The following is a 57187-nucleotide window of genomic DNA, read 5'->3' as shown; positions in this document are numbered from 1 at the left end:
GCTCCGCCGACGGCGCGGCCTGGCCGTCCCTGTACGCCGCGACCCACCCCGGGGTCGTCAACGGGGCCTACCTCGGCCCGGCCGGACGCGACCAGACCTCCGGCACGCCCAAGCCGGTCCGGCTGCCCGCCGGGGCCGACGATCCCGACGTGGGGGCCTGGCTGTGGCGCGAGAGCGAGCGGCTGACCGGCGTCACCTTCCCGGTCCCCCAGAGCTGACCGCGCCCGGAAAGCAGGAAGGCCCGTGACCGGCTCCCCCGGATGCGTCCGTCACGAGAGATCCGGGGTCGGTGCGCGGGAACGGAGCCGGGCCGGTGCGCGTCCTCGTCGGTGACGGACGCCCGGCTCCAGGGGGGAGGCGGTGACAGGGCTCGCGGTCTTCATGTTCATCGCACTGCTGGCCGGGCTCGCGTGGCTCGGCCGGCCCGACAGGGGCGGTTCGTGGGGCGGCCCCGAGGACCGCCGACGCGGCGGCCGGAGCCGTCACCGGCCGGGCGGCGGGGACACCGGCTGGTTCGACGGCGGGAACGACGACGGGGGCGGCGGCGGTTGCGGAGGCGGCGGCGAGTGAGCCGCCCGGCAGGGACGGAGACGGCGTGACACTCATGGGGTACCTCGGCCTTGCCGCGCTGCTGGTCGGATGGACGCTGCTGGGCCTCTTCCCCACGTGATCCCGCCCGACCGGCGCGCCCGGCCCGAACTGCCGTGCCGGCACGGGGAACGGCCGGGCACCGGGCCGCGTCCCAGTGGATGACGGGCAATCAGCTCACGCGCGAAGGGGGTAGCGGCGTGATCCTGTTGGGGGCATTCGTTCTTGTCGCGCTGTTGGTCGGGATCGTCTGGTTCCGTGCGCCCGGCGCCGGTCCGCGGAAGCGGGACCACCGGAACGACGGCGGCTCGTCCGGCCACAGCCCCGGCGGCGGGTGCGGCGGCGGTACGGGCTGTGGCGGAGGCGGCGGCTGCGGAGGTGGTTGCGGCGGAGGAGGGTGACGGCGGACCCGGGCGCCCGGCGCCCGGCCGCCCCTACGATGACCGGAGATCCGAACCCGCGCAGTGAGGGGGACACGCGTGACGGAACCGGGGTCCGGCCCACCGCCCGCCGACCAGGTCCGGCCGCTCCAGCCGCAGGACCCGCGCGAGGTCGCCGGCCACGCCCTGCACGGCCGCCTCGGCACCGGCGGCATGGGCACCGTCTACTTCGCCACGGCCCCGGACGGCCGCCCGGTCGCCCTCAAGCTGGTGCACACCCAGCTCGCCGAGGACCCGCTGTTCCGGCGGCGGTTCGAGCACGAGGTCAGGGCGGCCCGGCGGGTGCACGGCCGGTTCCTGGTCCCGCCGGTCGCCAGCGACACCGACGCCGCCGTGCCCTGGCTGGCCACCGCGTACGTCCCGGGTCCCTCGCTGCTGACGGCCGTGGCCGCGCACGGTCCGCTGCCGCAGGACGCGGTGGTCCGGCTGACCGCCGGGGTCGCCGAGGCGCTGGCGACGATCCACGCGGCCGGGGTCGTGCACCGCGACCTCAAGCCGGGCAATGTGCTGCTGGCCGCCGACGGGCCGGCCGTCATCGACTTCGGCATCGCGCGTGCGGCCGACGCCACCTCGCTGACCAGCGCCGAGTCACGCGTCGGCACCCCGGCGTTCATGGCGCCCGAGCAGATCGTGGGCCACGGCTCGGTGACGGCCGCGGTGGACGTGTTCGCCCTCGGACTGACCGCCGCGTTCGCCGCCGCCGGCAGCCACCCGTTCGGTGAGGGTGCCACGCCCGCGCTCCTCTACCGGATCATCAACGAGGAGCCCGACCTGGGCGGCTGCCCGGCCGGGCTGCGCGACCTGATCGGCGCCTGCCTGGCGAAGGACCCCGGCGACCGCCCGGCCCCGGCCGCCGTCGTCGAGTCCTGCCGCGAACTGGCCGGGACGATGGGCCTGCCCGACCACCTGCCCGGCACCGGCTGGCTCCCCGCCCGGCTGGTCGCTACGGCCGCGCCGCCACCGGTCGCGCCGGCTCCCGCCCTGCCGCCGCACTATCCGCCGCACATCCTGTCCGCGCCGGTCCCCGGGCCGCTCACCACCGTCTCGCCGCACCGGCCGGCCACCCGGCCCGGCGGGCGCCGCGACGGCCGCCGGGCCGCTCTCGCGGCCCTGGGCACCGTGACCGCCGCCGTACTGGCCGTCGTCCTGACCGCCGTCCTGACCAGCGGCGGCGGCTCCGACGACGACCGCGCCGCTCAGGACGACCTGTCGCTCACCTCGTCGCCGCCGTCGTGGACCCCGGACCCGGAACCGCCGACGGCCGACAGGACCACTCCGGAACCGGATCCCGAGACCGAGACCGAGACCGAACCGGAGACCGAACCGGAGACGGAATCCGAGCCCGAACCCGACCCCACCACCGAGGAAGCGGCCGAGGAACCGCCCCCCGACGATGACGCCCGCGACACACCGGACAACACCCCGGCCGGCATCGAGATCCTCAGCTTCGTCACGCTCTACGACGACTCCTGTGCCTGCGAGGTCGGTTACGCCGAGATCGGGGTGGACGGCATCGACGCGGACTCCTGGGTCGTCGTGGACTGGTACCTGGACGGCACGTTCCAGGACGTCCGGATCTCCGACGACCTCGCCGGGCCGAGCGAGTTCGTCGCCCTGGAGTACCCCTACCCGACCGACGACTGCTTCCTGACCTACTCCATCGAGGCCACCCTCTACCCGTCCGGCCTCTCCGCCACCGCCGACTACAGTGCCTGCGCGGACTTCCCACCACCCCTCCTGGACTGAGACCGTGCCCGTGACCATGACTCGACGCTCAGGGAGGCCGCGCCGACCGTGACGGGTGACTGGCGGAAGGACCGGATCGGCAGCGCGCTCCGGGGTGAGAATCCGACGGTGCTGCGGCGGCTCGGGGCCGGCTTCGCGGTGGTCGGGGACGTTCAATTCCTGCCCGGATATTCGGTGCTGCTGGCCGATGACCCCGCTGTCGGGCGACTGTCGGAGCTGCCCCGGCGCAGGCGGTCGGCCTTCCTGGCCGACATGGACCGGCTCGGGGAGGCCGTCGAACGCGCCTGCGGCCGGCTGGATCCGGCCTTCCGGCGGGTCAACCTCGAAATCCTCGGGAACACCGACCCGTTCCTGCACGTGCATGTGTGGCCGCGGTACGCATGGGAGCCCGGCGGACTCGCGGGCGGACCCGTGTGGCTGTACCCGCGTGAGCGGTGGAGCGACGAACGGTACGCGCTCGGCCGGCGGCACGACGCGCTGCGCGGGGCGATCGGCGAGGAGCTGGACCGCCTCGCGGGCTGACGATCCGCAGCGCAGCGGGTTCGCCCGTGGATCGAGGAACGCGGGGAACGGACGGGTGCCCGGCGGCGTCCCTGTTGGTGACTGGCAATCAGTTCTCTTCTGCGTTGGGGGGCGCGTCGTGGACGGGTCGGGTTTTCTCTTCATCGCCGGGCTGTGGATCGGACCCGTCCTCCTCGCCGGGGTGTGGGTCGGGATCGTCTGGTTCGTCTTCTTCAGGCGCGGGGGTTCCGGGGGAAGACGCCGCCGGAACAACGGCGGCGGCTGGTCCGGCCACAGCGGTGGCGGCGGTTGCGGTGGCGGTTCGAGCTGCGGCGGAGGCGGCGGCGGTGGCGGGTGCGGGGGCGGCGGGGGTGGTGGCGGAGGAGGGGGCTGACCGGACACCGCGTGATCCCCGCCGGTGGCCGGGTACCCGTAGGTGAGTCCCAACTCGCCAATGAAAAACGGGAGTCACGTCATGCGGGAACTCGCGAGGGCAGGTTCCATGATCCCCGACGCCTGGCTGCCCTGGGTGCTCGTCGTCGGCGTCGTGTGCGTCGCCCTCGCCGTCCTCCTCGGGCGCCGTGAACTCCGAAGACAGCGGAAGGCGGTGGAATCGGGGCGCATGTCCCAGGAGGAGTACGACGCGCGGCGCCGCCGCGACCGTGAACGGCAGGGCACCATCATCCGGCGCAGCATGCGTGTCGGCATCCCGGTGGCCGTGATCCTCGCGCTGGTCGGCGTGGCGATGATGGTGACCGGGGAGCCGTCCGCCGGGCTGGCGTGCGTCGCGATGGCGGCGGGATACGGCCTGCTGTGGACGCTGCTGATCAAGTCGGCGCGGCGCCGGGGCCAGATCTGAGCGGGGCGCCCGGGGCGACCGGCCGCGGGCGCCCCGGGCGTTCAGGTCCCGGACACGGCCCCGGCGCTGTTGCGGTCGCCGACGAACCGGGCCGCGAGGCCCTTGATGAGGGAACCGACGGCGGCGATGCCGGCGGCGCCGGCCGTTTCCCAGTAGCTTGCCGAGAACAGATCGGCCGGACCGGCCGCGACCGCGACACCGGCGGCCGCCACGACGAAGGTCGTCACCACGCGTTCGGCGAGATCGACGACGTAGGTGCGGACCGTACGGATGAGACCGGGAGAGGCGAGATCGGACTGCATGGCGGGCTCCACTCGTCAGGAAGCGCTTTCTCCCAGCGTTCCCGCTGGTGAGCCGGTCACTGACGCGGCGCCGCACTGCCCGGCTTACGGGTGACCGTTCGTACGCGCACCCGATTACCGCCCCCCGCCGTGCGGGTGTTCACGGGAGCCTCATGCGCCGGGCGGCCGGTCGTACTGCTGACGCGTCGACGGACTGGTGGATCTTTCCTGGAAGGTCATCTCCCACGGGCCGGTGTCCACTGTGAAATCCCTCGTGAAACCCACCCACTTGCCCGCCAGCCTGCGTCCGGTCAGGTCTGCCAGCATCTGGATCGCCCCGTGATACACGGCTCCCTGGTAGTAGCCGTCCACTGCCGTCTGTTCGACCCAGTTACCCGTGATCACAGGGCCTTTCACCGTGAGATCGAGAGAGACCGGGGAGTCGTTCGACAGGGGCAGACTCTCCATGCTGATGCGGGATCCCTGTTGCTGGACGACGACGAAGTGTTCCCGGCTGACTTCGCCCTTCCGGGTGCTCGAATAGGTATACCTGCTCAACCAAATACCGGATACGTCGATGCCCGGGAGTTCTTCCGGGGCGGTGAGTTCCTCCTGCTCCAGGCCAAGCGCCTCGGCTATGGCCGGAAGCCATTCGCGGGGAGTCCGTTTCCCCTTTTCATAGCGGTAGATCTCCTGACGCCCCAGCGTGTTGGCGGCCACTCCTGCGGCGCGGCAGGTCTCCTTGGCCACCTTCTCCTGAGTCCAGCCGAGTTCTTCCCGCCGCTTGCGGATACGGTCACCGATGCCCATGACGAAGGAGTATGGCCTACGGCCGGCCTACAAGAGGCTGACTCCTGGTCGCTGGACGGGCACGCACCGCATGCGGGAACTTCGGGGCCATGGAGAGGAAAGCAACTCCGGCGCAGGCGGCTGCCCCCCATGTCGGCGCACTTGCCCAGGACACCAGGCGGGGCAAGGTCGGTCAGGTGGTGGAGCGCGAAGAGTCGCGTGTCTGTCTGCGGCCACCCGGCGGCGGCCCGAAGTGGGACGCCCGGCCGGAGGACGTGAGACCCCTGACCAGGGCCGAACACCTGAGCGCTCGCGTCGCCGAGGTGAACGCCCGCAGCCGCAGGGGCCGGGGATGAGCCGCCGGTCGATCATCAAGTCCGCCGACTGGGTGCTCACCGTGGGGGGTGGGGAGGGGGCACCAGGGGCGATCTTCAGTGTGGAATGCATGACATGCCATCAGGCGTCCGCGCCCGTTGACGACGATCGGGTCGCCGCCGAGTCGTGGGCGCTCAAGCACACGCTCATGAATCCCATGCACCGGTTGTTCAAGCTGCTCACGGAAAGTTACTGGCGAACCGGACCCGCCTCCGAGGAGTAGGCCGCGGCGATGCGGTGTGCGGGGTCGGCCTCAGTCCGTCGTGGGGACGGTGAAGAAGTCGATCATGCGTGCGAGGCCGTCGTCGCCGAACATCGTCTCCAGGCTGGCGGCCGACTCCGCGGCGGCGGCCTCGCCGCGGCGGAAGAGCGCCTTCTCGTAGCCGGTCAGCGCGGTCTCGGTGTCGCCGGGGTGCGCGGCGAGCGCGCGGCCCAGTTCGGCTCCGTCGAGCATGGCCAGGTTGGCGCCCTCCCCGGCGAAGGGGGACATCAGGTGCGCCGCGTCGCCGAGCAGCGTCACGCCCGGGACACGGGGCCACGCCTGTCCGACCGGCAGGGCGTGGATGCGGCGCGGCACCAGCGGGCCGTCCGCGTCCGCGACGAGACGGCGGAGGTCCTCGTCCCACCCGTCGAAGTGCGCGAGGACGGCGGCCTTGGCGGCGGCGGTGTCGGCGAAGTCGACGGTGTCCGGCCAGCCCTCGTCGGCCCGGAGGGCGGTGTACACGTGCAGGCTGCCGTCGGTCTCGCGGTGGGCCAGGCAGCCGCGCCGGTCGCCGAGGCAGAAGAAGAGCCCGCCGCCGACGACCGCGGCGGCGCGCGGGTGGCGGGTGTCCGCGTCCAGCAGGTCCGTCTCGACGAAGGAGATGCCGGTGTACGCGGGCACGGCGGCCGACAGCAGGGGCCGGACGCGCGACCAGGCGCCGTCGGCGCCGATGAGGAGGTCCGTGGTGATGGCCGAGCCGTCGGCGAACGTCACCTCGTGCCGGCCGCCGGTGAGCGGGCGGGCGGCGACGGCCTTGCGGCCCCAGCGGACCGTGCCGTCCGGCAGGGAGCCGAGGAGCAGGGCGCGCAGGTCGCCCCGGTCCACCTCGGGACGGCCCCGGCTCGCGGTGCCGGGTTCGTCGATGTGGACGGTGCCGTCCGGGCCGAGCAGGCGCATGGCCTCGCCGCCCTCGTGGATGATCCGGCGGAAGCCGTCGTGGAGGCCGGCCGCGCGCAGCGCCTCCTGGCCGGTGTCCTCGTGGATGTCGAGCATCCCGCCCTGGGTGCGGGCGGCGGCCGACGCCTCCAGGTCGAGGACGGCCGCCTCGATGCCGTTGACGTGCAGGACACGGGCCGCGGTGAGGCCGCCCAGGCCCGCGCCGATGATCGCGATGGGGAAGTGGGTACGCATGGGCACCTCCTGAATCGTGCGCCGGGGCGCGGTGGGCCGCCCGGGACGGAGGCCGGGGGCGTCGGGAGTCCCACCGTAACGAACGCGTTCGTCACGAACAAGTTCGTCCCAGGGTGTCGTGCCCCACGGTCCGGGTGGAGCGGGCAGGGATCAGGCGCCGGGGACGGGGGTGGCCACCACGCCGTTGATCAGTGCGTCGAAGTTCCAGGCCAGCCGTCCCCCGGCGCCGCTGATGAGGGCCGGCATGTGGGCCTTGATCGCCGGGTACGTGCTCTCGTCGGCGGCGTGCAGGGCGCGGGTGAGCGCGTCCCAGTCGTCCCGGGCCGCCGGGTCCTGTGCCCGGGTGGACTGCTCGGCCGCGGTGGCGGTGGCCGCAAGCAGCAGCGTGTCGACGCCCCAGGCCACCTGTCCGGCGGCGGCACCGCTGCGGGCGAGCAGGGCGAGGACGCGGTTCACCAGGCGCAGGTAGTTCGGGCCGCTGGGGCGCGCCACGAGGGCCGACCGGGCGAGCTGCGGATGCTGGAACAGCACCATGGTGTAGGAGGTCAGCACGGTCAGGAGCCGCCCGCGCCAGTCGTCCTCGCGTCCCTCGTCGGCGAGGTCGACCTCGCCGAGCAGCGCGTCGAGCACGGCAGCGTGGAGTTCGGCGGTGTTGGCGACGTACACGTAGAGCGAGGCCGGGCCGGTGTCCAGCTCCTGCGCCAGCCGGCGCATGGTGACCTTCTCCAGCCCGTCGGCGCGCATGATCCGCACGGCGGTGTCCACGATCCCCTGCCGGGACAGGGCGGGCTTCGCGGGACGCTCCCTGCGGCTGACCGGTTCTCCTCGCGTGCTCACGCGCCGATCGTAACGAACGCGTTCGTGCCGCCGGCCGTCACGCCGGTGCGTCCCGCTCGCCGGCCGTGGCGGCGGGAAGGGCGCGGGTGAGCATGTGCGACCGGCGCATGCGCCCGTCGGGCTCGAACCGGCCGAAGAAGCACACCTCGATCGCCAGGTCCTTGCCCCGCTGCGTCACGTGCAGGGTGTACCGGGCGGCGATCCGGTCCCCGTCCGCGATCGCCTCGTGCACCTCCACCCGGCTGCTGGGCCGGTTCTTGCGGACCGGGCGGGTGTGGGCGATGAGCGTGTCGCGGTCCATCCGGTGCCCGTCGGCGATCTGGACGATGTCCGGGGTGTGGTACCGGTCGACGATCCGTGCCGGGTCCTCGTCGCTCCGCAGCAGGTCCGCGGTGAACGAGGTGAAGAAGTCGGCGATGAACCGCCGGGGATCGGTGTCGCGGAGCGGGCGCATGGCGTTCTCCCGGGAAGCGGTGGCGTGCGCGGCGATCTCTTACGCGCTGTAAGATATGCGCTGACCCGAAACTCTGACAAGGTGTAAGGGATAGATGTGTCTCCGTCCCCCAACCGCCGCGCTGACGCCCGCCGCAGCAGGGCCGCCGTCCTCGACGCCGCCGTCCGGGTCCTCGACGCCGAGCCCGACGCCGGCCTCGCGGCGATCGCCGCCGCCGCGGGGCTGACCCGGCAGACGGTCTACGCGCACTTCCCCTCCCGGGAGCACCTGCTGCTCGCGGTCGTCGACCGGCTCACGGAGGAGACCGTCGAGGCCATGGACGCCGCCGACCCGGACACGGGACCCGCCGCGGACGCCCTGCTGCGCCTGCTCGACGCCGGAGCGCGGACGAGCCGGCGCCACCACCCCGTCCTGCTGCGGAGGATCGGCGAGCTTCCCGCCGGTCCGCGGGACGACGCGGAGCGGCACGCGCCCATCGCGGACCGGATCGGACGCGTCGTTGTGCGCGGCCGGGAGACGGGGGAGTTCGACGACCGGCTGCCCGTCGGCTGGCTGGTCGCCGCGGCCATCGCGCTGGCGCACACCGCGTACGGGGAGCAGGACGCCGGCCGGCTCACCGAGTCCGGGGCACGGGACGCGCTGCGCGTCGCCGTGCTCCGCCTCCTCGGCGCGGCCGGCGACCCGGACGGCCGTCCGTCGCGGCCCCGCTGAGCGTCAGGGGGCGGGCATGGTGGAGGGCGCGGTGCCCTGGTCGGGGTGGGAGGAGGGGCGCATCAGGCGGACGGCGATGAAGCCCGCCACGAGCAGCGCCACGAGCGACAGGCCGGTCGCGATCCAGCTCGCGCCCAGCAGGTGCCCGCCGAGGTAGCCGAGGCCGACGCTGTACACCGTCCACACGACGGCCGCCAGGGCCGACCAGGGCAGGAAGTCCCGCTTGCGGCGCCCGGCCACGCCGGCGCCGAGGCTCACCACGGCACGGCCCGCCGGCGCGAACCGCGCCAGCACGACCAGCGCGCCGCCGCCCCGCTTCAGCGCCGCCTCAAGACGCGACTGCGCCGTCCGCAGGCGGCGGGAACGGGAGATCGCGCCGTCGAAGCGCCGGCCGCCGTGCAGGGCGGCCACGTACGCCAGCAGGTCGCCGAGGACCGACGCGGTGATCGCGCACACGCAGAGCAGGAAGAGCTGGGGGAGGTGCGTGTTCGCGCCGGGGCCCGGCAGCCCGGCGACGTCGGCCGCCGTGCCGGCCGCCACCGTCGCCGCCGCCACGACCAGCGCGCCGCTGGGCAGGACGGGCACGAAGACATCGAGCAGGATGGACGCCGCGACGACGACGTAGATCCACGGGGCGTAGAGCAGTACCCCCAAGGTCTCCTGCACCATGCTCCCCGTTTCCCAGTGCGCCCACCCCGTCGTGCGGTCCCCTGCGGGTGGGCGGCGCGTAGCTTCTAGGACGCGCTGTCGAACGTATAGGTTCCGCCGTAAAGCGTACGCCTGCGTCCCTCACGCGGTGCACATGGGTGCGTGTGGCGCTGCTCTCGCACGGCCCGCGGGCAGGGTGGGTGCCAGCGGCGCGCCGACCGTGGCGCGCGGACGGTGTGCGAGGGAGTTGGGCAGTGGTGAGAACGCTGGTCACGGGCGGTTTGGCGGCGGCACTGGCGGCGGCGGCCCTCGCGGTCGCCCCCGCGGGCGCGGCCGACGCGGAGCACTGGCTGCGGGCGCGCGGCGAGTTCGCGCCGGTCGGCGAGGACGGGACGGTGCCGCAGGCGGTGACGTACGACGAGGCGCTCGTCCCGGCCGGGGCGGAGATCCGGGTCGGGCAGCGGGTGGTGGGGGAGCGGATGGTCGTCGACCTGTCGCTCGGCGGCCTGGTGCCCGGGCACGCGTACGGGGTGCACGTCCACACAGACCCGTGCGGCGCCGACCCGGAGGCGGCCGGGCCGCACTACCGGCACATGGAGTCCGGCCAGCCGCGGGCGGCGAACGAGGTGTGGCTCGACGTGACGGCGAACGGCGACGGCGGGGCGACGGCCGTGGCGACGCGGGAGTGGGTGTTCCGGTCCGGCGGCGCGGGCTCCGTCGTCCTGCACGAGCACCACAGCGACCAGGACGGCGGCGCGGGCAAGCGGGTGGCCTGCTTCACCGTGCCGTTCGCGGGGCCGGGCGAGTAACGGGAGCGGACGACCGGCCGCCGGCCTGGAGCGGGCGCACCAGGAGTACCAGGCGGGCGTTCGACGCCCGCGACCACGCGGCGGTGGAGTCGGTGTTCGCGCCCGGCTTCCACAGCCATCCGCTGGGCGCGGACGGGCACGCGGCCGTCGTCGCGGCGTGGCGGCGGCTCCACGGGGCGTACCCCCGGCATGTGGGTCGCCGTGGAGGACATGGTCGTCGAGGGCGGCACGGACGCCGTCCGCACGAGTGTGCACCGCGGTGAAGGGGGAGAGCTGTCCGTGATGCTGGAGATGTTCCGCGTACGGGACGGGCGCATCACGGAGCTGTGGGGCCTGTCCGGGGCACCGCGCCCCCGGGCCGGGGGTCAGGACTCGTCGATCACCACGAGGTAGGTGCCGTCGCCCGACGGTTCGACGGTGACGCGTTCCAGCGTGTCCACGGTGACGGTCGGCTTGTGCTCGGCGGCCCCGCGTCCGACGCCGATGACCCGCATGCCGGCCGCGCGGCCCGCCGCGACGCCGGCGGCCGAGTCCTCGAGGACCAGGCAGTCGGCGGGGTCGAGGCCGAGTTCGGCGGCGCCCTTGAGGAAGCCCTCGGGGTCCGGCTTGCTCGCGCCGACCTGCTCCGCCGTGACGCGTACCGCCGGCATCGGCAGCCCGGCCGCCGTCATGCGCGCGGTGGCGAGCGGCAGGTCGGCCGACGTGACGAGTGCGTGCGGCGCCCCGCGCAGCGCGGCGAGGAACTCGGGGGCGCCGGGCACGGGCACGATGCCGTCCACGTCCGCCATCTCCTTGGCGAGGTGGCGGCGGCCGTCCTCCAGGTTGCGTTCCATCGGGCGGTCGGGCAGCAGCTCCGCCATCGACGCCCACGCCTGCCGGCCGTGGACGAACGGCAGGATCGCCTCCGGGTCGAAGCCGTGCTCGACGGCCCACTCGCCCCACACCCGCGCGACGACGGCCTCGGAGTTCACGAGGGTGCCGTCCATGTCGAGGAGGAAGCCGCGGACGGTCAGTCGGGCGGTGCGCATGGCGGACGGCTCCAGACGGGGGGAGGGGGAACGGGGGCCGGGCGCTGCCGGTGAAGCCAGTGGCCCCGCCCAGCCTTGGTCGGGGACGAGGGCGGAACCACTTTGTTTTCACACGGTACAAAAGGGGGGTGCCGTTTGGCCAGTCCGGGCGCGCGTCTTCCGCGGCCGTTCACCGGCCGTTCGTTCGCCGCCCGGTCCCCCTCACGCGCGCCAGCGCGCCTCGCGGTCACCGCGCTCCGCGCTCAACTCGCCCACCAGCTCCGCCAGGTCGCGCGGCCGGTCTGGCCCCCACCAGTCGCCGAGCAGGCGGGCGAGCTGCCGCTCCCTGGCCGCCGCGAGCCGCGCCGCCACGGCCCGCCCCCGTTCCGTCGTGATGAGGTACGTGCCGTCCCGCACGGCCAGATGCCGCCTCTCCAACTGCCGGGCGGCCCGTGCCGCGACGCCGAGGGACAGGCGCGCGCGCCGGGCGAGCCGTTCCGGATCGACCCAGCCGTGCTCGTCCACGCGCAGCAGCAGCCAGCAGGCGGCCGGCAGCAGGTCCTCGCCCGCGTCGGCGGCGATCCGCCCGTACAGCTCGCGGCGCCCCGCGCGGCTGCCGAGGAGGGAAAGCGCCCGCGCGCACTCGTCGCACGACGACCGCTGCACCGGGTTCGGCGGAATCGTCTCGCCCATGTCGGGCGCCCGGACGCTGCCGCGCAGCGTGTCCTCCCGCAGCAGCCACGCCAGCAGGTGCGCCACGACCACGACGGGCACCGCGTACAGGAACACGTCCGTGATCGCGTCCGAGTACGCCGACAGCACGCGCGTCCGCACCCCGCCCGGCAGCCCGCCGACGCCCCGCGGGTCGCGCGCCAGCGACCCGGGGGTCACCCCGTCCGGCAGCCGCACGCCGCGCAGCGCGGCCGTGAGGTTGTCCGTGAGCCGGTTCGTGAAGACCGTCCCGAAGATCGCGACGCCGAAGGCCGCGCCGATCGACCGGAAGAACGTCACGCCCGAGGTGGCCACGCCCAGGTCCCGGTAGGGCACCGCGTTCTGCACGGCGAGGACGAGGACCTGCAGCACGAGCCCGATGCCGAGGCCGAAGACGGCGAACACGAGGCTCATCGCCAGGTTCGAGCTGTCCTCGTCCAGGGTGTGCAGCAGCAGCATCCCGACCGCCGTGACGGCCGTGCCCGCGACCGGGTACACCTTCCACCGGCCGGTGCGGCTGATGAGCTGCCCGGACACCGTGGACGACAGCAGCAGCCCGAAGACCACCGGCAGCAGGTGCACGCCCGACAGGGTCGGTGTCACGCCGTGCACGACCTGGAGGAACGTCGGCAGGTAGGTGAACGCGCCGAACATCGCCCACCCGATGACGAAGCCGATCGCGCAGCACAGCACGAACGTCCGCACCCGCGCGAGCGCCGGCGGCAGGACGGGCTCGGCGGCGCGCCGCTCCACCCGCACGAAGGCGGCGGCGCACAGCACGCCGAGGAGCGCCGTCAGCGCCACCTCCCAGGAGTCCCACTCCCAGGTCGAGCCGCCGAGCGACGTGACGACGACCAGGCAGGCGGCGGCCGCCGCGATGAGGAACGTGCCGGCGTAGTCGATGGTGTGACGCCTCGGCGGCACCGGCACGCGCAGGAAGGCGGCGATGACGACGAGCGCGACGAGCCCGACCGGGAGGTTGATGTAGAAGACCCAGCGCCAGCTCAGGTGGTCCACGAACAGGCCGCCGAGCAGCGGCCCCAGCACGCTCGTCGCGCCGAACGCCGCGCCGAACAGGCCCTGGTAGCGGCCGCGGTCCCGGGGCGGCACGAGGTCCCCGACGATCGCCATCGACAGGACGATCAGCCCGCCGCCGCCCAGGCCCTGCAGGAAGCGGAACGCGATGAGCTGCGGCATGTCCTGCGCCTGGCCGCACAGCGCCGAGCCGGCCAGGAAGATGACGATGGCGGCCTGGAACAGCCGCTTGCGTCCCCACTGGTCGCCCAGCTTGCCCCACAGCGGGGTGCCGGCGGTCGAGGCGAGGAGGTACGCGGTGACGACCCAGGAGAGGTGGTCGAGCCCGCCGAGGTCACCGACGATCGTCGGCAGGGCCGTCGCCACGATCGTCTGGTCGAGGGCGGCGAGGAACAGGCCGGAGAGCAGCGCCCCGAGCGACAGGTAGAGCCGGCCGTGTGCGGGGGACGCCGCGTCGGCGTCGTCGGGACGGGCGGCACCGGGCGGATCGGCGCGGGTGCCGGGGGAGGGGTGTGCGGTCATGGGCCGGGCCGCCTCCTCGCGTCGGGCCGGGGGAATGTCGATTCAGGAGGACTTTTCGGTGAGTTCCGTGGAGGCTTGATCGTTTTTCTTGGATGGCTACGGCCTCCTCGCCTTATTTTGTCGCTCTTGTCCCGCTTCGGCTTCTTGGGCAAGAGCCCTCCGCGACGCGTGGGGGTGGTGCATAATCGCTGCCAACGACGGGGACCGGGCACGGGACGCGGAGGGGGAAGGGGAGGCGTGGTGACCGACCAGCCCGACTGTTTGATCTGCGGTCGTCCCCCACTGGCCTCCGGGGACCCGGCCTGCGACTGCCTCACGCACTCCCTCTCCCGGCGCGTCGATCCGCCGTGCCACGGCCCGGATCCGGCCGACGTCGCCCTCTTCCCGCTGGACCCGCCGCCGAGGCGGCAGGCCGTCTGGAACCCGGTCCGCCCGCCGGCGCGCACCCCGGCGCCCGCGCAGCCGGCCGCGCCCCCCGCCCCCGACACCCCGGACGAACGCGTCCCCCGCGCGGCCGCGCGCCGTCCGCCGCCCGCCACGCACCGCAAGCCGCGCCGCCGCACCCGGGCCGCCCTGGCCGCCGGGGGAGCGGTGGCCGCCGTGGTGGGGACGACGGCGCTCGCCGCTTCCCTGCTCGGACAGGGCCGTCCGGGTGGCGGCGAGCGCGGCGCGACCGACGACCCGGCCCTGACCCTGCCGGACGGCGGCGGCGCCGAGGACGTGTGGACGTCCGACGACGGCGTCACCGCCCCTCCCCTCCCCACCGACGACCCCTCTGCCGACGGGCGCGGGCACACGGACGAGGAGCCCGACCCCGACACCGTGACCACCGGGCCGCAGGGCGACGGCGGCGGCACGGGCAGCGGCGAGCACGACGGCGCGGGCGGCGGGTCCGGCACCGGCACCCGGAGCACCTCCGGCTCCGGCGCCACCGCCGACCCCGGCGACCCGGCGGACGGCACGGAGCCGACGGCCCCCGAGGAGCCCGCGGAGGAGACGACCGAGCCGGCCGAACCCACCGACCCCGCGGAACCCACCGAGCCGGCCGACCCGACCGACCCCGCCGAACCCACCGAGCCGGCGGACCCCACGGACCCCACCGAGCCCGCGGAACCCACCGACCCCACGGACCCCACCGACCCCACCGAGCCGGCGGAACCCGTCCTCGCCCTGGGCGACGAGGGCACCGAGGTCGTCGAACTCCAGATGCGGCTCCGCCAGCTCGGCACCGTCTACACCGGCGACACCGACGGCGTGTTCGACGCCGAGACCCGCGCGGCCGTCGTCCTCTTCCAGCAGCGGTACGGCATCGAGGACGACCCCGAGGGCGTCTACGGCGCCGCCACCCGCGCCCTCCTGGAGCGGTACTCGACCGTCTGACGGCTCAGCCGCCGCCCGCCCCCGGCGGCTCGAACCGCGCCGCCGCGCCGAACGCGGCCCGCCGCGTCGCCCGCCGCAGCGCGCGCAGCACCGCCCCGCCGCACAGCAGCGTCAGCACCGTCGTCAGCAGGGCGCGCGGCACGTCCCAGCCGAGCGACGTGGCGAGGACGTACGCCCAGTACCGCCGCAGGTTCTCCGTCAGCGGATCGCCCGCCACGAACGAGATGCCGCTGCTGCCACCCGCCAGGTAGGGCCACCCCTGGAGGTTGATGACCAGCCCGTACGCCAGGGACGCCACCGCCCCGTACGCCGCCACCGCCAGCACCTCGGCACGGCCGCGCAGCCGCCCGCCGTCCGGGAGCAGCCCGGCCCCCATCGACACCCAGCCCATGGCCAGCATCTGGAACGGCAGCCACGGCCCGACGCCCCCCGTCAGCAGCGCCGACGCGAACAGCGTCACCGAGCCGAGCACGAACCCGAAACCCGGGCCGAGCGCCCGCCCGGCCACCACCATCAGGAAGAACATCGGCTCAAGACCGGCCGTGCCGGCGCCGAGCGGCCGCAGCGCCGCGCCCGCCGCCGCCAGCACCCCCAGCATGGCGACCGCCTTCGCGCCGAGCCCCGTGTCGGCGATCGTCGCCGCCACCACGGCCAGCATCAGCGGCAGCAGCAGCGCGAACAGCCACGGCGCGTCCGACGAGTGCGCCAGGTCGGAGCCGGGCGCCGCGAGCAGCGGCCAGCCGAAGCCGGCGACGCCGACCGCCGACACCAGCGCGAGCGCCGCCGCCGACCGCGGTCCGAGACCGATCACCGCGCCGCGCGTCACGACGCCGCCCCGCCGAGCGCCGCCGCGACCTGCCCGGTCGTCAGCCAGGGGACCCCGTCCCCGCCGTCCCCCAGCACCTTCGCCACCTGCGGCGCGAACGACGGCGAGCCCGTCACGACCTCGGCCGCCGGGCCGTCGGCGACGACCTCGCCGTCCGCGAGCACCACGACCCGGTGCGCGAGGTCGGCGGCCAGCTCCACGTCGTGCGTCGCGAGGACCACGCAGTGCCCGTCGGCGGCCAGGCCGCGCAGCACACCGGCCAGCCGTTCCTTGGCCGCGTAGTCGAGGCCGCGGGTCGGCTCGTCCAGCAGCAGGACGGGCGGCGCCGCCGTCAGGACCACGGCCAGGGCGAGCGCGAGCCGCTGCCCCTCGGACAGGTCCCTCGGGTGGGCGGCGGACCGTACCCCGGGCAGCAGGCGCGCCACGAGCGCGGCGCACGTCCCGGCTTGAGCTGCCGCGTCGGCGTCGGCCGCCGCGCACTCGGCCGCGACCGTCTCCTCGAACAGGAGGTCGCGCGGGTCCTGCGGGACCAGGCCGGCGTGCCGCAGCAGGACGGCGGGCGCGGCGCGGTGCGGGACGACCTGGGCGCCGCGCCCGGTGAGGGCGACGGTCCCGGACGCGGGCGCGTGCAGGCCGACGAGGGTGCGCAGCAGGGACGACTTGCCCGCGCCGTTGCGGCCCATCAGGGCGACCGTCTCCCCGGGCCTGACCACGAGGTCCACGCCGCGCAGCACCTCGGCGCGCCCGCGCCGCACCGTCAGCCCCCGCACGGTGAGCAGCGGCCCCGCGGCCGGGTCGGGCACGGCGGCCCCGGGCGCGGGGCGGCGGCCCGCGAGCCGTTCCCGAAGGGCGGGGGCGCGCCGCCGCGCGTCACGCACCGACAGCGGCGGCGGCGCCCACCCCGCCAACCGCCCCAGCTCCACCACGGGCGGTCTGACCGGAGAACGCGCGAGGAGGTCCGCCGGTTCCCCCAGCTCCGGCGGCTCGCCCGGCCCGCGCAACAGCAGGACGCTGTCCGCGTACTGGGCGACGCGCTCCAGCCGGTGCTCGGCCATCAGCACCGTCGTCCCCAGGTCGTGGACGAGCCGCTGGAGCACGGCGAGCACCTCCTCGGCCGCCGCCGGGTCCAGCGCGGACGTCGGCTCGTCCAGCACGAGGACGCGGGGGTGCGCAGTCAGGACGGAGCCGATCGCGACGCGCTGCTGCTGCCCGCCCGACAGCGTGGCGAGCGGCCGGTCGCGCAGGGCGGCGAGGCCGAGCAGGTCGAGCGTCTCCTCCACGCGCCGCCGCATCGTGTCCGGCGGTACGCCCAGGGACTCCATGCCGTAGGCGAGTTCGTCCTCGACGGTGTCGGTCACGAAGTGGGCGAGCGGGTCCTGCCCGACCGTCCCGACCACGTCGGCGAGGTCGCGCGGGCGGTGGGTGCGCGTGTCCCGCCCGGCGACCGTGACGCGGCCGCGCAGGGTGCCGCCGGTGAAGTGCGGCACGAGCCCGGACACCGCGCCGAGCAGCGTCGACTTGCCTGCCCCGAGGGGCCGACGAGCAGGCACAGTTCGCCCTCGGGGACGGTCAGGTCGAGGCCGGCCAGCGCTGGCCGGGCGGCCTCGGGGTAGGTGACGGAGACGTTCTCGAACCGGATCACCGCGCCCCCGCCCCCACCGGACGCGGTGCGCCGGGCCGGTGTGCCGTCGTCAGCGGGTGTGTCATCGGGTACGTCCTCCTCCGCACCGGTGCCCGGCCGCCGCGGTGCGGCCGCGGTGCTGCGGGCGGTGTGCGGTCCCGTCGGTGCCGTCGTCCCGCGCGTATCGCGTCGTGCTTTCGTCGTACGGTCATCGTTTCCGTCCACGCTCCGTCGGTGCGCCGTCCGCCACGGCCGGGCGCGGTGCGACGGCGGCGGGGAGCAGGCCGAGCAGGATCCCGGCCGCCGCGAGCGGCGGGAACGCCGGCGCCGTCACCGGCACCGCGGGCGGGTCCACGGCCAGGGGATCGGCGCCCGCCGCGTACACCATCACCGCGGCGACCGCCGCGCCCGCCCCCGCCACGAGCCACGCCCGCGCGCCCCACCGGTCCGGCCGGTACCGCGTCCGCGCCGTGCGCCGGCCGCCCAGCCACAGACCGGCCGCCGACGCCGCCGCCCCGGCGAGCAGCAGCGGCAGACCGTACGCCGCGCCGTCCGTGCCGAGCAGCCCGTAGCAGCCGGCGCACACCCCGAGGAGCCCCCGAGGGTCAGCGCGCCCGTCGCCCGCCGGACGCCGCGCGGCACACCGGCGGTACGGCCGTACCCCCGCGCGTCCATCGCGGCGGCCAGCGCGACGGACCGTTCGAGCGCCCCTTCGAGCACCGGACGCGCCACCTTGGCCAGCGCGCGCACCCCCCGGTCGCGCCGCCCCCGCAGGCGCCGCGCCGCCCGCATCCGCACCACGTCGGCCACCAGATGCGGCGCGAACGACATCGCCACGACCACGGCCACCCCCACCTCGTACAGCGCGCCCGGCAGGGACTTGAGGAGCCGCGCCGGGTTGGCCAGCGCGTTCGCCGCGCCCAGGCAGATCAGCAGCGCCGCGAGCCGCAGCCCGTCGCGCGCGGCGAACGCGACGGCCTCCGCCGTGACACGCCCGCCGAGCCGTACGCCCGCAGCCCAGTCCGGCAGCGGCACCTCCGGCAGCGTCACCAGCACCCGCGTGCCGCCGATCGGCGACCCCAGCGCCACCGCGAACACCACGCGCACCACGACCACGAACGCCCCGAGGACCAGCGCGTAGCGGAACGCCCGCGCCCACGGCGCGTCGGTCCGCCGCGCCGCCACCACGTACCCGGCGACGGCGATGACGAGGCCGAGGAGCAGCGGGTTCGTCGTCCGGGACGCGGCGGTCGCGAGGCCCAGCGCCCACAGCCACCACGCGCCCGCGTGCAGGGCGTTGCTCCGGGTCGCCACCGGGGCGAGGACGGCGGGCACGGCGGTCAGGCCCGCCCGCGCCGGGCCCGTACGACCGCGGCGCCGCCGAGCAGCGCGACGACGCCGGCACCGGCCGCCACGGTCCACACCGACCCGGCCCCCGACCCCTCGTCGCCCGACGCGGTGTCGCCCACCGCGTCGCCGCAACCCCGGGCGGGGTAGCCCGCGATGGCGCACAGCAGCGCCGACCCGTCGTAGCGCAGCGGCTCGGCGACCGAGGCGAGGACCTCGGCGGCGGTCGCGCCGTCCGGCAGGTCCGCGCACGCGGAACGGGCGGCCGGCGGCTCCTCGCCGTCCGGAGCGTCGTCCGCCGTGCCGAAGTCGATGACGACGCCCACCCGGGCCGCGCCGCCCGCGTCGTCCGTGCCGCAGAGCGCCGCGAAGTCCGGCGCCGTGCGCGGCCGTGCCTGCCCGGACGCCTCCTCGCTCACCGCGAACCGGAACCCGATCACGTCGCCCGCGTCCGGCCGCGCCGATCCCGGCCCCTCCAGGGCGTACGTCCAGCCCCCGTCACCGGCCTGCCAGAACGACCAGTAGCGGTACGCCGTGCCGTCCGCGCGGGCCGTGCCGGCGCCGCCCCCGAGCACGGGGACGGCGGCCAGCGCGACGCAGGCGAGCCCCCGCAGCACGGCCGCCGCCGCCCGCATGTCAGGCGTTCCCGTCCTCGTGCGAGCGGCGCCGGCGCACCACACCGCCGGCGACGGCCAGGAGCCCCAGCACGACGACCGCGCCGACGATGCCGCCGATCACCGTGGCGAGGGTGTCCGAGTCCTCCTCCTCGTCACCGGACGCGGCGCCGCTCTCCGGGGTCGGGCCCAGCTCGTTCAGCGCGGCCACGAGGTCCGTGCCGCCGAAGTCGGTGGCCGACGTGTCGGTGGCGTGGGCGGCGAGGATCAGCAGACCGAGGGCGGACGGGCTGGCCTGCAGGTCGGGCCAGGCCGCCGCGTTCTCGCGCAGCCAGGTCAGCGGCGCGCCCGCGGCGTCCCGGTGGCCGCCGGCCGCGAGCGCCAGGACCGTCTTCACGGTCGTGCCGTAGTCGGGCTGCTCGGCGTCGGCGGAGCCGGGGAGCGTGCTGACGAGGTGCTGGTCGTTGGCCGTGAGGAGCGCGGTGAGCTGCGCGCTGCCCGCCGAGGCGGCGGTGATGTGCGCGGGGACCTCCTCGGCCGTGCCGTCCGCCGGGTCGGTCGCGCCGTCGGTCGGCGTCCCCTCCTCGGTGTCCCCGCCCTCCGTGTCCTCGGTCCCGGTGTCCCCGGTCTCCGTGCCGCTCGTGTCGTCCTCTTCCTGCGTGCCGCAGTCCAGGGCCTCGGCCGGCGCCGCCTCCTCCGCGTCCGGGGACACGAGCAGCCCGGCGCCGTACAGCGCGAGCACGGCGTCGGCGGTGGCGGACGCGTTGCCCGTCAGCGCGCCGGTCTCCGCGTCCGGCTGCCAGGCGAACGAGCCCCGCTGGTCCTCCGCGGCGTCGCAGCCGAGCTGCAGCGCGCCCAGGGCGTCGTACGGCGAGTGGTCGTCCCGCACGACCTCGGCCGGGTCCTCGCCGGCCGAGACGAACGCGCCGATCACGACGGCCGTCGAGTTGGTGTCGCTGGCCATGCCCGGGTTGTAGCTCCAGCCGCCGTCCGCGTTCTGCACGCCGGTGAGCCACGTCAGGGCCGCGTCCACCGCGTCGTCGTGGCCGCCGAGCGCCGCCAGCGCCTGGGCGGCGAGCGCCGTCGCGTTCGAGTCGGCCGCCGACACGTCCTCGCACGGCACGGACGGATCGGCCCGGTAGCCGAGGAACGACCCGTCGGCGCACTGCTGCCCCGCCAGCCACTCCACCGCCTCGTCGGCCGGGGTGGCCCCGACCGCGTGCTGCGCGAGCAGCGCGATGGACTGCCGCCACACGCCGTCGGCCTGCGGATCGCCCGAACCGAACAGCCCGTCCGGCACCTGGTCGGCCGCCGAGGCGGCCTGCGGCGCGAGACCGGTCAGGGCCGCAAGCAGCGCGGCACCGCCGGCCAGGGCCACGGCACGGCGGCGCGCACGGGACGGCCGCCGCCCCTGACGGTGATGCGTGGTGTTCTGCACGCGGGAAGCCTTTCACTGTGCCGGTCACCGGCACGGCTTCCGTACGCGTCGCGGATCGTCGCCGCGCGTCGTCGGGCACCGGGCACAGCGCCGTACTCCTCGACGGTGGCGGCCGCCACCGTGGCGGCCGACGTGCCAGTGCGGCCGCGTACGGGCATCCCGGCTCACGCGCCCGCCGGGGCGGGGCGTACACGGTTGCGGGTCAGCGCCGGAATCGCACCGGCTTCCCCCATACGCGGATGAACTGCGTGGGTCACTCTATCGGCCGCACCCCGCGCGCCCCCACCCGCCCGCGCTCAGGCCGGCGGCTCCGCCGTCAGCCACGCGTCGAGACTCCCCGCGTCGCGCAGCCCGTCCCGCACCCGCCGCAGCTCCGCGTCCGTGAGCGGGATCGCGCGCAGCTCCCGCAGCGGCTCGCCGGCCGGCTCGCCCAGGGCCGTCGCCAGCTCGACGAGGACCGCCAGCGCCAGCGCCCGTTCGACGCCCGGCGCGTCCGCCCCGTGCCTGCGCACCCACGAGGTGACGGCGCGGAACGCGGCGCGGTCGTCGTTCTTGAAGTCGCGGAGGATCCGCGCGTTGTCGAGCACCCTGGCCAGTCCGCTCAGCTCCTTCGAGCCGCCGTACTCCAGCGTCGCCGGCTCGTCGCGCCGCACGAAGATCAGCGAGTTGCCGGACGGGTCCAGGAGCGTGAACCGGCTCTGGCCGGGCCGGAACCGCGTGATGCGCGGCCGCCCCGTCGCCGGCACCCTGCCGTGGGCGGCGCGCAGCGCCCGGGAGAACGCGGCGTGGTACGGCGCGGCGTCGTCCACCGCGACGAGGCAGCCGCCGCCGTCCGACCGGTCCGGGTCGTAGCCGGCCGGCGGCCTGCAGAAGTGCACCTCGAAACCGCCGAAGCGCAGGGCGAGGTACACGTACGGCCTGGTCTGCTCGTGGGTGACCTCGAAGCCGAGGGCACGGTAGAACGCCAGCGTCCCCGGCACGTCCGAGCACGGCAGCAGCGGCACCGTCGTCTCGTTCGGGCGCATCTCCGGCGGTGCTTCTCCCACCTGGTCCCCAACTCCCCTGCTGAGCACGTTGCTTGCGGACCCCGACCGTACGGCTCCGCCTGCAGCTAGTCAAACTTGACTAGTCGGGCCGCGCCGCGTGGCGGGAATCACGCGCCCCGTCGGAGTCGTCCCCGCCCGCGCGGGCTATGTTGATACCCACGAGTAGCGGTGCCGTCGTACCAACCCTGGGAGTTGCCGGGCGTGACCACGCAGCCAGCCGAGGACCGCCCCCTCCGCGTCGCACTGCTCAGCTACAAGGGCAACCCCTACTCCGGCGGCCAGGGCGTCTACGTCCGCCACCTCTCCCGCGAACTCACCGCGCTCGGCCACCGCGTCGAGGTCATCGGCGCGCAGCCCTACCCCGTGCTCGACGAGGGCGTCGTCCTGCGCCGCCTGCCGAGCCTCGACCTGTACCGGCAGCCCGACCCGTTCCGCACACCGCGCCGCGACGAGTACCGCGACTGGATCGACGTGCTGGAGGTCGCCGTCATGAAGACCGGCGGCTTCCCCGAACCGAGGACGTTCGCCCTCCGCGCCCGCCGCGAACTCATCGCGCGCCGCCGTGACTTCGACGTCGTCCACGACAACCAGACCCTCGCGCCCGGCCTCCTCGGCGCCACCCGCCGCGCCGGCCTGCCGCTCGTCACGACGATCCACCACCCCATCACCGTCGACCGCCGCCTCGAACTCGCCGCCGCCACGACGCGCGCCCGCCGCTGGTCCGTACGACGCTGGTACGCCTTCACGCGCATGCAGCGCCGCGTCGCCCGCCGCCTGCCGGCCGTCCTCACCGTCTCCGAGGCGTCCCGCCGCGAGATCCTGGACGACTTCGCCGTCCCGCCCGGCCGCGTCCACGTCGTGCCGATCGGCGCCGACACCCGCGTCTTCCACCCCGACCCGGCCGTGCCGCGCGTGCCCGGCAGGATCGTCACCACCTCCAGCGCCGACGCCCCCCTGAAGGGCCTGGTGCACCTGGTCGAGGCCCTCGCCAAACTCCGCACCGAACACCCCGCGGCCCACCTCGTCGTCGTGGGGAAGCGCCCCGCGGAAGGACCGGTCGCCGACGCGCTGGAACGTTTCGGCATCGGCGGCGCCGTCACCTTCCGCACCGGCGTCGGCGACTCGGATCTCGCCGACCTCGTGCGCGGCGCGCAGGTCGCGTGCGTGCCGTCCCTGTACGAGGGGTTCTGCCTGCCCGCCGCCGAGGCCATGGCCGCCGGCACCCCCCTGGTCGCCACCACCGGCGGCGCCATCCCCGAGGTCGCGGGACCGGACGGCGAGACGTGCCTCGCCGTCCCCCCGGGCGACGCCGGCGCCCTCGCCGCCGCCCTCGGCCGCATGCTCACCGACGACGCCCTGCGCGCCCGGCTCGCCGCCGCCGGACGCGAGCGCGTCCTCGCCCGCTTCACCTGGCGGCAGGCCGCACGCGCCACCGCCGAGCACTACCGGGCCGCGCTCGCCGCCACCCCCCGACCGCAGCCGTAACACCGCATCCCGCAGCCGACCGGAAGGGCGCAACGACACATGCTGACGGTGGACTTCACCCGGTTCCCCATCGCCGCCGGCGACCGGGTCCTCGACCTCGGCTGCGGCCAGGGCCGGCACGCCTTCGCCTGCTACCGGCGCGGCGCCCACACCGTCGCCCTCGACCGCAACGGCGACGACGTCCGCGAGGTCGCCGGCTGGTTCGCCGCCATGCGCGAGGCCGGCGAGGCACCCCCCGGCACGACGGCGACCGCCGTACGCGGCGACGCGCTCGCCCTGCCGTTCCCCGACGCCAGCTTCGACGCGATCATCGTCTCCGAGATCATGGAGCACGTCCCCGACGACAAGGGCCTGCTCGCCGAGGCCGTCCGCGTCCTGCGCCCCGGCGGCCGGATCGCCGTCACCGTCCCCCGCCACGGCCCGGAACGCGTCTGCTGGGCGCTGTCCGACGCCTACCACCAGGTCGAGGGCGGCCACATCCGCATCTACCGCGCCGACGAACTCCTCACCCGCATCCGCGAGGCCGGCCTCCGCCCGTACGGCACCCACCACGCGCACGCCCTCCACGCGCCCTACTGGTGGCTCAAGTGCGCCGTCGGCGTGGACAACGACAGGTCGCTCCCCGTCCGCGCCTACCACAAGCTGCTCGTGTGGGACATCATGAAGCGCCCGCTGCTCACCCGCGCCGCCGAGCACCTCCTCGACCCGGTCATCGGCAAGTCGTTCGTCGCCTACGCCACCAAGCCCAGGGAGCGCGGGTGATGGCCTTCGGGCACCGCGAACGGCCCGCGCCGGCCGGCGTCCTCACCGCCGCCGAGACCGCCGAGACCGCCGCCGCCATCGGCCGCGTCCAGCGCACGGACGGCGGCATACCGTGGTTCCGCGGCCACCACCTCGACCCCTGGGACCACGTCGAGGCCGCCATGGCCCTCGACGCGGCGGGCGAGCACGACCGCGCCGAGGCCGCGTACGACTGGCTGGCCCGCCACCAGAACGACGACGGCTCCTGGTACGCCGCCTACGCCGACGACGGCCCGGCCACCCCCGCCGACCGCGCCGCCGAGACCAACTTCTGCGCCTACCCGGCCGTCGGCGTCTACCACCACTGGCTCGCCACCGGCGACGAGGCGTTCCGCCGCCGCATGACGCCCGTCGTCACCGCCGCCGTCGAGTTCGTCCTGCGCTTCCAGCGGCCCGGCGGCGAACTCGGCTGGCGCCGCGACCCCGACGGCACCGCCGCCCCCGGCGCCCTCCTCACCGGCTCCGCCTCCGCCCACCACGCCCTGCGCTGCGCCCTCGCGCTCGCCGAACTGGCCGGCACGCCGCAGCCGGACTGGGAGCTGGCCGCCGGCCGCCTCGGGCACGCCGTCCGCGCCCACCCGGAACGGTTCCTCGACAAGTCCCGCTACTCCATGGACTGGTACTACCCGGTCCTCGCCGGAACCGTCCGCGGCGCCGCCGCCCACGCCCGCCTCGCCGCCCGCTGGGACGACTTCGTCGTGCCGGGCCTCGGCGTCCGCTGCGTCCACCCCAACCCCTGGGTGACGGGTGGCGAGAGCGCCGAACTCGCCCTCGCCCTGTGGGCGGCCGGACTCCCGCGCCGCGCCACCGAGATCCTCCGCTGCCTGGCCCGCCTCCGCACCGACGACGGCATGTACTGGACGGGCTACGTGTACGCCGACGACGCCATCTGGCCGGAGGAGCGCACCACATGGACGGCGGGCGCGGTCCTGCTGGCAGCGGCGGCACTCACCGGCGACCACGCCACCCGCACCGTCTTCTCCGGCGCCACCCTCCCCACCGGCCTGCCGCCCGACTGCTGCTGACGGACACCACCGCACCCGCACCGGTCACCGCATCGACCGGCGCTCCCTCAGCAGCGCGACGCCGTCCCCCTCCGGCTCGCGTGCGTCCCGCAGTCCATGCCCATCAGGCACAGCGGATGTTCGCCTGTGTCGCGCGTTGGCGGGAGACCGTGGCCGCGCGCGGGCAAGCCGCTGCTGACGTTGAAGAAGCGCACTGCCGCACTCGGCGTGGAGTCGGATCAGGTGGCCCAGGGCGCTACCGCCGCAAGGTCGGCTCCGACTCCGGGATCGACGGCACGCCGTGAGAACGGCCGGATCAGGCTGCTTCCCCGTCGCTGTCGGCGGCGGCCGTGTGTTCGTTCACCCACCGCACGGCGTTCGCGAGGTTCGCGGCGATGCCCGCGGGCTCATAGGAGAACCCGTTCCACTCCTCCAGTGCCCGGGGCTCGTCGGGGCGGAGGTGGCTGCCACCGCCGTGGAGCGGGCGGTGCCGGCGGTGGATGTCCAGTGGCGGGCGGCGGCGCCTGTGGTAGGCCGCGAGCGGGTCGTCGGCGTTGGCGCGGGGAACCGCACGGGACGGCTGGTTCGGTGGTCCGGGTCGGGAGTGCTTGCCCATGGCTTCGATGGTCTCAGGCGGCGACGGTGGTCGGCCGGGCTGCGGCGAGATCCGCCGCCCGGGCGCGGACCTCGTCCACCGCACCGGTCCGGAACGGGCGGGCGGCGTCCAGCAGGGTGTTGAGCCGGGAGGCCACGAGCGTGGAGTCGACGCGGGCGGCCTCGTCCAGCGCTTGGTGGGCGCCGAGGGCGATCTTGAGGGTGTCGCGGCGATCGAGGAAGAGGTCCATCCGGGTCCATCCGGCCAAGGTCTGGGCGGCTGCCTCGGTAAGCAGCGGGACCTGGATGCTGTCCAGTGTGGGTCCGGCGGCCGTCGAGCCGAGATCACCGGGTGTGAAGGGCTGGCCGACCACGTCGGAGATCACCGTGGCGAGCAGGACCGGGACCGGCGGGCGGGGGCGTTCGCCGTCGATCCATCGGCGGATGCGGGTGGCGTCCGGAGCGACCTGCCGGTGCCCTTGGCGGATCGCTTCCGCAGCCCCAGGCCGATCCGAAGGACTCCTGAGCCCGGACGGGGAGCGTGACGGCCCCCCGCCCGTGCTCCGATCATGCCTGGGACCAGCCATACGGGTGACGCACTGCTGACGGACACCACCGCACCCGCACCGGTCACCGCATCGACCGGCGCTCCCTCAGCAGCGCGACGCCGTCTCCCTCCAGGTCGTCGAGGTACGCCTCCCGCCCGGTCATGGCCATCACCAGGGCCAGGGTGGTGCCCGTCACGAGCGGCCCGGAACCGGACCTGAACGGGCCGTCGGTCGCGACGAGCCCGAGACCGGCGACGCGGCGCTTGGCGACCACCACCATGTCGGTCCCCCGGTAGTACGCGGCGACCCGCGTGACCGTACCGATCGGATGGGCGCGGCGTATGCCGAGCGGACGGCGGATGTCCTCACCGTGCACGATCGTCTCGCCGAGCATGGCCACCGGAGGCAGGGGCGGCTTCGTCCTGCTGGAGACGGCGCGCCGGAACCGTTCCAGCGTCTCGGCGGGCGTGGCCCCGAGCTGTTCGGCGAGCCGCACGGCCACCTGCCGGTCGAAGTCGAACCGGCAGCGGATCACCCCGGCCAGCCAGCGCGCGGGCGTGAGGCTCGCCCCGGCGGTGAGGTGCGCCAGCACCTCGCGCACGGACAACCCGGCGCAGAGCGACGGCGTCGCCCACCGCTCGTCGGACAGCCCCGCGAGATCGGCCGCCAGCGCGGCCCGCTCCTCATGGATCGCCGACCACAGCTCCGCTTTCGATCCCGCATCGGTCATGGGAAGGAACTCCTGTATCGAACGACACTTGGCCACACCCACACCGGAACAGACCTCCGCCCGGCGGGGCGTTCGCAGAGGAGACTCCGACACCGGCCGGAACTCATCGCCCACGACGGGACCTCCCGAAACCCCGACCCCGAGGCACCACACGCGGCCGGGACAGGGAAGCACCCGTCGGCGATGCTTGTCGCACCGTCCCCGCCGAGCCGACCCGGCCGATCCAGGAGCCTCCCGTGCAACTGCCCGATCCCGCCCCGCATCCGGAGATCCTGCGGTCCGCCGAGTCGTATCTGCGGCTCGCCGACCGGGCCGTCCCCGGGCTCGTCGAAGGGCTGTACATCCACGGCTCGCCGACGTACGGGGACTACTGTCCGGGGCACAGCGACATCGATTTCGCGGCCGTCCTCCGCCACCGTCCCTCGCCCGACGAGACCGCCCTGCTGGGGAGCGTCCTCGACGGGCTGCGGGACGCCCACCCCCGCCCGTACTTCGACGGGTTCCACATCACCCGCGCGGACTTGGCCGCCCCGCCCGCCGTCTGCCCGGACGTGCCCTGCGTCGCCGAGTGGCGTCACGAACCGGCCGCCCGGCACGGCCTCGACCCCGTCACCTGGCACGAACTCGCCCACCGGGCCATCGCCCTGCGCGGACCGCGCCTCACCCCGGCCGACGTCCATGACGACCCCGCCGGCCTGCGCGCCTTCACCCGGGACAACCTCGACACGTACTGGCGGCCCACCCTGGAGCGCGTCCGCGCCGCCGCCGACGCCCTGCCGGGGCTCCCCGAGGAGCGCGCCGCCGCGCTCTCCGCACAGATCACCGAGTGGTGCGTCCTCGGCATGGCGCGCCTGTACCACCTCCTGGCCACCGGGCGTTCCACGTCCAAGAGCGGCGCCGGCCGGCACGCCCGCGCCGTCCTCGACAGCGTGTGGCACCCCGTCATCGACGAGGCACTGCGCCTGCGCCACGGCACGGCCACCGGCCCGTCCCCCTACGGTGCCGATCCGGTCGTGCGGGTCCGTGACGCCATCGCGTTCACCGCCGTGGTCCTCGACCTGTCCCTCCGCCTGCCCGGCTGAACGCCGGAGCGGCGGTGGTCCGGGGACCACCGCCGCTCCGTGTGCTGCTTCCGGTCAGCCGCGCTGGATGCCGGAGGTGTCCTGCAGGACGCCGCGGCGGCCGTCCTGCGTCTGCGCCACGAGCTGCTGCCCGCGCTGCTCCACCGCCAGGTACCAGGTGCCGGGCGCCAGTTCGGCGATCGGCGTCGGCGCGCCGTCCTCGCCGTACAGCGGACGGGCCGCCGGGACGGCGAACCAGAACGGCTGGAAGTCCGAGCCGCCGGCCGGGGCCGGGGTGGCCGGGGCGGCCTGGGTGGCGGGGTAGCCGCCCTGGGTGCCGGGCGCCGGGTAGCCGTAGCCGGGCTGCCCGCCGTACGGCTGCTGCTGGCCGTAGCCCTGCGGCCGCGGGGCGCCCGTCAGCGGCGCCTGGAGACCCGGGACCAGCGGCGTCAGCACGGCGACCGCCGCCAGCGCCAGCGCCGCGAGCAGGCCGATGATCAGGCCCACGCCGACGTCGGCGCCGAAGCCGCCGCCCAGCGACCACAGGGCCGCCCACGCGGAGGTCACCGTGAGGGCGATGCCCCACTGGTCCAGGCGCAGACCGCCGAACTGGCGCTCACGGTTCGGGATGAAGCGGGAGATGGCGATCGCCGCCGCGCCCAGGATGCCGGCCAGGTAGACCGACGGCAGGACGGGGAAGATGTCGGACTCCCAGGCGTTCACGCCATCGCTGCCGCCGCCGTAGTCCCCGTAGTCCACTGTGTACGTGTCGAGGAATGAGGCGATGAAGAGCAGGACCGCTGCTCCGATCACTACTGCGTCGCCTCGGGAGAGCGAGCGGTTGTTCACGTCAGATCCTTCGTCGTTCTCGTCGTCATGGTCTGGTCGGGTGGGGCGCGCCCCATCCTAGGGACGCCGCAGGTGCCGGTGGTCCGGGGAGTGGGGACTGTTTCCTACACGACACGCTTGTGATGACGCCGTGATGTGCACCACGGTTCCCCCACGCCGGTCAGACGCCGGCCCCCGTACGCCGCAGGACACGCAGTGAAGCACGGCCGCCGGCCTCCTCGAACGCGCCCGAGTCCACCGCCCGCCGCCAGATCCGGTACGGCGCGCGGCCACCGTCCGCCGGGTCGGGGAAGACGTCGTGGATCACCAGGAGCCCACCGACGGCGAGCTTCGGCGCCCAGCCCTCGTAGTCGGCCGTCGCGGCGGCGTCCGTGTGGCCGCCGTCGACGAACACCAGGCCGAACCGGCCCCCGAGCGCCGCCGCCGCCCGCGCGGAACGGCCGACGACCGCGATCACATGGTCCTCCAGGCCGGCCGCGGCGATCGTGCGCCGGAACTCCGGCAGCGTGTCCATCCGCGCCCGGTCCGCCGCGTCGAGGAGGTCCTCGTCGTGGTACTCCTCGCCCGGCTGCTGCTCCTCGCTGCCCCGGTGGTGGTCCACGGTGACGACCACGGTGCCGGCGGCACGGGCCGCGTCCGCGAGGAGGAGCGTCGACTTGCCGCAGTAGGTGCCGATCTCCAGCAGCGGGAGGCCGAGCCGCGCCGCATCGCGGGCCGCCGCGTACAGGGCGGCGTCCTCACCGGGCGGCATGAAGCCCTTCGCCGCCTCGAAGGCGGCGGACACCCTGGCGTCCTTCGGCATGTCCTCGGCCACGCTGCCCCCTGTGGTACCCGGCCTGTCCGGGACATGCTGCCGTACGGTCCGGCGGCGGCGCGCACGGGGGGTGCGTCATCCGGTCTGGTCCAGGGGCGCCTGCTGGAGCGGCACCGGTTTCGTCACCGGCCGGGCGCCCGGTGCCGGATCGCCGTACGGCCCGTACCCGGGATCGGTCACGGGCGGCGCCGCGACCGCCTCGGGCTCGTGGACCCGCGGCGCGCGCGCCCCCCGCTCCGCCGGCACCGAGAGCCGCGCCAGCCCGCACGGCACCTGCGGCGTACTGAACGGCAGCAGCAGCTCACCGTCCGCCGTCCACCGCCCCGCGCCCGCCAACCACCCGACGGGGGCCGCCAGATGCCGCATCTCCCGCTGCCCCGGCCGCCACACGCCCACCCACTGCGCCTCCGGCGTCGCCACACGCACCGCGACCCCGCAGTCCTCCGGCACCAGCACCTGCCCCGGCTGCGCGGCGAACGGCACCACCCGCATCCCGTCGTCCTCCCGCAGCGCCTCCGGGAACCGCACGGGACGCCGGCTGCCCAGCACCCCCCACCCCACGCGCTCCCCGCCCGGCGCGTCCGAACGCACCACGAGCAGCCCGCTGTCCGGATCGGCGAGCAGCAGCCGGTCGTTGCTGCCCTCCGCGATCCGCAGCAGCTCCGCCGGCTCGCCGCCGTGCTCCACGTCCACGGTGACGGCGCGCGTGCGGCCGAGGGCGTCCGTGCGGTCCAGCGCCAGCAGACGCCCGTGCCGGTCCAGCCAGGCGCCGCCCGAGCAGCGCCCCGCGAGCACGGTGACCAGCTCCGGGCCGTACGCGCCGCCGCACACCAGCCACAGCGCCGTGCCCGCGACCTCGTCGCCCGCGTGCACCGGGACGCGCGGCACCAGCGCGTACACCCGGGTCCCGTCCGGCGCGGGCGGGACCAGCGTCAGCCCCGCGCACTCGACGGAGCCGAGCGGCAGTTCGCCCGTCTCGGGACCCGACGGGTACAGCAGCGAGAAGTGGCACCGCCCGTCGGCGCGCCGCCCGATCAGCACCCGCCCGTCCGCGAGCGGCATCAGCGCGCTGTCCGGCTCCTCGGGCTGCGTGCCGGGCAGCCGGACCGCGTACGGTTCGGGCCCGTCGAGCGTCCACCGCTCCGGGTACCAGCCGTCGCGGCCGTCGCCCGCGACGAGCCTGGCCGCGTACGAACCGTCCGCGGCGATGACCAGGGGCGTGGACCGCAGGCCCGGCAGGGACGCCGTGACCGACATCGGATCTCCTCGCTGCTGTGGGAAACACCACCCGGAACCGGACAAGTGGGGAAGACGGAACCGGACAAGGGGGACGCTAGGCAGCGCGCACCCGGCCGGACAACTCCGCCGGTCACCCTTCACACGCAAGGGTGAGCGCCGGGCACGCCCCGCGCGCCGCCGCACCACCGCCGGGGGAGCGGAACGGTTCCCCGGACGCGCGTTCCCGGGAGGCGGGTAGCCTGGGCGCGTGCCCCGACTCTCCGACGTGACCGCCGCCCTCGACACCCTCTGGCCCCGCGAACGGGCCGAGAGCTGGGACGCCGTCGGCCCGGTCTGCGGTGACCCGGACGCCGAGGTCCGGCGGGTGCTGTTCGCCGTCGACCCGGTCGCCGCGGTCGTGGACGAGGCCGTCGGCCTCGGCGCCGACCTCCTCGTCACCCACCACCCGCTCTACCTGCGGGGCACCACGACCGTCGCGGCCGACACGTTCAAGGGCCGCGTCGTGCACACGCTCATCCGCAACGGGATCGCCCTCCACGTCGCCCACACCAACGCGGACCGCGCCGACCCCGGCGTCTCCGACGCCCTCGCCGCCGCCCTCGGGCTGCGCGTCACGGGACCCCTCGTGCCCGACCCCGGCGACCCGGCGGGCCGCCGGGGCCTGGGCCGCGTCGGCGAGCTCGAACGGCCCCTGAGCGTCGCCGAGTTCGCCGAGCTGGCCGCCGCACGCCTCCCCGCCACCGCGCAGGGGATCCGCGCCGCCGGACCCGCCGGCGGCCCGGCCGTCCGCACGGTCGCCGTCTGCGGCGGCTCCGGCGACAGCCTGTTCGACGCCGTACGGGCGGCCGGCGTCGACGCGTACCTCACCGCCGACCTGCGCCACCACCCGGCGTCCGAGGCCGGCGAGCACTCGCCGCTCGTCCTCGTCGACGCCGCCCACTGGGCCACCGAGTGGCCCTGGTGCGCGCAGGCCGCCGCCCAGCTCGACGCCGTCGCCGACCGGGCCGGCTGGGACCTGCGCACCCACGTCTCGCACCGCGTCACCGACCCGTGGACCGTCCACCGGGCCGCCCCGTCCCCGCACACCACCCGCGCCCCCGGCACGACCGAAGGAGCCCCCAACTGAACGCCGCGCCCGCCGACCAGATCCGGCTGCTTGACGTCCAGGCCCTGGACGTCCGGCTGACCCAGCTCGCGCACCGCCGCGACACCCTCCCCGAGCACGCCGAGATCCGCGCCCTGGAGAGCGACCTCGCCCAGCAGCGTGCCCTCCTCGTCGCCGCCAGGACCGAGGAGAGCGACACCGCGCGCGAGCAGACCAAGGCCGAGCAGGACGTCGACCAGGTCCGCAAGCGCGCCGAACGCGACCGGCAGCGCCTGGAGTCCGGCCTCGTCACCAACCCGAAGGACCTCGCCGGGCTGCAGAGCGAGATCGAGTCCCTCGCGCGCCGCCAGGACGACCTGGAGAACGTCGTCCTGGAGATCATGGAGCGCCTGGAGGCCGCCCAGACCCGCGCCGCCGAACTGGCCGGGCGCGTCGCGGAGCTGGAGAGCGGCATCGCGTCGGCCGCCGAGCGCCGTGACGCCGCCACCGCCGGCATCGACACCGAGACGACGGCCGTCACCGCCGACCGCGCCAAGGCCGCCGCGGACATCCCCGCCGACCTGCTGAAGCTGTACGACCGGCTGCGCGGCCAGCAGGGCGGCGTCGGCGCGGCCCGCCTGTTCCAGCGCCGCTGCGAGGGCTGCCACCTCGAACTCGACATCACCGAGCTGAACGAGGTCCGCGCCGCCCCCGCCGACGCCGTCGTGCGCTGCGAGAACTGCAGCCGCATCCTCGTGCGCACCCCCGAGTCCGGCCTGTGACGGCGCCCGGTGGCCGCCGCCTCGTCGTCGAGGCGGACGGCGGCTCCCGCGGCAACCCGGGGCCGGCCGGCTACGGCGCGGTCGTCATGGACGCGGTGACCGGCGAAGTCCTCGCCGAAACCGCCGAGTTCCTCGGCACCTGCACCAACAACGTCGCCGAGTACCGTGGCCTGATCGCGGGCCTGCGCGCCGCGCACGCCCTCGCCCCGGACGCGGCGGTCCGCGTCCGTATGGACTCCAAGCTCGTCGTGGAGCAGATGTCGGGCCGCTGGAAGATCAAGCACCCCGACATGCGGCCCCTCGCGACCGAGGCGCGCGGCGTCTTCCCGGCCGGCGCGGTGAGTTACGAGTGGATCCCCCGCGAGCGCAACAAGCACGCCGACCGCCTCGCCAACGAGGCGATGGACGCCGGCCGGCGCGGCGAGACGTGGCGCCCCCGCGACGGCGCGGGTCAGCGGGGTCCCGTCGCCGAGGAGCCCGCGCCCGAGACACCGGCCGTGGGCTGGGGCCGCGCCGACGAGCCCGCCACCACGTTCCTGCTGCTGCGGCACGGCGAGACGGCGCTGACCCCCGAGAAGCGGTTCTCGGGCAGCGGCGGCTCCGACCCGTCCCTCACCGACACCGGCCTGCGGCAGGCGGAGGCAGCCGCCGCCGCCCTCGCCGCGCGCGGCGGCATCGCGGGCGTCGTCTCCTCGCCGCTGGCCCGCTGCCGCGAGACGGCCGAGGCCGTCGCCGTCCGCCTCGGCCTGGAGATCCGCTTCGACGACCACCTGCGCGAGACGGACTTCGGCGCCTGGGAGGGCCTGACGTTCGCCGAGGTCCAGGAGCGGTTCGGCGCCGACCTGGACACCTGGCTCGCCACCCCGGGGGAGGCAGCGCCGACCGGCGGCGAGAGCTTCACCGCCGTCGCCCGCCGCGCCGCCGTCGCCCGCGACAAGGCGATCGCCCGCTACGCCGGCCGCACCGTCCTCGTCGTCAGCCATGTCACGCCGATCAAGTCGCTGCTGTGCCTGGCGCTCGGCGCGCCGCCGGCGTCGATGTTCCGCCTGGAGCTGTCGCCGGCCGCCGTGTCGGAGATCGCGTACTGGCCGGACGGCGCGACGAGCGTCCGCCGCGTCAACGACACGGCGCACCTGGCGGGCCCGGCCGTGTGACACCGGCGCCGGGTCACGCGTCGCCCGCGAGGCGGCTCAGCGCCCGCATGGCCTCGCGCTCCAGCTCCGCGATCCGGTGCAGGACCTCGCCCGCCCGCGCGAGGCACCGCTCGTCACCCGTCCCGCCCGCCTCCGCTATCAGCGCCGCCGTCTCCGTCCACAGCCCGGCCGCCTCGGCGTACCGCCGGTGGCCGGTGCGCAGGTGCGGGCTGTCGAGCAGCGCGGCGCACTCGGCGAGGAAGTCGCGGTAGAGGTTGCGGAACAGGGCGCCGCCGGTGCCGGCCTCCTCCATCATGAACGCGATCCGCGGCAGGTCCCGCCCGGGCGCTGCCACACGCCGGAACCAGGCGGGGACCAGCGTCGCCGCCCTGTCGATGCCCCGGTGCCCGATGTTGGCGATGGGCGGGGCGAGGAAGGCGTCGGCGCACGCCGTGATCGCGGGCACGAGCACGTCGCGCGGCGCGGGCGGCGCGCCCGTCACGGTGAGGGTGAACGACCGGTGCCGCGCGCTCATCGGACCGCGCGCCGCCCTGGCCGCGGCGAGGGACGCCAGGCTCGTCGTCACCATGCCGCCCTGCTGCGCCGTGTCCACGAGGTGGGCGTCGCGGTCGTCGTAGCCGTGCAGGGCGACGATGTGGCCGCCGAAGCGCACTTTCGGCTCGAAGTGGTCCAGGTGGTGGCTGTCGAGCTGGAGCCCGACGGGGCGGCCGGCGTCGACGGCAGCCGTCACGTTCGCCCACGCCTTGCGGGGCGAGGCGGTCTCCTGGACGGCGAGTCCGAGACCGAGCCGGGCGGCCAGGTTCCTCGTCAGCTCGAACGGCTTGACGCGCCCCCCGAGGAAGGGGAGGTCCATGGCCTTGCTGTCCCAGTGGATGAACGACAGGCCGGAGCCGAGGCCGAACAGCATGGGCTCGGACAGGTCGAGCCCCTCGTGCCGCAGCAGTACGCCGAGGGCCGTCGTCTCGCAGTGCCGCGTGTCGCGGGCCTCGACGCCCGCCACCATGGTCATGCCGGGGTCTCCTCGATGGGTACGACGAGTCTGGTCATCAGCTCTTCCTCCGGCGCTTCTCCGGGACCGACGAGATAGCCCTCGCGCACGGGCGCCCGCGGGTGCAGACCGCGCTCGTGGACCGCGGCGAAGAGAGCGGTGTGCGCGAGCGGGAGTTCGGCGTAGGAGCCGATGTGCACGGTCTCGACGACAGGACCGCCGGGCAGCGTCTCGAACGCGACGCCGGGCACCCCGCCGTTCCCCTGCGGGCACTGTGCGGCGACGCCGATCTCCATCCCCTCGTCCACGTCCAACGGGTACAGCGCCCACAATGGCGGCTTCCAGGCGGTCCCCGCCCTGCCGAGCGCCGCCAGCAGCCGGCCCACGCACGCCCCGACCGCCGCCCCGATGCCCGGGGGATCGCAGACCGTACGCACCACGGCCAGCCGCCGTTCCGGCTCCTCGCCCACCGTCACCCCGTAACCGGGCAGGCCGCCGTCCGCAAGCCGCTCCAGCATCGCGATCCGTGCCCGGTCCCTGCTGATCCGCTCGGCGAGCCGGTCCCGTTCACCGCGCAGGATCGCCGCCCGCGCGTCCGGCCCGGCGGCCAGCGTCCGGGCGATCACGGCCAGCGGCAGGTCCATGTCCCGCAGCAGGGCGATGGTCAGGGCGTCCGGCGCCTGCCCGGGCGCGTAGTAGCGGTAGCCGGAACGGGCGTCCACGTGGACGGGCGTCAGCAGCCCCGTCTCGTCGTAGTGCCGCAACTGCTTGACACTGAGCCGGCACAGGCGGGCGAACCGCCCGATCGTCAGAAGTCCTTCCCGCACGCCGACCATGGTGGACCCTCCCCCTGTGGGAGAGTCCACCGCCGTCCCCTCGTTAACGCGTTGCCCGCCCCCACCCGGCCTGCGAACCTGGGGCGCGTGAACGCCTCATCCCACGACGTCTCCGCGCTCTTCGCCAGTGGCCGCCTCATCGCCATCCCGCGCCGCGCGGCCCGCCGCCGCCAGCTCCTCGACCACCTCGCCCGCACCCTGTTCGAACCGGGCCGCGCCTACACCGAGCCCGAGGTCAACGACGCGCTGGCCACCGTCCACGAGGACACGGCGGCACTGCGCCGCTACCTGGTCGAGGAGGGACACCTCCGCCGCACCCGGGACGGCTCCACGTACGAACGCACCCCGGCCGGCTGACTCACAGCTCCGTCACCACGATGTCGAGCTTCCCCGGCGCCGGCGTCTCGACCGTGTGGCCGAGGTCGCGCAGCGCACCGGTCAGCTTCTCCGGCGTCCTCGGCAGCGGACCCGCCTGGAGCAGGCCGCGGACGAGGCGGCCCTTCGTCGCCTTGTTGAAGTGGGAGACGACCGACCGCTTCTCCACACCCCCGACGATCCGCGACTGGAGGACCCGCACGGTCACCGTGCGCCGCGCCACCTCGCCGCCGGGGCGCCACATCGCGGCGTACGCGGACGACCGCAGGTCCAGGACGACCCGCCCCGCCGCCTCCGCCTCCAGCGCGGCACCGAGCGGCCCGCGCCAGTACGTACCGAGCGCGCCGACACCCGGGAGCCGCACCCCGGCGGGGCAGCGGTACGACGGCACCCGGTCGGTGATCCGCAGGGCGCCCCACAGGCCGGAGAAGACGACGAGCGAGGCGCGCGCCCGCCGCCGGGCCGCGGCGTCGAGCGTGTCCAGGCCCAGCGCGTCGTACAGCACGCCGGTGTACAGCTCACCCGCCGGACGTGCGGGCGCCTCCCGCAGCCGGGCGTTCTTCGCGACCTCGCCGCGCAGCCCCTCGCTCAGCCCGAGGACGGCCCGCGCCTTCTCCTCGTCGCCGGAGCACAGCGTGACCAGATCGTCCAGGACGGCGGCGCGCGCCTCGGCGAGAGCGGGGAACGACAGGCCCGCCGGATCGAGCGGCGCCCCCGTCCCGTCGCCGGCCTTGCCTTCGGAAGGGGGGAGCAGTACGAGCACCGGCCCAGCGTACTGACCCGACGGGACTGTCGGCGGCCACGGGTAGGATGGCCGGTACGGCGGACGAGCCGGCCGGGCGGTCGCGTCGGGGTGCTCCGCATCCCGCCGAGGAACGTCCGGGCTCCACAGGGCAGGGTGGTAGGTAACGCCTACCTGGGGCGACCCACGGGACAGTGCCACAGAAAACAGACCGCCGGGGGCTTCGGCTCCCGGTAAGGGTGAAACGGTGGTGTAAGAGACCACCAGCGCCCAGGGTGACCTGGGCGGCTCGGTAAACCCCACCCGGAGCAAGGTCAGAAGGGGCCACCGCCACGGCGGCGGCCCTGCGCGGACGATCGAGGGCTGCCCGCCCGAGTCCGCGGGTAGGCCGCTGGAGGCCGGTGGTGACACCGGCCCTAGATGGATGACCGCCTCCCCCGGGCGCCGCGAGGCCCCGGGGAGACAGAACCCGGCGTACAGGCCGCCTCGTCCGCCGCCCCCCCTGCCCGGCCACGCCGGCACCTTCCCCGCACGGAACCGTCCCCCGTTCCACCCCCATACGGCGTAGGGCGCGCGGGTTCGCCCGGGAGGGCTCCCGGATACATCGTGGAAGTCACGGATCGTTCGCGTCCTCGGTGAAGAGGGAAGCCAAAAATCAGAGGATGTGGTCACCGTGGTCGAGTTCGGACATGTCGCACGCGACGCCATCGACAGCATGACTGCCCGCTTGCGGCCGCCCCTGCCGATCACCGTGGGACGGGCGTGCGTACCGATGACGGGACGTCGGGAAAGGGCTGGAGGCGCGACCGTCACCGTGCTTGCATGAACCTCATGGTGACCACCGACCGCTTACTCGCCTTCGCCGTGATGTCGTTCCTGCTGATCGTGATTCCCGGCCCGAGCGTGCTCTTCGTGGTCGGGCGGGCGCTGGCGCAGGGGCGCCGTGCCGCGCTGACCACGGTCGTGGGGAACACGCTCGGCGCGTACGTGCTCGTCGTGGCCGTGGGCCTCGGGATCGGGTCCATCGTGGAGCGCTCGATCCTCGTCTTCACAGCGCTCAAGCTGGCGGGGGCGGCCTACCTGGTGTACCTCGGACTCAAGGCATGGCGCGAACGCGGCGCGCTGCGGGCCGCCTTCACCGCCGGCGGGGCGGCGCACGGCGGACGGCGGACATTCTGGGAGGGGTTCGCGGTCGGTGTGACGAATCCCAAGACCATGGTGTTCTTCGCAGCAGTGCTGCCGCAGTACGTCGACCGCGACCAGGGGCAGGTCGCGCTCCAGATGCTCGTGCTCGGCCTGGTCTTCAACGTCATCGCGATCACGTCGGACACCGCATGGGGCCTGACAGCGGCCACCGCACGCGACTGGTTCGGCCGCTCACCGCAACGCCTCTCCATGGTCGGCGGTATCGGCGGCCTGACCATGATCGGCCTGGGCATCACCGTGGCCGCGACCGGCCGCAAGGACTGACCTCACCGTTCTCCCCATCGGATCCCGCCTGCCGAAGGTACGACAGGGCCAGCACCGCACCCCGGCCAACCGAACGGCCCCACCCCCGCTCGCGCGGGGAGAACTTGGTAAGCCTGGCTCCGACGCGCTCCAACGCCGGACCACTCCCGCTCGCGTGGGGAGAACACGAGATTCTCGGCGCCGGCCGCCGAAGACGGCGGACCACCCCCGCTCGCGCGGGGAGAACCCACCGTCCGACGCGAAAGTGAATGCGGTCGCCGGACCACCCCCGCTCGCGCGGGGAGAACGACGCGTTCCGTATGACCGTGGGCGAGGCGACCGGACCACCCCCGCTCGCGCGGGGAGAACGCCGTGCTGACGGTGACGGTGGTCCGGGCCGTCGGACCACCCCCGCTCGCGCGGGGAGAACAGCCACCACCGGTACGTCGAGCCGTCCCCGACCGGACCACCCCCGCTCGCGCGGGGAGAACGAGGGCGGTGGAGCAGCCCAGCGATAAGGCATCGGACCACCCCCGCTCGCGCGGGGAGAACCTGCGGATTCGTCCGACGGGCAGGGACACGGGCGGACCACCCCCGCTCGCGCGGGGAGAACCCCGGTATTGGGAGGCTATCGGCGTCGCATTTCGGACCACCCCCGCTCGCGCGGGGAGAACGTCGTACGCCAAGGGACGCCGGCGGCAATCATCGGACCACCCCCGCTCGCGCGGGGAGAACCGGGCGCGCGCCGGATGCGGACTCGGCCGGGGCGGACCACCCCCGCTCGCGCGGGGAGAACGGAGACCGCGGTCGCCGGGGTGGCGATCCGGTAGGACCACCCCCGCTCGCGCGGGGAGAACCGGCTGGCCGACTTGGGACACCGCCCCGAGGTCGGACCACCCCCGCTCGCGCGGGGAGAACCCCCGGCATCGACCTCGGGAACTCCGCCCAGACGGACCACCCCCGCTCGCGCGGGGAGAACCCACGTACCCAGGAGGCTGACGTGTCGTTACTCGGACCACCCCCGCTCGCGCGGGGAGAACAGCGGATTCACCACCCAGGAGATCCGGTTCCGCGGACCACCCCCGCTCGCGCGGGGAGAACGCGAACATGGCCCGCTCCTGGGAGCGCAGACGCGGACCACCCCCGCTCGCGCGGGGAGAACTTCAGCCTCGCGTCACTCCACCCTTTCGCCAGCGGACCACCCCCGCTCGCGCGGGGAGAACATCGGCAGGTGGTAGCCGCCCCGGGTGTCGGTCGGACCACCCCCGCTCGCGCGGGGAGAACACGTTCGGTCTCGGCGTGATCCGGCACCGGCACGGACCACCCCCGCTCGCGCGGGGAGAACCCTTTCTGACCTGCGGCGTCAGGAGCCCTTTGCCATTACTTGACCACAAGGTTTTTCCGTCACCCCCTCATGTTGTCAGACCTGTGTGGTTGAGTACGCAGCCCTGGGAAGTCGGCAGGAGCGAGGTAGTGGCGTGCTCGATGCGCGGTTGTGTGGGAAGTCCAGCGGGTTAGACGAGCCGTACCCCGTCATCGGGCATCTCATCGATACAGCGATGGTCTGTGGTGCGGTGTGGGACCGGATGCTGGCCGAGCGGCAGCGGCGATCGATCGCCCAGGCGTTGGGTATGCAGCCAGACCAGGCCAGGCGGACTTTGATGTTCTGGGCTGGTCTGCATGATCTCGGAAAGATCATGCCGCAGTTCCAGCACATGATCGCGCGAGACAGAGCGGAGCATTGTGCGTTCCTGCGTGAACCCACATATGCGCACAGTCATTCGATCGACAGCCCTGTCAGTAAGATTCGCCACGAGATCGCGACCCATCGGGCGCTGCCGCAGTTGATGGCTCAACTCGGCTATCCGATTACGGGCGGTCGGTTGTCGAAGCTTCTGCTGGCACAGGTCGCGCAGCTTCTCGGCGGGCACCATGGTCGCTACCCGACGGACAACGATCCGCGTGACCTGCGTGATCCGGTGCAGAACATGCCGGAGCTGGGTTCCGCTGCGTGGGCGGCTCAACGAAGTGAGCACGTCACGGCTCTGCATCACGTCCTGGGAGGCCCGCCGGCGTCGAACTGCGCTGCCATGCCGCTGACGCTCGCGGTCGTCGTCGCCGGCATGGTGATCGTGTCCGACTGGGTCGCCAGCCAGGAACACGTGATCAAGGCTCAGCAGAGGGCGATGGCGGACGTACCGGACTACGGTTCGGCGGCAACGTTGTGTGCTCATGCCTGCCGGGTCGCTGACGCGGCGGACGAGTTGCTGAGTGAAGCGGGCCTGGGCCGGGCGACATTCCGTGCCGGAAGTTTCCGCGATCTGTTCCCTGAGATCTCCTCGCCCTACCCGCTTCAGATGAGCGTTGAGGCGGGACTGACCTCCGCGCGGATGAGCGGTCCGGGCATCCTGCTGGTGACGGCTCCCACCGGTGAGGGCAAGACGGAAACCGCTCTGTACGCTGCTTCCTTGCTGGGGGCCGCGTCCGGCAGCAGTGGCCTGTTCTTCGCCCTTCCGACGCAGGCCACGGCGAACCAGATGTATGGCCGACTCGTGCAGTTCGCCAGGAACAACCTGCGAGAGTCCGCTCCACTGACTCTGCTCCACGGTGCCGCTGACCTTTTCGAGCCGTACGCGGCCCCACGGGATCCGGGGCGCGATGCGGAAGCCGAACCTCGTGTCGTCTCCGATTGCGAACCGGGCTCCGAACGGCACGAGTCCGTGACCGTTGAGGCCGGCAAGTGGCTTCGACGGCGTGGGCGGGGCATTCTCGCTCCGCTGGCTGTCGGCACCATCGACCAAGCGCTCATGGGTGTCCTGCCGCTGAAACGCAACGCGCTCCGTCACCTCGGCCTGTCCGCGAAGACAGTGATCATCGACGAGGCGCACGCCTTCGACGCCTACACCCACGCCCTGCTGCTCAGGCTCCTCGAATGGCTGGGCGCGCTGGGCACACCGGTCGTCCTGCTATCGGCGACTCTGACGGGCGAACTGGCCCAGGGCATGATCCGGTCCTACCTGTCCGGTGCCGACCCGGCGAACAGCTCACGGAAGCTACCTGCCCCCGCCTACCCGGGCTGGTTGTACGCGTCGGCACGGAGCGACCTCGTCATCGAGCCGGCCGGCCGGGTCATGAGCGACCGCAAACGTGATCTCGCTGTGGAAGTGCGCCACGTGACGCACACGTACGAACCGGCGCGGCAGAACGGCCGGCTGGCCGCCCTCTTCCACGAACTGGACGCGGTGTCCGACGACGGCGGATGTGTCGCGGTCATCTGTACGACCGTGGCAGAGGCGCAGCAGACCTACGCGGCACTCCGCGATCACTTGTACGCCCGTCACGGTGACGGTTACCTCGGCTGGGACGACCGATCCGCTGAAGACTGTGTGCGGGAGGATGCCGCCGCCGGTCCGCGACTCCGGTTGCTGCACGCCCGTTTCCCCGCTCGCCGACGGGCGGCGCTCACGGACGAGGCCGAGCGCTGGTTCGGGCGGACGGACAAGCAGGGCGTGCGCCGGCCAACCGGCGCGCGCGGCGCGATTCTTGTCGCGACGCAGGTGATCGAGCAGTCCCTCGACCTGGACTTCGACCTGGTGATCTCGGATCTCGCCCCCATGGCCATGCTGCTTCAGCGGGCAGGGCGGGTCTGGCGCCATCGAAGCCCGGGTCCCGTCCGCCCGGCTTGGTCGACGGAACCGCGTCTCGTCGTGCTGGCGCCGGTCGGGGAGGACGGTCGCCTGTCGGTTCCGGTGAGCTGGGGAGATGTGTACTCGGAGTCGTTGCTGCAGCGGACTCTGGAACTGTTCGAGCAGCGCGGAAGCGAACCCGTTGCCGTCCCGGGAGACGTGCAGGGCCTTGTGGACGCCGTCTATGCTGCCGAGTTCGTCTCGGTCGCCCCCGAGGTCCTCATGGAACGGGATTTCAAGCGCTTGGCGGACGACATGGCGAAGAACGCGCTGGCGACCATGGTGGCCCTGCCGCCGCCGGGACGCGCACTGTCACTGCATCCACTGACCGCCAGCGACGCCGACGAGGACCTGATCCGGACGAGGCTGGGTGCCGATTCGGTTCCCGTGTTGCCCATCTTCGAGACCGGTGACGGCAGGTGGCTGGACGAGCAGTGCACCGTGCCGCTGCCTGAGCGGGGGCGGGGAAGGGACGGCCGCTACACCATGGCGCAGGTGCGCGATCTGCTGTCGTACGTCGCGCCCCTCGCACACGGCAAGTGGCGGGCGGCCTGCGGACCGGCCAACGAGCCGCCCGCCGGCTGGAGCAAAGAACCGAGACTTGCCCGCTTGGTGCTCCTCCCACAGCGGGTGTCAGGTGGGGAGGTGACGGGTGATGTTGTGGGTGAGTTCCGAATTACGAGTGACTACACACTCGGGCTGGTGACGAAACGCGAATGATAGAGCAGCGCCACCGCGATTGTTCACCTTTCTGAGTTTGTTGAGAGCAGAGTCATCGCGCCGTTTACATTGCTCTCGGCCCAGTGGATAGGCCCCCGCTCGCGCGGGGAGGGGGATCGACAGATCCGTCCGCCCCGATTGTTCACCGGACCACCTCCGCCTCCGCGGAGCGCCTTCCCGTCCTTGCGGGAGCAACTCCAGGCTATGACCCTGCCGTCTGCCGGTGCCAGACGGCGTCTAATTGTTCGATCGAGGTGTTCGATTCCTGTGTCCTCCGGTCCGGCCCACGACGGCCGTTTCCCGCTCGACCTGCGGCCGTGGGTTCCCGTCCTCTCAGACGGCGTCACGAAGCGTGTGGGTTTACGCGAGCTGTTCCTCGACGCGCATCACTTCGACGGGCTCGCCGTCGCCCTGCCGCCGGCGGCCTCCGGCCTGATGCGGATCCTGTGCGCCATGGCGGCCCGCATCACGGGGCTTGCCGCCATGTCCGACCCCGATGCGTGGCTGGATCGACGGTACGAACTCCTGACGGACCCGAGGGCTTTCGACGAGGCCGACGTCGGCGAATACTTCGTCCAGCATGCCGACGGGCTGATGCTCCACGACGCCGACCGGCCGTTCCTGCAGGACCCGCGGCTGGCCGAGGACTGCCCCGGCACGTCCGGTGTCAACAAGCTCGTGCTGTCCCGCCCGGCCGGCAACAACCAGGTTTTCTTCGGACACTTCACTGACGCCGAGCCGGTCGCCCTCAGCTCGGCGGAGGCGGCGTTGCATCTCATCGCCCAGCTCTACTACGGACCGTCCGGGCAGTGCACTCCCCGGACCGTCGATGGGCAGCGCTTCGGGAACAGCATGGCCGGGCCGCTCCGACGCGCACTGTCCTGCCATCCGTTGGGACGCAATCTCTACGAGACCCTGTTGTTGGGGATTCCCGCGCCCGACACCTGGCCGCAGTCACCAGGTGATGAGGACCTGTGCCCGTGGGAGCAGTCACAGCCGACCGCGCCCCTGGACATGGCGCCCCGACCGGCGGCCGGGCCGTTGTCGATGCTCACCGGCCGGTTCCAGCACGCCGTTCTGCTGAGGCGGGCGCCCGACGCGGAGCAAGTGGTTGATACGACGATCACCTGGGCGCTCCGTGTCAACCGGCCCGAGGTCGCCGATCCGTACCTCATCTGGGACGAACGCAAGGACGGCGGTCTCCACCCCCGTGACGCGAAGGCCGAGCGTGCGCTGTGGCGGGACCTGGACGCCCTGGTCCTCCAGCAGCGGTCGGGTGGCGGGCGCCGTCCGAAGATCTTCGACACACTGACCGGCGGCCAACTCCCGGAACCTGTGTTCCGCGCGCTGCGGGTCATCGCCTACGGGTTCGACCAGGACGGTCAGACCAGAGACCGGACGTATTTCACCGCCATGACGCCGCCGCTGTTCGGTCTTCTCGACGCCTCCGACACGGGCGCGGACACCGCTCTCGCGCGCGGCGTCGAGACCGGCCGTGAGGCAGCGGAGAAGGCCGCGTGGCACCTGACCACCGCGCTGCGCGGCGCGTGGCGTGAGTACACCACCCCCTTCACCGATGACCGGGCCGCAGCCGGCAAAGCCATCGGCGGAAAGGCGGCGAAGGGAACGGGGCCGTGGCCGGACGCGGCCCTGGCCGCCTACTGGCCGGCCGCCGAGGAACTGTTCTGGAACCTGCTCGACTCCCAGGACTTCTCCACCTCCCTGCCCGACTTCGGACGGGTCGCTCTGCGGGTCTTCGACGAGGTCACGATGTCCGTGGCCGCCGAGCCCCGCGGCGCCAAGGCCAGGGAGCACGCCCGCGGCCTCGTACGGACATTGCTCACCGGCAGTACGCGGTAGGGCCGGCCACTCGCCACCTCGAACAGCCATCGACCACTCCCGACGAGAAGGAGGCACCCATGACGACGACTGACGAGGCGACCGTCGCTTCCGCAGGGCACGGAACGTCGTCGCCGCCGCGCGACGAACGTCTCAAGCCGTACGACACGTTCGTGGACCAGGTGCTGGCCGCATGCCGCGAACCCGGCACCCAACAGGCGCTCAGGCAAGGCCTCGCCAAACCCGTCAACGAGGTACCCGCTCGAACCCACGCCGCCCTGCTGCGTGCCGGTTTGGTCCCCGAGAACGCACGGGGAGCGAAACGGCGCGCCTACTACGCCGTTGCGGCCCTCATCGCCGCACGGCCCCGCGCCATGCGTGAGACGGACGCACGGGAGACGGAGTCCGCTCCCGAGTCCGGCACCGAGCCGACCGGCGCCACGCCCCCACCGTCCGCAACCGGGACACCGGACGTGAAGACCTCCTGGGGGAGCAGCCTGGGCGCTTGCCTCGCACAGGCCGTCACCCGCGAGGGAGCGGACCAGGCGAAGGAGGCCGGTGTCGAATCCCGGCTGCACTTGCTTGTGCGACAGGACATCGACGGCCTTCACCGCATGCTTCCGGCCGTGGTGCGCCAGATGTCGTCGAGCGGGGTTCCCGTGGACTACGGGCGTCTCCTGTACGACATCGCCGCATGGCCTTACACGCGCGGCAGGACGACCACACGGTGGCTCGAGGACTACTACCGGACGATCCGCCGGTCGCAGCAGTCCAGTTGACCCGTGCCACCGATCGATCGACACGACCATCACAGACGAAACGGGAATCTCGAAATGACCCCTCCCACGACAACCGCTTCCGCGTCGGACGCCGCACGGCCCGTGCCGCGCTTCCTGGACGTGCACATCACCCAGGCCCTCCCCTTCAGCAACGTCAACCGGGACGACCTCGGGTCCCCCAAGACCGTCGTCTTCGGCGGCACCACGCGGACACGCGTCTCCAGCCAGGCGTGGAAGCGGCCGACCCGGCTGGCTGTCGAGGCGCGCATGGGTGAGCGTGCCCTTCGGACGCGCAGACTGCCGCTCCAGGTGGCCAAGGCGTTGGTGCAGCGGGGGTGGTCCCAGGATCTCGCTGATCTGGCGGGTGCCCAGGTGATCCGGTCCACCGAATCCAAACTCGACCTGGAGAAGGATGGCGGCCAGACCGCGTCCCTCCTCTTCCTCCCCGACAACGCGGCCGAGGCCCTCGCCGACATCGCGGAGCAGGAGCGGGAGAAGCTGCAGAAGGCACTGGGCACGAAGGCGGCGGAGAAGGCACTGCTGCCGAAGGACGCCGTGCACGACGTCCTGAAGTCGCGCAACGGTTCCATCGCCCTCTTCGGACGCATGCTCGCGGAGATCCCCGGCGCCGGGGTCGACGGTGCCGTCCAGGTGGCCCACGCCTTCACCACGCACAGCACCTCCGTGCAGGCTGACTTCTTCACGGCCGTCGACGACGTCAGCCAGTGGGCCACAGACGCCGGCAGTGCCCACATGAACACGGCCGAATTCAGCAGCGGGATCTTCTACCGATACGCCACTCTGGACCTGCGCGACCTGGTGGCGAACGTCTCCGACACGGCTCTGGCCCGCGAGTTGGCTGACGCGTTCGTCACCGCGTTCATCGAGAGCCTGCCGTCTGCGAAGAAGACCTCCACGGCACCGCACACCGTTCCCGACCTCGTGCACTTGGTGGTCCGCTCCGACCGGCCGGTGTCCCTCGCCGCGGCGTTCGAGAAGCCGGTCGAGGCGGACGGCAGCGGCTGGGGCGCACGCTCGCGCCAGGCACTGAGTGCGTACGCCACAAAGCTCACCACACTGATCGGCACGTCCGGGACCGTGCACAGCGCCTATGCGGGCATCGACGACACCGGCCTGACCGGCCTCGGCGACCGGGAGGTCTCGTACTCCGCGCTGATCGAGGGTGCGCTCACGGCCGCATGGAGCAGGGACGGGAGCACCACCGCGTGAGCGGCTTTCTCCTGCACCTGAGTGGCCCGATGCAGGCGTGGGGCGAGCACAGCGCCTTCAACGACCGTGACACCACTGCGCACCCCACGCGTTCCGGGCTCATCGGAATGGCTGCGTCCGCCCTCGGTATCGCGCGCAAGGACGCGGTCACGGACCCCGACGACGGGTCCATGACGCCCTTCAGCCGTCTCACCCAACTGCGATTCACCGTGCGCCACGACCGCGGCGGGACCCGTATGAGGGATTTCCACACCGTGGGTGGCGGCTATCCGACGCACCGCACGGTACCGACGGCGAAAGGCGGACGGCGCGGCGCCGGCCAGGGCACCATCGTCTCGCATCGCCATTACCTCGCCGACGCCGCTTTCATGGTCGCGGTCACCTCACCGGCCGATCCGCAGGTCGCGGCTGAGTGCGCGCATGCACTGGCCACACCGCACTGGCCCCTCCACCTCGGACGACGTTCCTGCCCGCCCGGCGCACTGTTCGTCCTCGACGACGTGACGGACCCGGTGGCCGAACTGCTGCGCGTCCCGCTCGCCCGGGAACAAGCGGTCCATACCGGAGTGGAAAGGGTGAGGAGCGGACAGAGCGGCGACTCGACCGTCACCGTGCGATTCACTGCCGACACCCCGTTCCCCGCCGGCTTCCCCGAGGCCGTGTCCAGCAGAACCTCTGTCACCACGCTGAACGACGAACCCGTCCGGCTCACCGCCCGGGACCGCGTCCACCGGAGCCGCCCGTCCTACACCACGAGTTGCCGACTGCCGGGTCAGCTGTGTGGCGGCTACGGGCTCGACTATCTCGATGCGATCCGCGCCTATCTCCGGCCGTCCCCCTCCTCTGAACGGAACGACACATGAGCATCGCGGCACCTCCGGCCGCCCGCAGCGCCGTGACGGATACCGCCTGGCTGTCCCAACTGCGGCTCAACACGGCCAACAGGGCCGTGCGGCACGATCTCAGAGACGTCGGTGCTCTGCACCGTCGAGTCATGAGGCTGCTGCCGGACGACCTCGGCGACCGTCCGCGTTCACGCGCGGGCACTCTCTTCCGGCTGGAGGTGGTGGGGGAGGGGCCGCCCATCCTGCTGGTCCAGAGCCTCATGCCCGTCGATCCCGCGCGCCTCCCACTCGGCTACGCGGACGTCCGCACCAAGGACATGACCGCCTTGCTCACCGCGCTCCGCCCCGGAGTGACCGTCCGGTACCGGCTCGTCGGCAACACCGTGCGCCGCTGCGGACGAAACAGCACCGCGGGCCGCTGGAAGCAGGCCACCCCCCTGCACGGTGAGGACGCGGACCACTGGTGGGTCGAACGGGCATCCGTCGCCGGGCTCGTCCCGCGGTCCATCCTGTCCGATCCGGTGGAACCCCTCGTCGCATGGCAGCGCGCGGACGACCGGGCCACGGCCTCGGCCCCGGATCGTGGAAAGCCGCCGGGGAGCCGGCATGACGGTGAGGTGAGGGTGCCGCATCACGCCACCCGCTTCGACGGCGTGGCGACGGTCCACGACGCTGAAGCGCTGCGGAACGCCCTCCTGCACGGTATCGGCCGCGCCAAGTCGTACGGATGCGGCTTGCTCAGCATCGCTCCGAGCGGCCCCGCCGCCTGAAAGGAACACACGTGTCAACGGTTCCCGACAACAGCGGTCCGCCGCACGACAAGGCGACGGCCCGCCGCCGCATCGCCGCACCGACGCTTGCCATGCTGCCGCGCGTCGGAGATTCCCTGTCCTTCCTCTACGCGGATGTCGTCCGCATCGTCCAGGACGACACGGGGGTCTGCGCCGAGACGACCGCGGCGGATGGCGACATCACCCGGGTCTACTTACCGACATCCGCGCTCTCCTGCGTACTCCTCGGCCCCGGGACCTCCATCACGCAGCCGGCCATGGCGACGTTCGCCCGGCACGGGACGACCGTTGTGTGCAGTGGGTCCGGCGGCGTCCGGTGCTACTCGTCCACCGTCTCGGACGCGCTCACCACCCGGTGGCTGGAACACCAGGTGCACCACTGGAGCGATCCTGAGCGCCGTCTCGCCGTCGCGCGTCAGATGTACATCAAGCGCTTCAACATGCCCGTGCCGCCAACCGCGAGTCTGAACGCGCTGCGTGGCCTGGAGGGCCAACGGGTCAAGGCGCTGTACAAGCACCTCGCCCAGCAGCACCGCATCGGCCGTTTCCGCCGCAACTACGATCCCGCCGCCTGGGATGACCAGGACCCGGTGAACCGCGCCCTGTCCTCGGCGAACACCTGCCTGTACGGCATCGTGCACGCCGCGCTCGCGGCACTGGGCTGCTCACCCGCCCTGGGATTCGTGCACCAGGGCAAGCAACTCGCGATGGTCTATGACGTAGCCGATCTGTACAAGGCCGAACTCACCATTCCGCTCGCCTTCTCGCTGCACGACTCCCCGAACGCGGAGGCCATGGCCCGGCGCGGATTCCGTGAGGGACTACGACTGTTTCGACTGCTGCCGCGCATTGTCTCGGACATCCAGTCCCTGCTCGTGCCGGACGAGGCCGAGCCGACGCCCGAGGGGCAGGCCGTACAACTGGTGAACCTGTGGGACCCGGACGTCGGCTCGGTACCCGCCGGTGTGAACTACGCGGGGCAGGGCCGACCGGCCGATCCCGATGACGTGGACGAACCATTCCCGGACGATGACGCGGACCCCACCGCCGTGTCGTGACCTTCTCCCGAAAGCCACCGGCTCATGTCCTCCATCACTGTGCTCTCCACGACGGCGGTTCCGGACCATGTCCGCGGCGCCCTCACCCGTTGGATGATCGAACCCACACCCGGCCTCTACGTCGGCACTCTCTCAGCCCGTGTACGCGACGAACTGTGGCGCGTGGTAAGCGCGTCCATCGGTACGGGCGCGGCGGTCCTCGTGCATCCGGAGGCGAATGAACAGGGCTACGCCCTCCGAACGGCCGGTGAACGCCGCCGGGTCCCCGTCGATTTCGACGGTTTGACGCTCGTCGCCATCCGTCCCGAGGAAGGAGGGAAGGAACCGACTGCCTTGCCCGCGTAGCGATCGGGTGGCCCCTTGAGGATGCGTCGGTGGCGAGCCACCCTCCGGGCCAGCTGAACAGCGTAAGTCACCGAACCGGGGACGACGGTGGCGCTCATGCTCGGGCGTGAGCGCCACCCGCGCTGTGGGGATGCGCTCAGCGGCTCGGGGAAGACGACGTTCGCTGGGCGCGGCCCACCCCCGCTCGCGCGGGGAGAACGTCGAAGAACCGGCTGTCCGTATCCACCGGCACGGACCACCCCCGCTCGCGCGGGGAGAACTGGAAGAGGGTGAAGGAGTCCCGCGAGCGGCCCGGACCACCCCCGCTCGCGCGGGGAGAACTCGGCCAGCGTCGATTTCCCGGCGGCGATTTTCGGACCACCCCCGCTCGCGCGGGGAGAACTTCGTCCTCAACCGGGAGACCCGGGACAGGATCGGACCACCCCCGCTCGCGCGGGGAGAACGGCGACCCGATCCTCAGCCGCCCCGCGAAGGTCGGACCACCCCCGCTCGCGCGGGGAGAACGGCGCGGGCAGGTTGTTGTAGGCGTTGATGACCGGACCACCCCCGCTCGCGCGGGGAGAACACCCGCTCGGTGTGGAGGGCGCCGCTGCGGAACGGACCACCCCCGCTCGCGCGGGGAGAACACCCTCCCCTCCGGCGCGACCTACCTCCCCGACGGACCACCCCCGCTCGCGCGGGGAGAACACCGTCAACGACCTCGACGGCGACCTGATGACCGGACCACCCCCGCTCGCGCGGGGAGAACCGAGGCAGTGACGTCGCTGGTGCTCGTGAGGACGGACCACCCCCGCTCGCGCGGGGAGAACAGGGTCCGGCGAGTCGAGTCAGACATGGGTGCCGGACCACCCCCGCTCGCGCGGGGAGAACTCCTGGACGTCGCCGAACTCGCGCTGCTGCTGCGGACCACCCCCGCTCGCGCGGGGAGAACACCCACACCCGCACCGGCATCGGACCCGACAGCGGACCACCCCCGCTCGCGCGGGGAGAACGGGGCCTACTGGTGCTATCTCTGCGGGGCGGGCGGACCACCCCCGCTCGCGCGGGGAGAACCTCCGGGATATCTCGACCGATATAGGCGCGTACGGACCACCCCCGCTCGCGCGGGGAGAACGTCCGCATACGTACGGCACCCAACCCGGTCTCCGGACCACCCCCGCTCGCGCGGGGAGAACCTTGTCGGGTGTCGGGTTGCCGACGGGCATATCGGACCACCCCCGCTCGCGCGGGGAGAACGGCTTTGGAGCCGGTGACTCGCTCCCGGATCGCGGACCACCCCCGCTCGCGCGGGGAGAACGCGACCCCCGCGACCGGCTTCAGCATCCTCTTCGGACCACCCCCGCTCGCGCGGGGAGAACGAAGGAGGCGGACACATGTCCGACCCTACCCCCGGACCACCCCGCTCGCGCGGGGAGAACGGTGAAAGTGCGGGAGGCGCTCAACGTGGCTCCGGACCACCCCCGCTCGCGCGGGGAGAACCTTCACCCTGATCTCCGCCCGTTCTACGTGCACGGACCACCCCCGCTCGCGCGGGGAGAACCCTTCGCCACCTGCGGTGTTAGAGCGGGTTTGCCGTTTCTTTGCCTTTGTCGGGCGGTGTCATCTGTCCATGGTGACAGAAGTAGCGGGTGGTGGGGCGAGAGAGGGGCGGGAGGTGTCCAGAGCCAATTGCCTGGTGGTCGGCCGCGTATCGTCCTCGCATGGGTGCGCGGTTGCCGTTGTTGTTTCTTGATGTCGATGGGCCGCTCATTCCGTTCGGTGCCGTGTCGGGGCAGTATCCGACCTATGCGGTGGGGCTCGACACCAATCCGCTGCTCTGCCGCATCGATCCCGCGCATGGGCGGCGGTTGGCGGCGTTGCCGTGTGAGGTCGTCTGGGCCACTACGTGGAGGAGGATGCCAACGAGTGCATCGCTCCCCTTCTCGGACTGCCCCAACTGCCCGTCGTGTCCTGGCCGGAGCCGTCCGATGGCGACGAGCAGGACGGACGTGCCGGGTTGCACTGGAAGACGCGCACGCTCGTTGCTCGGGCGGAAGCGCGGCCGTTCGTCTGGGTCGATGACGAGATCACCGGCAACGACCGGGCGTGGGTCGCCGGCAACCACCCCGGACCCGCGCTGCTGCACCGTGTCGACCCACGTGTCGGCCTCACCGCCGACGACTACGCGGCCATCGACTCGTGGCTGCGGCACCCGTCGTGAGCAGGGCGCGCGGCTATGTCCGTTCCAGCGGTACGTGGGTGCCGGTGGTGATCAGGCCGGTTTCGTAGGCCACGATCACCGCCTGAACGCGGTCGCGGATGCCGAGTTTGGCGATGATCCGGGCGACGTGTGTCTTCACCGTCGCCTCGGCCAGGTGGAGGCGGGTCGCCAGTTCGGCGTTGCTCAGGCCCCTCGCCAGCAGGCCCAGGACCTCCAGTTCGCGCGGTGTGAGGGAGGCCAGGTCGCGGTGCAGGGGCGCCGTCTCGCTGCCGCGCTGCGCGAAGCGCTGTACGAGGCGGCGTGTGATCGCGGGTGCCAGCAGCGCGTCGCCGTCGCGGACCGTGCGGACCGCCGCCGTCAGGTGTTCCGGTGTCACGTCCTTCAGCAGGAAGCCGCTCGCCCCCGCCGACAGCGCCGCGTACACGTAGCGGTCCAGATCGAACGTCGTCAGCATGATGACGCGCGGCCTGTCGGGCGCGTCGGTGAGGATGCGGCGGGTCGCCTCCAGGCCGTCCATGCCGGGCATCCTGATGTCCATCAGAACCACGTCGGGGCGCGTACGGCGGACCGCCTCGACCGCCTCCGTCCCGTCGGTCGCCTCCGCGACGACGTCGATGCCGTCGGCGCGGAGGATCAGCCGGAACCCGGTACGGACGAGGGTCTGGTCGTCGGCGAGGAGCACGCGCAGCGGCTCGGTCACGGTGTCTCCAGGGGGATCAGGGCCTCCACACGGTAGCCGCCGGTCAGGCGCCGGCCCGTGGTCAGGGTTCCGCCGTAGACGGCGAGGCGTTCGCGCAGGCCGATCAGGCCCCGGCCGCTCCCGGGGGCGCCGTCCGCGCGCCCGCCCGTGTCGGTGACCTCCACCCGGAGGCGTTCCGGGCCGTAGTCGACGGTCACGGTGGCGGTGGCGCCGGACGCGTGCTTCACCGTGTTGGTCAGCGCCTCCTGGACCACGCGGTAGGCGGCGAGTTCGAGGCCCGGCGGGAGGGGGCGGGGCGGTCCCGTCACGGACAGGCCGACGGTCAGTCCCGCGTTCCTGACCCGTCCGACCAGCGGTTCGAGCTGGTCGAGGCCCGGCTGCGGGGCCAACTCGCCGCCGCCGTCCGCCGCGTCGCCGTCGTCGGCCATGGTGAGCAGCCCCATGACGTGGCGCAGCTCCGTCATGGCCGCCCGGCCGCCCGCCTCGACGGCGAGCAGCGCCTCGCCGGCCTCGTCGGGCGCGTCCTTCATGATCTTCCGTGCGGCACCGGCCTGGATGATCATCACGCTGACGTTGTGCGTGACGACGTCGTGCAGTTCGCGGGCGATCCTGGCCCGTTCGTGCTCGACGGCGCGGCGCAGCGCCTCGGCCTGTTCGCGTTCCAGGGCGGTGAGCCGGGCGCGGCCCTCGTCGCTGCGGAGTTTCCACGTGCGCAGGCCGACGGCGGCCATGGCCAACGGGATCAGGATCAGCAGGGCGGTGTACTCGTTGGGGACGATCGGTGTCACCGAGTTCCCCGAGGTGCTGACGAGGAGGACCGACACCGACAGCGCGGCGAGCGTCGCGGCGCGGTACGGGCTGTGCACGGCGGCGCTGTAGACGGCGATGATGAACGCGTAGAACGTGAGCCGCGCGACGCTCTGCGGTGTCGCCAGTGTCGCGGCCGTCACGACGCACAGGACGGCGAGCGGGTAGCGGCGGCGCAGCGCCAGGGTGCCCGACGCGATGGCGGCGAGGGCCACCATGAAGGCCATGCCGCCGGTGCCGGACGGGCGTTCCAGGACGTACTGCACATCGGGCGCGATCTGGCGCACGACGACCCTGTCGGCGTTGTCGATGCCGTAGTAGACGGTGGTGACCCCGAGCGCCAGCGCCAGCAGCGCGTCGAACTGCCGTGCGCGCCGGGTGGGTCGCAACGGCGGGACGCCCGGGGTCGCGGCGCCGCGGACCGTCCGGAGGGTGGCCTCCCGGAGTCGCCCCAGCGTCGTCGTCACGTCCATCACCGGTTCATTGTCGTCGTCGCCCGGGCCGGTGGGATCAGCCCGGCGGTCGTTCCGCGTACATCGCGCGCCTACATCGGACGGATGACGCCCCGGGGGATCGTCCCCGCACGGTACGGGATGGGGTCCGGGCGGCCGACGCGTGCGCGCGGTGCCCGCTCCTAGCGTTCGCGGAAGTCGAAGTCCCGTATCCGAGGAGCCCTTTCATGACCATGCCGGTGATCGAACTCCGCGAGGTGAGCCGTCGCTACGACGACGGCCCGCCCGCCCTGCACGGGGTGTCGCTGACCGTGGAGCCCGGCGAGGCCGTCGCGATCCTCGGCCCCTCCGGCAGCGGCAAGTCCACGCTGCTCAACCTGATCGCGGGCCTGGACCGGCCCGACACGGGCACCGTGACCGTGGCCGGTGTGCGGGTCGACCGGCTCGGCGAGGCCGGGTCGGCGCTCTACCGGCGCGCCGAGGTCGGCATGATCTTCCAGTTCTTCAACCTGCTCGACGACCTCACCGTCACCGACAACGTCGTGCTGCCCGCGCGCCTCGCCGGCATGGCGCGCGGCGAGGCGGGCCGCCGCGCGGCGGAACTCCTCGACCTGCTCGGCCTCGACCGGCACGCCCGCGCCCACCCGGGCCGGCTCTCCGGCGGCCAGCGGCAACGCGTCGCCGTCGCCCGCGCGTTGATGAACCGGCCCGCGCTGCTCCTGGCCGACGAGCCGACCGGCGCCCTCGACACGGCCGCCGGGCACGACGTCGGCGGGCTGCTGACGGCCCTGAACGCCGAGGGGCAGACCGTCGTCGTCGTCACGCACGACGAGGCGCTCGCCCGGTCGTGCACGAACCGCACGGTCCGTCTCGCGGACGGCCGGATCGTCGAGGACGTACGGACGCGGGAGGCCGTCCGATGAGCGCGCTCGGCGGGGTGGTGCGTGCCGGGGTGACGCGGCGCCGCATGCAGACGCTCGTGGTCGGGCTCGCCACGATGATGGCGGTGGCCGCCTCCATCCTCGGCGGCACGCTCATCGCGGTCTCCGGCGCGCCCTTCGGGGACGCCTTCGCCCGGCAGCACGGCGCGCACCTGTCCCTGCAGTTCGACGCGGGGGAGGTGAGCGCCGAGGAACTCGCGGGGACCGGGGACGCCGAGGGCGTGAGCGGCGCGGCCGGGCCGTTCCCCACGGCGACGGTCGCCCCGCGGTCGGACGGCCCGAACCCCGAGTGGCCGATGACCGTGGCAGGACGCGACGACCCGGGCCGTGAGGACGTGGACGCGGTGGAACTGCTCGACGGCCGGTGGGCCACGGCCCCCGGGGAGATCGTGGTGTCGGCCGACGCCCCGCTCATCGCGGTCCTGGGCATGGAGGTCACGTTCCCCGGCCTGTCCGACGGTCCCACGCTGACGGTGGTCGGCGTGGCCCGCTCGGTGACGGGAACCGCCGACGCGTGGGTCGTCCCGTCCCAGATGCCAGCCCTCACCGCGTCCGGCAGCGGCGGCTACCAGATGCTCTACCGCTTCGACGACGCCGGCACCGCCGCGCAGGTCGCGGCGGGCGGCGACGCCGTGACCGCCGGCCTGCCGGAGGATGCCGTCGTCGGCGAACAGTCGTGGCTGGCCGTCAAGGAATCCGTCGAACGTGACACCGCCGTGTACGTCCCGTTCCTCATGGCCTTCGGCGCCCTCGGGCTGATCATGTCGGTGCTCGTCGTCGGCAACATCGTCGCGTCGGCCGTCGGCACGGGCACCCGCCGCATCGGCGTCCTCAAGGCCGTCGGCTTCACTCCGGCCCAGGTCGTGCGGGCGTACGTGGGCCAGGCGCTGATCCCGGCCGCCGTCGGCACGGTCCTCGGCGTCGTCGCCGGCCACGTGTTCGCCGTCCCGGTGCTGGCCGAGGCCGGTGACGTGTACGGCGGCTCGTCCCTCGCCATCGACCCCCTGATCGACGTGGTGGTGATCGCCGGTGTGCTGGGCCTGGTCGCGGTGACCGCGTGGGCGAGCGCATGGCGGGCCGGGCGGCTGCGCACGGTGGACGCGCTCGCCGTCGGGCGTACGGCGTCGGCGGGGCGCGGCCGGTGGGCTGCCCGGCTGGCCGGACGGCTGCCGCTGCCGCAGCCGGTCGCGCTGGGCCTGGTCCGGCCCTTCGCGCGGCCCGCCCGCGCGCTGGCCATGGGCACGGCGGTCCTGTTCGGCGCGATCGCCGTCACGTTCACCGTGGGGATGGGGGCGACGCTCGGGCGGGTGATGGAGGCCAGGGCGCACGACGCCGCCGATGTCGTGGTGCCCGCGCCGATGCCGGACTTCGGTCCGGGGGAGCGGCCGGACGTCGATCAGGCGGCGGTCGCCGCAGCCATCGAGGCGAACACCGGAACCGGCGAGTTCTACAGCGCCTCGACGGTACGGGCGACCCTGGCCGGCAGGACCGGCACGATCGACGTGATCGCCTTCGACGGCGACGCGTCGTGGGGCGGCTACACGATGGTCTCCGGCCGCTGGCTCGACGGCCCCGGCGAGGCCGTTGTCCCGACCGGGTTCCTGACCACGACCGGGACCCGCATCGGCGACACCGTCACCCTGGACGGCCTCGCCGAGCCGGTCACCGTCAGCATCGTCGGCGAGGTCCTCGACCCCCGCAACGACGGCATGCAGGTCTTCACCGACGCCGCGACCATCGCGTCCGCGCAGCCCGATCCGTGGGAAACGAGCCACCACATCGCGGTCGCGCCCGGCACCGACCCGGCCCGCTACGCCGACGCGCTGAACAGGGAATTGGAGCCGCTGGGCGTCACCGCGCAGGTGGGCGGGCTCGACAGCAGCAGCAGTATGGTCCTCACCCTCAACGCGCTGTCCGGGGCACTGACGCTGATGCTCGTCGTCGTCGCCGCGCTCGGCGTGCTGAACGGCGTGCTGCTCGACACCCGCGAACGCGTCCGGGAGATCGGGATCCACAAGGCGCTCGGCATGGTCCCGCGGCAGACCGTCGCGATGGTCGTCACCTCGGTCGTGCTGACCGGGCTGATCGCGGGCGCCGTGGGCGTACCCCTCGGCGTCGCCCTGCACGGCCGGGTGCTCCCCGCCATGGGCGACACCGCGGGCCTCCGCCTCCCGGACTCCGTCCTCGCCGTCTACCACGCGACGGAACTGGTCCCCCTGGCGCTCGGCGGCCTCCTCATCGCGACGCTGGGCGCGCTCCTGCCCGCCGGCTGGGCCGCGAG

The 57187-nt window shown here is 73.7% G+C and carries 51 protein-coding genes, 1 other RNA gene, 3 pseudogenes, 2 CRISPR repeat arrays and 1 riboswitch (2 of these 58 running past the window's edge); of the genes and pseudogenes, 30 read left to right on the top strand and 25 right to left on the bottom strand.

The annotated features are described in order from the left end of the window. The 5 genes from EMA09_RS06415 to EMA09_RS06380 all read left to right on the top strand — a co-directional run. Positions 1–218 carry the end of an oxidoreductase gene (locus tag EMA09_RS06415; RefSeq protein ID WP_240796263.1) on the top strand. 706 nt of this gene lie to the left of the window's left edge, so the window shows 218 of its 924 coding nt (coding positions 707–924); its start codon lies beyond the left edge, outside the window; it ends in the stop codon at positions 216–218. A 142-nt stretch (positions 219–360) separates the two neighbouring features. Next, complete coding sequence (locus tag EMA09_RS06410) at positions 361–570, top strand: hypothetical protein (protein ID WP_240796262.1); 210 nt, start codon at positions 361–363, stop codon at positions 568–570. Between the two features lie 497 nt (positions 571–1067). Then, on the top strand, positions 1068–2774 hold the full coding sequence (locus tag EMA09_RS28615; protein ID WP_240796261.1) for a serine/threonine-protein kinase: 1707 nt from the start codon (positions 1068–1070) through the stop codon (positions 2772–2774). Between the two features lie 48 nt (positions 2775–2822). Continuing rightward, positions 2823–3296: a diadenosine tetraphosphate hydrolase gene (locus tag EMA09_RS06390; protein WP_129839720.1), complete on the top strand. Its 474-nt coding sequence runs from the start codon at positions 2823–2825 to the stop codon at positions 3294–3296. Between the two features lie 454 nt (positions 3297–3750). Then, entirely contained in the window at positions 3751–4134 is a 384-nt protein-coding gene (locus EMA09_RS06380) for a hypothetical protein (RefSeq protein WP_129839718.1), read from the top strand. A gap of 41 nt (positions 4135–4175) precedes the next feature. Here EMA09_RS06380 and EMA09_RS06375 read toward each other — a convergent pair whose 3' ends face one another. From EMA09_RS06375 to EMA09_RS06350, 5 genes are all read right to left on the bottom strand, one after another. Next, on the bottom strand, positions 4176–4436 hold the full coding sequence (locus tag EMA09_RS06375) for a hypothetical protein (protein WP_129839716.1): 261 nt from the start codon (positions 4434–4436) through the stop codon (positions 4176–4178). A 150-nt stretch (positions 4437–4586) separates the two neighbouring features. Further along, entirely contained in the window at positions 4587–5225 is a 639-nt protein-coding gene (locus EMA09_RS06370; protein WP_129839714.1) for a helix-turn-helix transcriptional regulator, read from the bottom strand. 607 nt (positions 5226–5832) lie between these two features. Next, the gene (locus tag EMA09_RS06360) at positions 5833–6972 is read right to left on the bottom strand and encodes an NAD(P)/FAD-dependent oxidoreductase (RefSeq protein ID WP_129839710.1); all 1140 of its coding nucleotides are present in this window, start codon (positions 6970–6972) and stop codon (positions 5833–5835) included. A gap of 150 nt (positions 6973–7122) precedes the next feature. Then, positions 7123–7809, bottom strand: a complete 687-nt coding sequence (locus tag EMA09_RS06355) for a TetR/AcrR family transcriptional regulator (RefSeq protein WP_129839708.1) — start codon at positions 7807–7809, stop codon at positions 7123–7125. A 37-nt stretch (positions 7810–7846) separates the two neighbouring features. Then, positions 7847–8263, bottom strand: a complete 417-nt coding sequence (locus EMA09_RS06350; RefSeq protein WP_129839706.1) for a nuclear transport factor 2 family protein — start codon at positions 8261–8263, stop codon at positions 7847–7849. A 96-nt stretch (positions 8264–8359) separates the two neighbouring features. Here EMA09_RS06350 and EMA09_RS06345 point away from each other — a divergent pair, with 96 nt between their 5' ends. Continuing rightward, a complete protein-coding gene (locus tag EMA09_RS06345) occupies positions 8360–8974 on the top strand; it encodes a TetR/AcrR family transcriptional regulator (RefSeq protein WP_346655811.1) in 615 nt (204 codons plus the stop codon). Positions 8975–8977: 3 nt separating this feature from the next. Here the strand turns inward: EMA09_RS06345 and EMA09_RS06340 are convergent, their stop codons facing one another. After that, positions 8978–9640, bottom strand: a complete 663-nt coding sequence (locus EMA09_RS06340; RefSeq protein WP_129843869.1) for a VTT domain-containing protein — start codon at positions 9638–9640, stop codon at positions 8978–8980. Positions 9641–9879: 239 nt separating this feature from the next. Here EMA09_RS06340 and EMA09_RS06335 point away from each other — a divergent pair, with 239 nt between their 5' ends. Further along, positions 9880–10431, top strand: coding sequence for a superoxide dismutase family protein (locus tag EMA09_RS06335; RefSeq protein ID WP_240796260.1), 552 nt, complete (start codon positions 9880–9882; stop codon positions 10429–10431). A 189-nt stretch (positions 10432–10620) separates the two neighbouring features. Continuing rightward, complete coding sequence (locus EMA09_RS06330; protein WP_129839702.1) at positions 10621–10824, top strand: hypothetical protein; 204 nt, start codon at positions 10621–10623, stop codon at positions 10822–10824. Here EMA09_RS06330 and EMA09_RS06325 read toward each other — a convergent pair. Continuing rightward, a complete protein-coding gene (locus tag EMA09_RS06325) occupies positions 10797–11459 on the bottom strand; it encodes an HAD-IA family hydrolase (RefSeq protein WP_129839700.1) in 663 nt (220 codons plus the stop codon). The genes EMA09_RS06330 and EMA09_RS06325 overlap by 28 nt on opposite strands. 201 nt (positions 11460–11660) lie before the next feature. Further along, the gene (locus EMA09_RS06320; protein ID WP_129839698.1) at positions 11661–13706 is read right to left on the bottom strand and encodes an MDR family MFS transporter; all 2046 of its coding nucleotides are present in this window, start codon (positions 13704–13706) and stop codon (positions 11661–11663) included. Positions 13707–13946: 240 nt separating this feature from the next. Between EMA09_RS06320 and EMA09_RS28605 the strand changes: the two genes are divergently transcribed. Continuing rightward, a complete protein-coding gene (locus tag EMA09_RS28605; RefSeq protein WP_129839696.1) occupies positions 13947–15086 on the top strand; it encodes a peptidoglycan-binding domain-containing protein in 1140 nt (379 codons plus the stop codon). Between the two features lie 4 nt (positions 15087–15090). On the opposite strand, the gene EMA09_RS06310 is transcribed toward EMA09_RS28605, so the two are convergent. From EMA09_RS06310 to EMA09_RS06285, 6 genes and pseudogenes are all read right to left on the bottom strand, one after another. Beyond that, positions 15091–15912: an ECF transporter S component gene (locus EMA09_RS06310; protein WP_129839694.1), complete on the bottom strand. Its 822-nt coding sequence runs from the start codon at positions 15910–15912 to the stop codon at positions 15091–15093. Continuing rightward, positions 15909–17554: pseudogene (locus EMA09_RS06305) on the bottom strand (ATP-binding cassette domain-containing protein). Before EMA09_RS06305 ends, EMA09_RS06310 begins: the two are co-directional and overlap by 4 nt. Before the next feature lie 187 nt (positions 17555–17741). Then, positions 17742–18877, bottom strand: a pseudogene (locus tag EMA09_RS06300) (CbiQ family ECF transporter T component). Then, complete coding sequence (locus tag EMA09_RS06295; RefSeq protein ID WP_129839692.1) at positions 18874–19515, bottom strand: SCO2322 family protein; 642 nt, start codon at positions 19513–19515, stop codon at positions 18874–18876. Before EMA09_RS06295 ends, EMA09_RS06300 begins: the two are co-directional and overlap by 4 nt. Before the next feature lies 1 nt (position 19516). Continuing rightward, entirely contained in the window at positions 19517–20932 is a 1416-nt protein-coding gene (locus tag EMA09_RS06290) for a prenyltransferase/squalene oxidase repeat-containing protein (RefSeq protein ID WP_129839690.1), read from the bottom strand. Positions 20933–21084: 152 nt separating this feature from the next. Further along, a riboswitch (cobalamin riboswitch) is annotated at positions 21085–21166 on the bottom strand. A gap of 62 nt (positions 21167–21228) precedes the next feature. Continuing rightward, positions 21229–21978: a glyoxalase gene (locus tag EMA09_RS06285; RefSeq protein ID WP_240796259.1), complete on the bottom strand. Its 750-nt coding sequence runs from the start codon at positions 21976–21978 to the stop codon at positions 21229–21231. Between the two features lie 201 nt (positions 21979–22179). Between EMA09_RS06285 and EMA09_RS06280 the strand changes: the two genes are divergently transcribed. From EMA09_RS06280 to EMA09_RS06270, 3 genes are read left to right on the top strand one after another with little or no spacing between them, the layout of a single operon-like run. Beyond that, positions 22180–23463 carry a glycosyltransferase family 4 protein gene (locus EMA09_RS06280; RefSeq protein ID WP_240796258.1) on the top strand — a complete coding sequence of 428 codons (1284 nt, stop codon included), beginning with the start codon at positions 22180–22182 and terminating at the stop codon, positions 23461–23463. Between the two features lie 39 nt (positions 23464–23502). Next, positions 23503–24225: a class I SAM-dependent methyltransferase gene (locus EMA09_RS06275; protein WP_129839688.1), complete on the top strand. Its 723-nt coding sequence runs from the start codon at positions 23503–23505 to the stop codon at positions 24223–24225. After that, complete coding sequence (locus tag EMA09_RS06270) at positions 24225–25289, top strand: prenyltransferase/squalene oxidase repeat-containing protein (protein ID WP_129839686.1); 1065 nt, start codon at positions 24225–24227, stop codon at positions 25287–25289. Before EMA09_RS06275 ends, EMA09_RS06270 begins: the two co-directional genes overlap by 1 nt. Positions 25290–25584: 295 nt before the next feature. On the opposite strand, the gene EMA09_RS06265 is transcribed toward EMA09_RS06270, so the two are convergent. From EMA09_RS06265 to EMA09_RS06255, 3 genes are all read right to left on the bottom strand, one after another. Continuing rightward, the gene (locus EMA09_RS06265; protein ID WP_129839684.1) at positions 25585–25884 is read right to left on the bottom strand and encodes a DUF6087 family protein; all 300 of its coding nucleotides are present in this window, start codon (positions 25882–25884) and stop codon (positions 25585–25587) included. A gap of 13 nt (positions 25885–25897) precedes the next feature. Then, positions 25898–26248, bottom strand: a complete 351-nt coding sequence (locus EMA09_RS28850) for a hypothetical protein (protein ID WP_240796257.1) — start codon at positions 26246–26248, stop codon at positions 25898–25900. A 244-nt stretch (positions 26249–26492) separates the two neighbouring features. Further along, positions 26493–27140, bottom strand: coding sequence for a maleylpyruvate isomerase family mycothiol-dependent enzyme (locus EMA09_RS06255; protein WP_129839682.1), 648 nt, complete (start codon positions 27138–27140; stop codon positions 26493–26495). 236 nt (positions 27141–27376) lie between these two features. On the opposite strand from EMA09_RS06255, the gene EMA09_RS06250 reads away from it, so the two are divergent. After that, positions 27377–28222 carry an aminoglycoside adenylyltransferase domain-containing protein gene (locus EMA09_RS06250; RefSeq protein WP_129839680.1) on the top strand — a complete coding sequence of 282 codons (846 nt, stop codon included), beginning with the start codon at positions 27377–27379 and terminating at the stop codon, positions 28220–28222. 54 nt (positions 28223–28276) lie between these two features. Here the strand turns inward: EMA09_RS06250 and EMA09_RS06245 are convergent, their stop codons facing one another. From EMA09_RS06245 to EMA09_RS06235, 3 genes are all read right to left on the bottom strand, one after another. Further along, positions 28277–29050, bottom strand: coding sequence for a DUF5336 domain-containing protein (locus tag EMA09_RS06245; protein WP_129839678.1), 774 nt, complete (start codon positions 29048–29050; stop codon positions 28277–28279). 160 nt (positions 29051–29210) lie between these two features. Then, positions 29211–29852 carry a class I SAM-dependent methyltransferase gene (locus EMA09_RS06240; protein ID WP_129843865.1) on the bottom strand — a complete coding sequence of 214 codons (642 nt, stop codon included), beginning with the start codon at positions 29850–29852 and terminating at the stop codon, positions 29211–29213. An 87-nt stretch (positions 29853–29939) separates the two neighbouring features. Next, the gene (locus EMA09_RS06235; protein WP_129839676.1) at positions 29940–31121 is read right to left on the bottom strand and encodes a hypothetical protein; all 1182 of its coding nucleotides are present in this window, start codon (positions 31119–31121) and stop codon (positions 29940–29942) included. A gap of 229 nt (positions 31122–31350) precedes the next feature. Between EMA09_RS06235 and EMA09_RS06230 the strand changes: the two genes are divergently transcribed. Genes EMA09_RS06230 through EMA09_RS06220 form a run of 3 tightly spaced genes read left to right on the top strand, consistent with a single transcriptional unit; the run spans position 31351 to position 34123 of the window. Then, entirely contained in the window at positions 31351–32229 is an 879-nt protein-coding gene (locus EMA09_RS06230; RefSeq protein WP_129839674.1) for a Nif3-like dinuclear metal center hexameric protein, read from the top strand. Then, positions 32226–32969: a C4-type zinc ribbon domain-containing protein gene (locus tag EMA09_RS06225; RefSeq protein WP_206306038.1), complete on the top strand. Its 744-nt coding sequence runs from the start codon at positions 32226–32228 to the stop codon at positions 32967–32969. The genes EMA09_RS06230 and EMA09_RS06225 overlap by 4 nt, the downstream gene beginning before the upstream one ends. After that, positions 32966–34123: a bifunctional RNase H/acid phosphatase gene (locus tag EMA09_RS06220; protein ID WP_129839672.1), complete on the top strand. Its 1158-nt coding sequence runs from the start codon at positions 32966–32968 to the stop codon at positions 34121–34123. Before EMA09_RS06225 ends, EMA09_RS06220 begins: the two co-directional genes overlap by 4 nt. Before the next feature lie 13 nt (positions 34124–34136). Here the strand turns inward: EMA09_RS06220 and EMA09_RS06215 are convergent, their stop codons facing one another. Next, positions 34137–35132, bottom strand: coding sequence for a BtrH N-terminal domain-containing protein (locus EMA09_RS06215; protein WP_129839670.1), 996 nt, complete (start codon positions 35130–35132; stop codon positions 34137–34139). After that, the gene (locus tag EMA09_RS06210) at positions 35129–35947 is read right to left on the bottom strand and encodes a MerR family transcriptional regulator (protein ID WP_240796256.1); all 819 of its coding nucleotides are present in this window, start codon (positions 35945–35947) and stop codon (positions 35129–35131) included. Before EMA09_RS06210 ends, EMA09_RS06215 begins: the two co-directional genes overlap by 4 nt. Before the next feature lie 87 nt (positions 35948–36034). Between EMA09_RS06210 and EMA09_RS06205 the strand changes: the two genes are divergently transcribed. Beyond that, positions 36035–36304: a DUF2087 domain-containing protein gene (locus EMA09_RS06205; RefSeq protein WP_240796255.1), complete on the top strand. Its 270-nt coding sequence runs from the start codon at positions 36035–36037 to the stop codon at positions 36302–36304. A 1-nt stretch (position 36305) separates the two neighbouring features. Here the strand turns inward: EMA09_RS06205 and yaaA are convergent, their stop codons facing one another. Then, positions 36306–37085 (bottom strand): peroxide stress protein YaaA, encoded by a 780-nt coding sequence (gene yaaA / locus EMA09_RS06200; RefSeq protein WP_129839666.1) that lies wholly within the window; start codon positions 37083–37085, stop codon positions 36306–36308. Between the two features lie 64 nt (positions 37086–37149). Between yaaA and rnpB the strand changes: the two genes are divergently transcribed. The 11 genes and pseudogenes from rnpB (at position 37150) to EMA09_RS06145 (ending at position 52006) form a co-directional block, all read left to right on the top strand. Then, an RNA gene (rnpB, locus tag EMA09_RS06195) (RNase P RNA component class A) lies at positions 37150–37557 on the top strand. Between the two features lie 338 nt (positions 37558–37895). Continuing rightward, positions 37896–38534: a LysE family translocator gene (locus EMA09_RS06190; protein ID WP_129843862.1), complete on the top strand. Its 639-nt coding sequence runs from the start codon at positions 37896–37898 to the stop codon at positions 38532–38534. Positions 38535–38609: 75 nt separating this feature from the next. Continuing rightward, positions 38610–39858: a CRISPR direct-repeat array (repeat unit 29 nt; unit sequence CGGACCACCCCCGCTCGCGCGGGGAGAAC). A 133-nt stretch (positions 39859–39991) separates the two neighbouring features. Next, a complete protein-coding gene (locus EMA09_RS06185; RefSeq protein WP_129839664.1) occupies positions 39992–42919 on the top strand; it encodes a CRISPR-associated endonuclease Cas3'' in 2928 nt (975 codons plus the stop codon). Between the two features lie 204 nt (positions 42920–43123). Further along, positions 43124–44779, top strand: coding sequence for a type I-E CRISPR-associated protein Cse1/CasA (gene casA / locus EMA09_RS06180; RefSeq protein WP_129839662.1), 1656 nt, complete (start codon positions 43124–43126; stop codon positions 44777–44779). Between the two features lie 59 nt (positions 44780–44838). Next, on the top strand, positions 44839–45537 hold the full coding sequence (gene casB, locus EMA09_RS06175) for a type I-E CRISPR-associated protein Cse2/CasB (RefSeq protein WP_129839660.1): 699 nt from the start codon (positions 44839–44841) through the stop codon (positions 45535–45537). A 54-nt stretch (positions 45538–45591) separates the two neighbouring features. After that, positions 45592–46767 (top strand): type I-E CRISPR-associated protein Cas7/Cse4/CasC, encoded by a 1176-nt coding sequence (cas7e, locus tag EMA09_RS06170; protein WP_129839658.1) that lies wholly within the window; start codon positions 45592–45594, stop codon positions 46765–46767. Continuing rightward, on the top strand, positions 46764–47630 hold the full coding sequence (gene cas5e / locus EMA09_RS06165) for a type I-E CRISPR-associated protein Cas5/CasD (protein ID WP_129839656.1): 867 nt from the start codon (positions 46764–46766) through the stop codon (positions 47628–47630). The genes cas7e and cas5e overlap by 4 nt, the downstream gene beginning before the upstream one ends. Further along, on the top strand, positions 47627–48382 hold the full coding sequence (cas6e, locus tag EMA09_RS06160) for a type I-E CRISPR-associated protein Cas6/Cse3/CasE (protein WP_129839654.1): 756 nt from the start codon (positions 47627–47629) through the stop codon (positions 48380–48382). The genes cas5e and cas6e overlap by 4 nt, the downstream gene beginning before the upstream one ends. Before the next feature lie 92 nt (positions 48383–48474). Then, positions 48475–49461, top strand: coding sequence for a type I-E CRISPR-associated endonuclease Cas1e (gene cas1e, locus EMA09_RS06155; protein ID WP_129843861.1), 987 nt, complete (start codon positions 48475–48477; stop codon positions 49459–49461). Positions 49462–49485: 24 nt separating this feature from the next. Beyond that, on the top strand, positions 49486–49806 hold the full coding sequence (gene cas2e, locus EMA09_RS06150) for a type I-E CRISPR-associated endoribonuclease Cas2e (protein WP_129839652.1): 321 nt from the start codon (positions 49486–49488) through the stop codon (positions 49804–49806). A gap of 170 nt (positions 49807–49976) precedes the next feature. Then, a CRISPR array of direct repeats spans positions 49977–51346; the repeat unit is 29 nt; unit sequence CGGACCACCCCCGCTCGCGCGGGGAGAAC. Between the two features lie 160 nt (positions 51347–51506). Beyond that, positions 51507–52006: pseudogene (locus EMA09_RS06145) on the top strand (HAD domain-containing protein). A 13-nt stretch (positions 52007–52019) separates the two neighbouring features. On the opposite strand, the gene EMA09_RS06140 reads toward EMA09_RS06145, so the two are convergent. Next, positions 52020–52706, bottom strand: coding sequence for a response regulator transcription factor (locus tag EMA09_RS06140; RefSeq protein WP_129839650.1), 687 nt, complete (start codon positions 52704–52706; stop codon positions 52020–52022). Then, positions 52703–53986: a histidine kinase gene (locus EMA09_RS06135; protein ID WP_129839648.1), complete on the bottom strand. Its 1284-nt coding sequence runs from the start codon at positions 53984–53986 to the stop codon at positions 52703–52705. Before EMA09_RS06135 ends, EMA09_RS06140 begins: the two co-directional genes overlap by 4 nt. Positions 53987–54192: 206 nt before the next feature. Between EMA09_RS06135 and EMA09_RS06130 the strand changes: the two genes are divergently transcribed. Further along, positions 54193–54888, top strand: a complete 696-nt coding sequence (locus tag EMA09_RS06130) for an ABC transporter ATP-binding protein (RefSeq protein ID WP_129839646.1) — start codon at positions 54193–54195, stop codon at positions 54886–54888. After that, on the top strand, positions 54885–57187 hold the 5' portion of the coding sequence (locus tag EMA09_RS06125; RefSeq protein WP_206305913.1) for an FtsX-like permease family protein. Its footprint extends 34 nt past the window's final position; the window shows 2303 of its 2337 coding nt (coding positions 1–2303); the start codon lies at positions 54885–54887; its stop codon lies beyond the right edge, outside the window. The genes EMA09_RS06130 and EMA09_RS06125 overlap by 4 nt, the downstream gene beginning before the upstream one ends.

It is taken from the genome of Streptomyces sp. RFCAC02 (genome assembly GCF_004193175.1).
Classification (GTDB): Bacteria; Actinomycetota; Actinomycetes; order Streptomycetales; family Streptomycetaceae; genus Streptomyces.
Note: the sequence above shows the minus strand (reverse complement) of the source record. Positions and strands in the feature narration are given on the sequence as shown.

Coding starts and splice junctions, on each gene's coding strand:
- EMA09_RS06135 (WP_129839648.1), bottom strand. CDS start 53,986: ATGGACGTGACGACGACGCTGGGGCGACTCCGGGAGGCCACCCTCCGG.
- EMA09_RS06360 (WP_129839710.1), bottom strand. CDS start 6,972: ATGCGTACCCACTTCCCCATCGCGATCATCGGCGCGGGCCTGGGCGGC.
- cas2e (WP_129839652.1), top strand. CDS start 49,486: ATGTCCTCCATCACTGTGCTCTCCACGACGGCGGTTCCGGACCATGTC.
- cas7e (WP_129839658.1), top strand. CDS start 45,592: ATGACCCCTCCCACGACAACCGCTTCCGCGTCGGACGCCGCACGGCCC.
- EMA09_RS06330 (WP_129839702.1), top strand. CDS start 10,621: ATGTGGGTCGCCGTGGAGGACATGGTCGTCGAGGGCGGCACGGACGCC.
- casB (WP_129839660.1), top strand. CDS start 44,839: ATGACGACGACTGACGAGGCGACCGTCGCTTCCGCAGGGCACGGAACG.
- EMA09_RS06320 (WP_129839698.1), bottom strand. CDS start 13,706: ATGACCGCACACCCCTCCCCCGGCACCCGCGCCGATCCGCCCGGTGCC.
- EMA09_RS06270 (WP_129839686.1), top strand. CDS start 24,225: ATGGCCTTCGGGCACCGCGAACGGCCCGCGCCGGCCGGCGTCCTCACC.
- EMA09_RS06215 (WP_129839670.1), bottom strand. CDS start 35,132: ATGACCATGGTGGCGGGCGTCGAGGCCCGCGACACGCGGCACTGCGAG.
- EMA09_RS06370 (WP_129839714.1), bottom strand. CDS start 5,225: ATGGGCATCGGTGACCGTATCCGCAAGCGGCGGGAAGAACTCGGCTGG.
- EMA09_RS06190 (WP_129843862.1), top strand. CDS start 37,896: ATGGTGACCACCGACCGCTTACTCGCCTTCGCCGTGATGTCGTTCCTG.
- EMA09_RS06375 (WP_129839716.1), bottom strand. CDS start 4,436: ATGCAGTCCGATCTCGCCTCTCCCGGTCTCATCCGTACGGTCCGCACC.
- EMA09_RS06325 (WP_129839700.1), bottom strand. CDS start 11,459: ATGCGCACCGCCCGACTGACCGTCCGCGGCTTCCTCCTCGACATGGAC.
- EMA09_RS06240 (WP_129843865.1), bottom strand. CDS start 29,852: ATGCCGAAGGACGCCAGGGTGTCCGCCGCCTTCGAGGCGGCGAAGGGC.
- EMA09_RS06265 (WP_129839684.1), bottom strand. CDS start 25,884: ATGGGCAAGCACTCCCGACCCGGACCACCGAACCAGCCGTCCCGTGCG.
- EMA09_RS06295 (WP_129839692.1), bottom strand. CDS start 19,515: ATGCGGGCGGCGGCGGCCGTGCTGCGGGGGCTCGCCTGCGTCGCGCTG.
- EMA09_RS06275 (WP_129839688.1), top strand. CDS start 23,503: ATGCTGACGGTGGACTTCACCCGGTTCCCCATCGCCGCCGGCGACCGG.
- EMA09_RS06380 (WP_129839718.1), top strand. CDS start 3,751: ATGCGGGAACTCGCGAGGGCAGGTTCCATGATCCCCGACGCCTGGCTG.
- EMA09_RS06235 (WP_129839676.1), bottom strand. CDS start 31,121: ATGTCGGTCACGGCGTCCCTGCCGGGCCTGCGGTCCACGCCCCTGGTC.
- casA (WP_129839662.1), top strand. CDS start 43,124: ATGACCCTGCCGTCTGCCGGTGCCAGACGGCGTCTAATTGTTCGATCG.
- EMA09_RS06350 (WP_129839706.1), bottom strand. CDS start 8,263: ATGCGCCCGCTCCGCGACACCGATCCCCGGCGGTTCATCGCCGACTTC.
- EMA09_RS06210 (WP_240796256.1), bottom strand. CDS start 35,947: ATGGTCGGCGTGCGGGAAGGACTTCTGACGATCGGGCGGTTCGCCCGC.
- cas6e (WP_129839654.1), top strand. CDS start 47,627: ATGAGCATCGCGGCACCTCCGGCCGCCCGCAGCGCCGTGACGGATACC.
- EMA09_RS06130 (WP_129839646.1), top strand. CDS start 54,193: ATGACCATGCCGGTGATCGAACTCCGCGAGGTGAGCCGTCGCTACGAC.
- cas1e (WP_129843861.1), top strand. CDS start 48,475: ATGCTGCCGCGCGTCGGAGATTCCCTGTCCTTCCTCTACGCGGATGTC.
- EMA09_RS06255 (WP_129839682.1), bottom strand. CDS start 27,140: ATGACCGATGCGGGATCGAAAGCGGAGCTGTGGTCGGCGATCCATGAG.